Below are 54,913 nucleotides of genomic sequence, written 5' to 3' on the forward strand. Positions count from 1 at the left end.
GCCCGCAGTCGGCGGCGGCCCGGCCGGGGGCGGCGGGCGGCAGCCGCTCCCAAGGGGCGGCTCCCGGGTCGGGCGGCGGGATCTCCTCGCGCCGGGCCCGGTCGGCGAGGCTGCGGGCGCCGCCGGCCCGGACCTCGGCGAGGGTCGCGGGGTCGGCGCGGGCCCGCAGCGGTACGCCCCGGCCGTAGCCGAGGGAGCGGCGGTCGGGCTCGGGCGGCGGGGCGTACCCGGCCGGGCCCTGCGGCCGGCCCGGCCCGCGGACGGGCGGGCCCGCCGCCGTGGCCGGCACCTCGAAGCTCTGCCGGGCCCGCGCGGTGGCGGTGTCCACGGCCGCGCCGGCCACGATGTCCGCCGCTGCGGCGATGCCGCCCGCCGCGCCGAGGACGAAGCCGGCGGGCGCCGGGTCCGCCCCGGGCCCCCCGCCGGTGCCCAGCGCGGCGGCCAGGCCCCCGGCCGAGGTCGGTGCGGCGTCCCCGGCGTAGCCCGTGCGGAGCCCGGTCCCCGCCGCGGCCGCGAACCCCGCCGAGACCTCCGCGCCCAGCTGGACGGCGGCCCCCGCCGCCAGGGTCAGCGGACTGTCGAGCCCGCTCATCGCGCCGCGCCAGGCCGCCGGGTCCAGCCCGAGCCGGGACAGCAGCTGCTGGGCGGACTCCCCCTCCCGGGCCTGGACGACCTGCCGGGGCCGGCTGGTGCCGGCCGTACCGGGCGCGGCTCCGGTGCGCCGGTCGCCGGCTTCGGTGGCGGTGCGGGCGTCGCGGGTGCCGGGGCCCTCGTCGTGTGCCTGGTACGCGAAGTTCTGCTCGACGATGGTCACGCCCACCTTGGCCCGCAGCGGGGTCCCGTCCGGGGCGAAGTGGTCGAGCTCCTCGGTGACCTGCGTGACGATGCCGTTGTAGCGCAGGGTGCCCCAGACGAAGCGGACGGCCGGCGGCGGGTCGCTCGTCTTCTCGGGCGGTTCGACGAACTGCCGTACCAGGGCGGTCCAGCGGCGCACGTCCACGTACTGTCCGCCGCCGCGCTGCTCGGCGGTGTCGAATTCCAGGTCGAAGGCGAGGGTCGAGCCCTCCTGGGCGGGGTGCTGGACCTTCTGGCTCTTCGTGGTGGCCCCGCCCCGGTCCACGTTGTTGTTGCGGCTGATGCGCAGCGTGGCCGGGTTGAACTGGACGGCCAGGGGCCGGCTGCCCTCGGCCTCCTTGACCAGCGGCGGCCGGTCCTTCCCCGGCTGGGCGGTCACCGTGAGCCGCTGCAGGGTGGCGTGCACCAGGGCGGTCACGGGGTCCGCTCCAGGCGCAGGCCCTCGTGGGCGATGTGCAGTTCCTCCACGGCTATCTCCCCCGTCCTGGCGTTGAGCGTCGGTCCGGTGATCTTCAGCGGCAGTCCGCGGACGAACGTCCAGTGCGCGACCACCCGCCGGCCGGCCGGGTCCAGCACCTCCACGTCGCCGTCGTAGCGGGGCACGGGGGCGCCGCCGGCGACCATGCCGTGCAGCCAGTCCCACAGGCTCGTGTCGGCGCTCCCGCCGTCGGCGGCGACGAGCATGCCGCGTTTGAGGACGAGCGGCTGGAGCCTGACCCGCCCGACCCGGCGTACGACCTCGTCGTTGGCGCCGCCTTGCAGGTACTCGCGTACGTCGGCTTCCAGGGCCAGCCCCGCGCACTCCTGGAAGCCTCCGTCGCCGAGCCGGCCGGGGGCCGCGTCCGCGGCGCCCGGGAGGACCGCGGCCGGGCCGGGGGCGCCGGCCTCGGACGGCGGGCGGGGGATGTCGGGCGGGGGTGCGGCGGTCCGGCCTGGCGTGGCACTGCGGGTCAGCCGCACCCGGAAGCGGAAGGTCTGCACGAGCTCGGGCACGCTCACCTCAGGTCACCGCCACGGAGCCGTCGGCGTCCTGCGCGATCCGCAGGACGAGGTACTCCAGCGGCTGGGCCGGGGCCACGCCGATCTCGGCGACGAGCCGTCCGAGCCCCTGCGACCAGCCGGGGTTGAGGCGCTCGTCGCACCGTACGAAGAATGCCTCGTCCTCCGTGTCCCCGGCGAACGCCCCGCCGCGGTACAGCCCCCGCAGCAGCTGGACGACGGCTGCGCGCAAGGCGTCCCGCAGCTGCGGGGTGTGCGGTTCGAAGGCCAGCGCCTGCGCCTGCCGGTCCAGCACGAGCCGGAGCATGGTCATCAGCCGGCGCACGCTGAGCTGGCGGTGGTCGGGGTCCCGGGAGAGGGTGCGGGCCGAGGCGAGCCGGTAGCCGTCGCGCTCGGCGCGGAACACGTCGATGCCGAGCAGGTGCAGCTCGTCGCAGTCGGCCGCGCCGAGCCGCTGTGCGGCGGTCACGGCGTCGGCGGCCAGGGCGTTGGCCGGGCCCCAGGGAAGTCCCAGGCTCCGCTCGCGCTCGGCGATGATCCCCGCGGCGAACCCGCAGGGCGGTACGTGCACGGCCCGGCGGTCCGGGTCCTCGGGCGCGACGACCCCGAGCCAGGGGTGGTACGCGGCGGCGTACGAACTGTCGAAGGCGGCCCGCCAGCGGGCGACGGCCCGCACGGGGAGCCCCGGCGGCACGTCGAGGAGGGCGACGAACCGGCGCTGGCGCTCCGCGAGGGCGACGAGCCGCTGCTGGCGCCGCAGGATCTCGGGCAGTTGCGCGCCGGTGTCCAGCAGCAGGGCGCGCGGCCGGGCCGGGTGCAGGGTCGTGGGGGCGGGCGGCGGCGGGCAGGGCGCGAAGGAGCCGCCGAGCTCCCGCGTCGGGGTCTCGGTGGTGGGGACGGACTCGCCGTACTGCCAGAGCAGATCCGGTACGCAGAGCAGCGCGACCTCGGTGACCAGCGCCATCCGGTCCATGCCGACGACCTGCCCCGGCACGGCTTCCTCGGCGCCCTCGAAGCCGCCGACGGGCAGCAGTTCGGCGGGGACCGTCCCCTGGAAGCTGTCGCCGCCGATGGCCCCGTAGCGGTCGGCGCCGGGTCGGACGGGCCGGGAGAGGGCGGGGCCCAGGTACCCGTCCGGCGGGAGCAGCGCCCCGGGCCACGGCCCGTCGGGGGCCACCAGCAGGGATTCGGCGGCCAGTACGGAGGCGGCGTACCGGGGGTGCGCGGGGCCCAGCCCGAGCTCCGCGAACCGCTCCAGGCGGGGGTGGGCCGGGTCCGCGTCGGCCACGGTGACGGTGGCGGTGACGATCTCGGCCTCGACGGCCGGCGATCGGGAGCCGCGGCCGGCCGCGCCGCCGTCCGGCGGCCGGTCCAGGACCGCGACGCGGCCGCGCAGCCCGTACGCGTCCTGCCGTTCGGCCAGTTCGAGGACGCGGAAGAAGCTCCCGGAGGCCGGCAGCCCCGGCGCCCGTACCCGCAGCACGGAGCCGGCCGGCGGGGTGCGTCCCTCGGGCAGGGCCAGCTCCCGGCCGCTCGCGGCGGCCTCGAACTGTCCGGAGCCGGTGAACTCCCAGCGCACCGAGAGCCGCCCGCCCCAGCTTCCCTCGTCCCGGGCGCGCAGCCCGATCGCGCAGGGCGTTCCGCGGCCCGGGTCGGCGCCGGGCGCGTCCGCGCGGGCCAGTGTGGTCCGGTGCAGGGCGCGGGCCTCCTCGGCGGCGGGATGCCGGCCCCGCGGCAGCGGCGACACCCGCAGTACGTGGGCCCGGACCCCGCCCTGGGCGAAGAAGGCCCGTACCGCGTACGGCAGCAGCCCGGGTCCCTCGAAGCCGCCGAAGTACCGCTGGTAGTCGGTCCAGCGGTCGACGGCGACCGGCTCGTCGACGGGCCCGCGGGGTGCCACGCCGACGAAGCCCGCGATGTCCAGGCGCACGGGCCGGAAGGAGGGCGCCGCCCGCGCCCCGTCCCGGTGGACCCCGGGCGCCCCGAGGCCCGGTCCGGCGGGGCTCACAGCGACTGGAAGTCGATGCGTTCGGCGACGAGGTGCAGTTCCTCCATCGCGACCTCTCCGCCCCCCTTGCCCGTGAGGGTGGGGCCGACCCACTTCTTGGGCTGGGCGGCGCGCAGCACCCAGGCGCAGACCGGCTGCCGTCCCTCGTCGTGGAGGGTGACGGTGACGGTGCGGGCGTCGTACTCGCCCTCGCGGGTGGCCTTGATCCAGTTGAAGAGGCGCAGATCGCCGATGATGCCGCGTTTGAGGGTGACGTCGTTGGTCGTGTTGGTGTTGGCGATCTTGCGGACGTGGTTCTCGGGGTCGTTGCCGTTGCGGTACTCGGAGAACTTCACCTCGTTGCCGGCTCCGCTGAAGTCGGAGAAGCCGCCGGCGATCTGGTCCTCGCCGCCGGTGTCGCCGAGTTTGACGAGGAAGTTGAAGGCTCCGTAGGGGTTGTTGCGCGTGGCCATGGGGGGTGTCTCCCGTTCTGCGGGCGTCAGCCTCGCTGTGCGTCGGCCGTGAACTGTCCGATGCGGAACACGACGAACTCGGCCGGGTAGGTGGGTGCCACCCCGATCAGGCAGATCAGCCGGCCGTTGTCGAGGTCGTTCTGGGTCATGGTGGTGCGGTCGCAGCGGACGAAGAAGGCCTCCTCGGGCTTGGTGCCGAGCAGGGCCCCGGTCCGCCAGACGGTGATCAGGAAGTCCTCGACGGTCTGCCGTACGGAGGCCCACAGCCGCTCGTTGTTCGGCTCGAACACCGCCCACTGGGTGGACTTCTCGATGGAGTGCTCCAGGTAGATGAAGAGCCGGCGCACGTTGACGTACTTCCACTCCGGGTCCGAGCTCATCGTCCGGGCGCCCCACACCCGCCGGGCCCGGCCCTCGAAGAAGCGCAGGGCGTTGACGCCCTCCGGGTTGAGCACGGACTGCCGGTCGTAGGTCACGTTGGCGGTGAAGTCGTTGATGCCGAGGAGGACTTCGTTGGCCGGGGCCTTGTGCACCCCGCGCTCCACGTCGCTGCGGGCGTAGATCCCGGCGACGTACCCGGAGGGCGGCACGTCGATCACGGGCGGCGGCGCGCCGGGGTCGGGGCGGCGGCTCGGATCGGTGATCCGTACCCAGGGGTAGTAGAGCGCGGCGTACTTGGTGTCGAACTGGGCCCGGAAGCGGCGCACTTCGGAGATCGAGCTGTCGCGGGGCGGGTCGACGATCGCCATCCGGTAGCGCAGCCGCTCGCAGTGCCCGATGAGGAGGTCGACGGCGGTCTTCTGCTCGGCGGCGGGCAGGGTGACGGTGTCCGGGAGGGCGACGATGGCGATGTCGTCGATCTCGGCGAGCGCGCCGAGCCCTCGGGCGGGATCGGTGAGGCTGTCCGGATTGGCCTCCTTGCCGCCGAGGTCCTGCGCGGTCGGCTCCAGTCCGTCGCCGCCGCGGGTCAGGTGGACGCCGGGCTGTCCGAGGCCGAGCAGGGCGGCGAGCCGGGCGCCGGGGAGCGCCGGCGGCGCTCCGGGCGCGGGCTTCACCGTGTCCAGCCAGACGAGGGAGAACTCGTCGGCCGGATCGGCGGCTTGCAGCACGTTGCCCACCGAGCGCGGGTGCCGGTCGTCGAGTTCCAGCTCGTTGTACACGTCGACGCGCTCGCCCAGGCGCACGGTGACGGCCAGGGTCAGGTGGAACGCGGCGGTTCCGGCCGCGACGGGCTCGAAGTCGCCCTGGGGGTTCAGGTATCCGAGGACCCCGTCGGGACGGCGGACGACGGTCCTGACGTTGGCGGGCGCCGGCGGCGTGCCGTCGGGCGGGGAGGGCGCGTTCCCGCCGCTCAGCGGGAGGACCTCCACGGCGGCGCCCGCCTGTACGCCGGTGAGCCGGGGCACTCCGTCGGCGCCGGAGATCAGGATGTTCTTGCCGCGCCGGAAGGTCACCGCCACGGCGATCCGGGCACCGGCGGAGCCCGGCCAGCGGGCCCGCCAGTACAGCAGCGGTGTGCCCGTCGCCGGGACGGCCAGGGAGGCGAAGTTGGCGTCGACGGCGGGCGGCGCGTCCTCGGCGGCGCCCGTACGGACGAAGGGGAAGACCCGGGAGACGTAGAGGCGGCGCCCGCCGTTGGCGAAGAAGGCCCGGGCCGCCAGGGCGAGCCGGCAGTCCTCCTCGCCGATCTTCAGCCCGCCGAAGGCCCGTTCGTACTCGGTGTAGCTCGTGACCAGCGCCGGTCCCGGCAGCACGGTGGGACCGCCCGGCAGGAGGTAGGGCACCGGTCCGTACTCGGTGCGCCCCGCCATGCCGAACGTGCTGGTCGGCACTCCCTCGATGGACCGTGATCGGAAGCTGGTCTCCTCGACGTAGACGCCGGGGGTCAGGTACTCGGGCATGTACGGGTCTCCTCGGTCACGGGTCAGGCGGGTACGTGCGGCAGGTCGGCGGCGTGGACCACCCGGCCGACGGTGAGGGAGCGGACGGTGTCGGCGGCGGCGGTGCGGTAGCCGGCCGGGCGGGCGGTGCCGCGCAGCACCGCGTTGTCGAGGTCCTGCGGCCGGGGCGGGTTGGCGCTGCGCTCGACGGTCTCCGCGACGAGGTCGGCCGGCGGGTCGTCCGGCGCACCGGTCGGCGGGTCGGGGGCGTGGGTGCGCAGCGCGACGGCGAACCGCGAGGGCGGCGGGTACGCGAGGGCCCCGACCCCGTCGATGAGCAGCAGCACCTGGCCGTGCTCGTCGCCGTGGGCCCAGCCGAGCGGGACTCCGCCCGGCCCGAAGGCGTCCACCCGCGGCCAGCGCACGGGGGTGGCGGCGGCGTCCGGGCGGACAACGCGCAGCCGCAGGCCGGTCGTGCCCTGCGGGACCGGGTAGGCGGGACCGGGCAGCAGCCAGGGGAGCAGCAGCCGGGCGTCGGCGCGGACGTGGGGGGCGGTGGGCGGCCGCTCGTCGGCGCCGGAGACTTCGGCGCGGGTCCACAGCGGTACGGTGAAACGGCGCGGTATCCAGCGGCGGGCGGGGTCTTCGACCCGTACGGTGACGGCGGCCGGGAGGCCGCCCGCGGTGGTGTGCCGCAGGACGAACCCGGTGGCGCCGTGCCCTTCGAGCGGGCGGACCCGGTCCTGCGGGCGGCGCGGCCGGCGTCCCGGTACGGGCTCGTCCTCCCGGCCCACGCGCAGCCCCGGCCCGGCGGCGGCCCGGCTCCGGGCGTCCAGGGGCCGTACGGCCAGCGCGAGCCGGTGCAGTACGTCGACCGGACCGGCCTCCACGGCGATCCGCCGGTCCGCCCCGGCGGAGCCCGCCGTCCCCGGCGTCATCGCAGCGGCTCCGCCGACGACCCGGCCGATGCCCCGGACGCCCCCGCCGACGACCCGGCGGCGACCACGGTGACCTCGCCCGCGGCGGGGCCGGCCGGCCCGTCGATGCGGACGACCCGGGCGACGTACGGCAGGCAGAGCCGGTAGTCGGTGGTCATCGCCTGGAAGGCCTCGCTCATCGAGTCCATCGCCAGCTCGTCGGGGACGATCTGCACCGAGTCCCCGGCGAGCCAGTCCCCGCTCGGGTGCAGCAGCGGCCCGGTGAACACTCCCTCGCTCTCCAGGATCCGGGCGGCCAGCCCGAGCCATTCGAGCTCCGCCTCCACGAACCGGTCCCAGGCGGCGATCATCAGGTGCATCCGCAGCGGCAGCCGGGGCAGCCCGTCCTGCGCGGCCATCGCCGCCAGCGCGGGCCGGGTCTCGCGGTCGATGCTCAGGCGGTAGCAGTAGACGGAAACCGCCGGATTGCGGATGACGGATCCGGGGGTGTCCACCTTGTCGAAGTCGACGGGCCCGGCGAGGACGGCCTCCGGGCGGCGCCCCGCCGGGATCTCCTCGGCGAAGCGCCGGTTGAGCAGCGCGACGACGCTGCGCCCCACGGCGGCGAGTGCCCGGTATCCAGCCATGGGCCGATGCTGCGGCCCGTCCCGTCACGGGCGCGTTGCGCGGGCCGCGGGCGGCGATGGCCGGGCGACGAACCGGTGACACCGCCCGGCCCACACTCGGGTGCGCCTGCCCCCTCACCCAGGAGAGCCCACCATGAGCAGCACCGCGCACCACCCCCCGGCCGCCGGCACGGGCGGCTGCGATCCCGGCGCGATCGACGAGCTCGCCTGCGTCGCCGCGGGCATCCAGCGCCGGGCCGAGGTCACCCAGCAGCACGTGCCCCAGCTGCGCGAGTTCCAGGAGAAGTTCAACACCGCCCGGACCGAGTACACCAAGGCCCGGCTGGCCGCGAGGACCGATCTCGACGAGGCGGCGGCGACACTCGCCAAGGTCCGCGAGCAGATCCGCTGCCGGGTCACCCACGAGCAGCGCCACTGCCTGCAACAGGCCGTCGACAAGGTCTTCGAGGAGATCCGGCGCTGCACGGGCGGCCGGGGCTGCTGCGTGGACGACTGCGGGTGCGATTTCGACGACGCGGTCGGCCGGGAGGACACGGTCGCCACGCTGGCGGCGCGCATCGCCCGGTACACGGCGGACACCACGAAGGCCGCGGCCTGTTTCACCGACCTGGACGGGGAGCTGACGGCGCTGCCGGAACGCGCGGCGAAGGTCAGGACGGACGCGGCCCAGCTGCTGGCGGACGTCTGCGACGCGGTCCTGGGCAAGGACGTCGTACGCCTCTACGCGCGCCTGCTGGTGCTGCTCCGCCGCAGCGCGGAGGCCTGGCGGGGCTTCGCCACGGTCTCCGAGTTCGTCGACTGCCTCTGCAAGGCCCTGCTGTGCGTGTTCAGGGGCTGGCAGGCGATCGCCGTGCTGGAGGGCGCCCGCGCCGAGCTGCTGTGCAAGGAGGAGACGCGGAGGAAGGCGTGCGAGCGCAAGCAGAAGGAGACGGTCGAGGAGGCGATGGCGGAGTACACCCGGCTGTGCCCGCCGTGCGCCGCGCACTCCGACGAGGCCGAAGAGGAGGATCCGGACGAGGACCGTACCGCCGACGCGGCCTGATCCCCCCTGACCGGGGTCTCAGCCGTGCGGACCGGCGGGCCCGGGCTCCGGTGCGGGAGCGGGGGCGGCCGCGGCCGCCAGCAGCTGGCGCAGCGCCGGTCCGGGAGGCCCCGGCAGCACCGCCAGGTACGTCGTCAGGGCCGGCCGGGTCAGCGGCCGTATCGCGGTGCGCGGCAGCCTCGGCACCGGCCCGACCTCGTAGAACACCGTCCAGGACGGGGCCAGGGGGCTCTCGCCGATCGAGGTCAGCGTGGCGAGCAGGTCGGTGAAGGGCGGCCCGGCCGGTGCCGCGGCCAGCGGGGCGACCAGGTCGTGGAAGGGGGGTTGTCCTCGCGCGCGGCCAGCCGCAGCGGCAGGTGCGCCAGCTGCTCCGGGGCCAGTTCCTCGGCGGCGGCCAGCGGATGCCCGCCCGGCAGGGCCGCGTACAGCCGGTCCCGCCACAGCGGCAGCAGCTCCAGGCCGGGGGCGTCGGGGCGGGCCCGGACCAGTGCCGCGTCCAGCTCGCCCGCACGCACCGCCGCGAGCCGCTCGGTCACCGGCAGCCGGACCGGCCGCACCCGCAGCCCCGGTGCGCGGTCGGCGAGCTCCTCCAGCAGCCGGTAGACCCGGTCCCCCGGACCGTGCACCGTACCCAGTCTGAGCACTCCGGTCGCGCCCGCCGCGACCTCGGCGGCCACCTCCCGCGTGCGGGCGGCCGCGGCGAGCACCGCCCGCGCCTCCGGGAGCAGCCGCTCCCCGGCACCGGTGAGGCCCACCCGGCGGGTGGTGCGGGTGAACAGGACCAGGCCCAGTTCCCGCTCCAGCAGGCCGATCTGGCGGCTCACCGCCGACTGGACGGTGTGCAGCCGCTCGGCGGCCCGGCCGAAGCCCCCTTCCTCGGTGACCGCCACGAAGTACCGCAGCTGCCGCAGTTCCATCCGCGGTCCTCCCGGCGGCCCGACCCATCACGATCGGAGATCACTGTACGTGCGAAACGGCGCTGGTTCGGAGGCTGTCGCCCTGCTCGAATGGAGCGGTCGGCACGACGGACCGGAAGCGGCGGAAGGACACCGATGGGACACCGGGGACGGCTCGCGGGTACGGGCGGCGGCGCGGGTACGGGCAGCGGCGCGGCCGCGCTCGTCGTACGGGCGGGCGACGCGGAGGAGGTGCCGCTGCCGCAGGCGGGGGCCTTCCGGCTGCTGGCCGACGGCGGCGCGGCCGGAGTGAACCGGCTGAGCCTGGGCGCGGGTTCGGCCGGGGCGCCGAACCACTTCCACACCCGGTCCACCGAACTCTTCTACGTGCTCGGCGGCGCCGCCGACTTCCTGCTCGGCACGGAGGCGGTGCGGCTGACCGAAGGCGGGCTGGTCCTCGTGCCGCCGGGGCTGACGCACGCGTTCGGCGCGGCCCCCGGCGAGGGCGCCGAACTCCTCGTCGTGCTGACCCCCGGGGTGGAGCGCTTCGGCTACTTCCGGACGCTGGGGCGCATCCGGCACGGGCTGGCGCCGTTCGAGGAGCTGCTGCCCCACCAGGACCGCTACGACGTCCACTTCCCCGGGGCCTGAGTGCCCGGCCCCGGGGTGAGCGCGCGCCGCGGGGGCGTACGGGCCGGCCTACTCCCAGTCGTCCCAGGGCGGGTCCGTGTCGTCGAAGTCGAAGGGCGGTTCCTCGTCGGCGTGCGGGGCCGGGGGCTCCGGGGCCGGGTCCGGCGTTCCCGGGGCCGGGGACGCCGGGCCGGCGGCGGCGCCGGTCCCGGCCAGCGCGGCCAGGATACCCTCGGCGTACTTGGCCAGCTTCGCCTCGCCGACACCGCTGATCGTGCCGAGCTCCTCGACGGTGCCGGGCAGCCGGGTCGCGATCTCCCGCAGCGTCGCGTCGTGGAAGACCACGTACGCCGGCACGCCCTGCTCCTTCGCGGTCGCGGCCCGCCAGGCGCGCAGGGCCTCGAAGACCGGTACGGCCTCCGCCGGCAGGTCGACCGGGACCCGCCCGGCCTTCCCCGAGCCGGAGCCCGAGCCAGAGGACTTGCGGGCCGCGGGGGCCGGCGCGGCCTCCTTGCGCATCGGCACGCTGCGGCGCCCGCCCAGCACCTCACCGCTGGCGTCGGTCAGCACCAGCGTCCCGTAGTCCCCCTCGACCGCCAGCAGCCCCGAGGCCAGCAGCTGCCGTACGACCCCGCGCCACTCCGCGGTGCTCAGGTCCGCGCCGATCCCGAAGACCGACAGGCCGTCGTGGTCGAACTGGATGACCTTGGCCGTCTTCTTGCCCTGGAGGATGTCGATGATCTGGCCGGCGCCGAACTTCTGCCGCCGCTCCTTCGCGAGCCGCCACACCGTGGACATCAGCTTCTGCGCGGGGACCGTGCCGTCCCAGGACTCGGCCGGGGTCAGGCAGGTGTCGCAGTTGCCGCAGGGCCCGGCGGCCGCCTGCCCGAAGTACGCGAGCAGCCGCACCCGGCGGCACTCGACCGTCTCGCACAGGGCGAGCATGGCGTCGAGGTGCGCGGCCAGGGAGCGGCGGTGCGTCTCGTCGCCCTCGGAGCCCTCGATCATCTTGCGCTGCTGCACCACGTCCTGGAGCCCGTACGCGAGCCAGGCGGTGCCCGGCTCCCCGTCACGGCCGGCGCGGCCGGTCTCCTGGTAGTAGCCCTCGACCGACTTCGGCAGGTCCAGGTGCGCCACGAACCGCACGTCCGGCTTGTCGATGCCCATGCCGAACGCGATCGTGGCCACCACCACGACCCCGTCCTCCCGCAGGAAGCGGGCCTGGTTCGCCGCGCGCGTCCGGGAGTCCATGCCCGCGTGGTAGGCGACCGCGTCGATGCCGTGCTCCACCAGGAACGCGGCGGTCTTCTCCACGGAGGCCCGCGACAGGCAGTAGACGACTCCGGCGTCCCCGGCGTGCTCGGTGCGGATGAGTTCCAGCAGCTGCCGGGTCGGGTTGTTCTTCGGGGCGATCCGGTACTGGATGTTGGGCCGGTCGAAACTGGCCACGAAATGCCGGGCCCCGCCGCTCTCCGCCAGCCCCAGCCGGGCCGCGATCTCGGCGTGCGTGGCCTCGGTGGCCGTCGCGGTCAGCGCGATCCGCGGCACCGTGGGCCAGCGCTCGTGCAGCATCGACAGCGCCAGGTAGTCGGGCCGGAAGTCGTGGCCCCACTGGGCGACGCAGTGCGCCTCGTCGATCGCGAAGAGCGAGACCGTGCCCCGGTCGAGCAGCCGCTGGGTGCCCTCGGTCCGCAGCCGCTCGGGGGCCAGGTACAGCAGGTCCAGCTCACCGGCGAGGAAGGCCTGCTCGACGGCCTGGCGCTCGTAGGGGTCCTGCGTCGAGTTCAGGAACCCGGCCCGCACCCCGAGCGCCGTCAGCGCGTCCACCTGGTCCTGCATGAGCGCGATCAGCGGTGAGATCACCACGCCCGTACCGGCTCTGACCAGCGCCGGGATCTGGTAGCAGAGCGATTTGCCGCCACCGGTCGGCATCAGGACCAGCGCGTCCCCGCCGCCGGCCACGTGCTCGATGATCTGCTGCTGCTCGCCTCGGAAGGAGTCGTATCCGAAGACGCGGTGCAGCACCTCGAGGGCATCGGGGGTCTCGGTGGGGGCGTCGACAAGGCTCATCCCAGAAGCCTATCGACCCCCACCGACACATCCGGACGCATCGGCCGCATCCCCCGCCCCGGCCTAGCCCAGCGCCGTCGCGAAGACCGCGTACGCCTTCTCGTCGAAGAGGACGAAGCGGACCTCCTCCACGGGCTCCGCGGCGGCCGCGCGGACCGTTTCCACCGCGATCCGGGCGCCGTCGTCCATCGGCCAGCCGAAGATCCCGGTGGAGATCGCCGGGAAGGCGACCGTACGGGCGCCCAGCTCGGCCGCGACCCGCAGGGACTCGCGATAGCAGGAGGCCAGCTGCGCCGAGCGGTCCTCGTCCCGGGACCAGACCGGGCCCACCGTGTGGATCACCCACTCGGCCGGGAGCCGGCCCGCCGTCGTGGCCACGGCCCGGCCCGTCGCGAGGCCCTTGCCGTACTGCGAGGCGCGCAGCGCCCGGCAGGCGTCCAGGATCTCGGGGCCGCCGCGCCGGTGGATGGCGCCGTCCACTCCCCCGCCGCCGAGCAGCGAGGAGTTCGCGGCGTTGACGATCGCGTCCGCGTGCTCGGCCGTGATGTCGCCCTGGACGAGGGTGATGCGCACCATCAGGAGGTCCTTCTCAGGTGGCGCCAGACCGCCTTGGCCGCATTGTGACCGGACATGCCGTGCACGCCCGGGCCGGGCGGGGTGGCGGAGGAGCAGAGGAACACGGCCGGGTGGGCCGTCGCGTACGGGAACAGGGAGGGCTTGGGGCGCAGCAGCAGCTGGAGCCCGGAGGCCGCGCCGCAGGCGATGTCGCCGCCGACGTAGTTGGGGTTGCGGGCGGCCAGTTCCGGCGGGCCGGCGGTGGCACGGGCCAGCACCAGGTCGCGGAAGCCGGGGGCGAAGCGCTCGATCTGCCGCTCGACGGCTTCGGTGAGGTTGCCGCCCCAGCCCGCGGGGACGTGCCCGTACGCCCAGAACACGTGCTTGCCCTCGGGCGCCCGGCCGGGGTCCACCAGGCTGGGCTGGGCGGTGATCAGGAAGGGGTTGCGCGGGGCCCGCCCGCCGGTGGCCAGCTGGAGGGCGGCGTCGATGTCGCGGGCGCGCGGGCCGATCTGCACGGTGCCGGCCCGGCGCGGGGCCTCGGCGGTCCAGGGCACGGGGCCGGACAGGGCGTAATCGATCTTGAACGCGGCGGCGCCGTACCGGTAGCCGTCGTACGCGCGCCCCAGCCGGGCGATCCGGGCCAGTGCGGTCGGCGAGGTGTCGAAGACGTACGCCCGGGCGGGAGGCAGGTCGTCGAGGCGCTTGACCTCGAATCCGGTGTGGACCGCACCGCCCAGGTCGCGCAGGTACCCGGCGAGGGCGTCCGAGATCGACTGCGAGCCGCCGCGCGGCACGGGCCAGCCGCCGGCGTGCGCGGCGAGGGCGAAGACGAGGCCGACGGCGCTCGTGCCGATCCCGCCCAGCGGGGCGATCACGTGCGCCACGAGCCCGGCGAACAGGGCCCGCGCCCGCTCCTCGTGGAAGCGGTTCAGCAGCCAGGTGGAGGGCGGCAGTCCGGCGAGCCCGAAACGGGCCAGGGTGACGGGGTCCCGGGGCAGGGCGGTCGAGGGCAGGGACATGAAGTCCCGGGCCAGGGTGTCCCATTTGCCGAGGAAGGGGGCCACCAGCCGCCGGTACGTGCCCGCGTCGCGCGGACCGAGGGAGGCCGCCGTCTCGGAGACGGAGTGGGAGAGGACGGCGGCCGTGCCGTCGTCGAAGGGGTGCGCCATGGGCAGCGGGGCGTGCAGCCACTCCAGCCCGTACCGCTTCAGCGGCATGGTGGAGAACACCGGCGAGCCGATGCCGAGCGGGTGCACGGCCGAGCAGGGGTCGTGCCGGAAGCCCGGGAGCGTGAGCTCCTCGGTGCGGGCCCCGCCCCCGACCGTCTCCGCGGCCTCGAACACGGCCACCGAGAAGCCGCGCCGGGCCAGCTCCACGGCGGCCGTCAGCCCGTTGGGCCCCGCCCCCACCACGACCGCATCGAGAATCGACGGCACCTTGAGACTCCTTCGTCCGGCGGCGGCTCAGCTCCCAGGATATTCGCCCCGTCCACACCCGCCCCCGCCCGCGCCCGGTCCGGCGGGACGGGGGCGCCTACGCGCCGCGCAGCAGCTCGCGGATCCGGACGGCCGTGGCCTCGTCGCGTCCCACGGCGAACGGCAGCTCGTTGTCCCGGTCGACCCGGAAGGGGACCCCCGCGACGGTGCTGTGCGCCCCGCCCGCCTCGGCGACGAGCAGCAGTCCGGCCGCGTGGTCCCACGCCGAGGGCCAGGTGAAGGCGAGGCCGTCCATCTCCCCGCGGGCCACCTTGAGGTACTCCAGGCCCGCCGAGCCGCAGGGCCGGGCCGCGACCCCGGGCACGTCGAGCCGGGACAGGGCCGCCTTGTCCTCGTCGGAGGTGTACAGCGGGTGGGCCATGGCGACCCGCAGGTCGGCGCCGGGCCGCGGCGAACCGCTGTGGATCCGCTCGCCGTTGACGTACGCCCCCTGCCCGCGCACGGCGGTCGCGAGCTCCTCCAGCGCCGGGGCGAAGGTCCAGGAGGCGAGGATCTCGCCGCGGTGGGCCAGGGCGACCAGGGTGCAGAACTCCGGGTCCCCGGCGACGAACTGCCGGGTGCCGTCCACCGGGTCGACGATCCACACCGGCGCGTCGGCGCGCAGCGCCCCGTACACGGTCGGGTCGGCGTGGACCGCCTCCTCGCCGACGACGGCGGAGCCGGGCAGCAGGTGGGTCAGGGAGGCCGTGAGGTGCTCCTCGGCCTTGCGGTCGGCGACGGTCACCAGATCGTGCGGACCGCTCTTCTGGTCCACCTCGTGGTCGGCGAGCTGCCGGAATCTCGGCATGATCTCGGCCGCCGCCGCCTTGCGGATCGCTTCTTCCACTGCGGACAGGTCTTGGGCCAGGAACTCTTCGATCATGCCCCCATCACACCACGCCCGGCTGACAAACCCCACCGCCCGTCGCGTCCATTCGCCCACCTCCGGGTGGACTGCGGGTGTCGCCGGTCAGCGGGTCGGGTGCCGGCGGATCATGAGGGCCGTGTACAGGAGGAAGGACGAGGCCACGCCGACCGCCCAGCCGTAGTCGGCGAGGGGCTTCAGGAAGGGGATCAGGCCCTCCTCCGGGAAGGGGCCCTGGCCGGGGGCCGAGTGGGAGCCGCCGATGGCCAGGACGCCGCCGACCACGAAGGCCGCCACCGCACTGACGTTCCAGCCGCCCGTGTACCAGTACGGGCCGCCCTCCCGGTACAGGTCGGGCAGCGAGAGCCGGGTGCGCCGCACGACCCAGTAGTCCGCGATGAGGATGCCGGCGACCGTGCCGAGGAGGCCGCCGACCAGGCCGAGCCAGGTGTAGATGTACAGCTCGGGGGTGGAGGTCAGCTTCCACGGCATGATCAGGACGCCGACGACGCCCGTGATCAGCGCGCCCCGGCGGAAGTTGATCCGGCGGGGGGCCAGGTTGGCCAGGTCGTACGCCGGGGAGACGACGTTGGCCGCGATGTTCACCGAGATCGTCGCGACGAGCACCGTGACCAGGGCGTAGAGCAGCCCGAAGACGCTGTCGGTCTTGGAGACCAGCTCCACCGGGTCCCAGATCGGGGCGCCGTACACCGCTTCCGACCCGGAGGTGACGAACACCGACAGCAGAGCGAAGAGGGTCATCGTCGTCGGCAGCCCGAGCGTCTGTCCGAGGATCTGGCTGCGCTGGCCGGCGCCGAAGCGCGTGAAGTCGGGGATGTTGAGCGAGAGGGTGGACCAGAAGGCGATCATCCCCATGAGCGACGGGAAGAAGACCGGCCAGAAGTCCTCGCCCCAGCCGAGCTTGGACGGCTGGTCGAGCAGCTCGCCGAAGCCGCCCGCCTTGACCCCGATCCACACCAGCAGCGCCAGCGCGCCGACGATGACGAAGGGCGCGGCCCAGTTCTCGAAGCGCCGCAGGGCCTCCATCCCCCGGTAGATGATGGCGAGTTCGAGGGCCCAGAAGAGGACGAAGCACAACCACAGCGGCCAGGGCTGCCCGGCGATCTCCGCGGCGTCCTCCCAGCCGCCGAAGACCTTGCCGAGCAGGACGAAGATCCCGGACCCGCCGATCCAGGTCTGGATCCCGAACCAGGCGCAGGCCACGGCCGCCCGGATCAGGGCGGCCAGGTTGGCTCCGCGCACCCCGAACGGGGCCCGGGCCAGCACCGGGAACGGGATCCCGTACTTGGGCCCGGCGTGCCCGATGAGCAGCATCGGCACCAGCACGATGAGGTTGGCCAGCGCGATGGTGAAGACGGCCTGCTTCCAGTCCATCCCCAGGGCCACCAGCCCGGAGGCGAGCAGCCAGGAGGGGATGTTGTGCGCCATGCCGACCCACAGGGCCGTGAAGTTGTACGTCGTCCAGCGCCTGGCCTCGACCGGTACGGGGAGGAGGTCGGGGTTGGCGAAGCGGCCGTCGGAGGGGACCTCGCCGGGAGCGAGCTCGACGCGGTCCCGGGTGTCGCCGATCGTGTGGTCCGGCATGTGCGCGCGTTCCTTCGGGTCGGTGGGACTCGGTCAGGCTCTGAGCGCCGGGATCACGTGCTGCCCGTACGCGTCGATGGTGGCCTCCTGCGCGTCGTGCATGTCGTACACGGCGAACTGGTCGACGCCCAGGTCGCGCAGGGCCCGCAGCTTCTCGATGTGCGCCTCGGGCGGGCCGAGCAGGCAGAAGCGGTCCACGATCTCGTCGGGCACGAAGTCGGCGGACGGGTTCCCGGCGCGGCCGTGGTGGCTGTAGTCGTAGCCCTCGCGGGCCTTGATGTACTCGGTGAGGGCGTCCGGCACCATGCCCGAGTGCTCCCCGTAGCGGCCGACGAGGTCGGCGACGTGGTTGCCGACCATCCCGCCGAACCAGCGGCACTGGTCGCGGGCGTGGGCCAGGTCCTCGCCCACGTACGCCGGGGCCGCGACGCAGATGGTGACCGCGTCCGGATCGCGTCCGGCCTGTTCGGCGGCCTGCCGGACGGAGCCGACCATCCACTCGGTCAGGTAGGGGTCGGCGAGCTGGAGGATGAACCCGTCCGCCTTCTCCCCGGCCAGGGCCAGCGCCTTCGGCCCGTACGCGGCCATCCAGACGGGGAGTTTCCCGTCCCGGACCCACGGGAGCCGCAGCGCGTTCCCGTCGACCTCGGCCTCCCGGCCCTCGGCGAGGTCGCGGATGACGTCGATGGCCTCTCCGAGGCGGGCCAGGGTGTTCGGTTTGCGTCCGGCGACCCGCATCGCGGAGTCGCCGCGGCCGATCCCGCACACCGTGCGGTTGCCGTACATGTCGTTGAGGGTGGCGAAGGTGGAGGCGGTGACCTCCCAGGTCCGGGTGCCGGGGTTGGTGACCATGGGCCCGATGTGCAGGCTCCGGGTGTTGGCGAGGATCTGGCTGTAGATGACGAAGGGTTCCTGCCACAGGACCGCCGAGTCGAAGGTCCAGCCGTAGCGGAAGCCGTTGCGCTCGGCGCGCTTCATGAGGCTGACGACCCGGGAGGCGGGCGGGTCGGTCTGGAGGACGAGGCCGAAGTCCATCACGGCTCCTTAGAGGTACTGGCAGGTGGAGCGGGGGATGAACACCCCGTGGCCGGCCCGGCCCGTGTACTCGCGCCGGTCGATGACGAGTTCGCCGCGGGAGAGCACGGTGTCGACGCGTCCGGTGATCCGTTTGCCCTCGTACGCCGAGTAGTCCACGTTCATGTGGTGCGTCTCGGCGGAGATGACCTGCTCGGCGTGCGGATCGTAGAGGACGATGTCGGCGTCGGAACCCGGTGCGATCGTGCCCTTCTGCGGATAGAGGCCGAACATCCGGGCCGGGCTCGCGCAGGCGATCTCGATCCAGCGGCGGCGGCTGATGTGTCCGTCCAGGACGGCCTGGTGGAGGAGGTCCATGCGGTTCTCCACCCCCGGCAGCCCGTTCGGGATCTTGGAGAAGTCCCCGCGGCCCAGTTCCTTCTGGCCGCGGAAGCAGAACGGGCAGTGGTCGGTGGAGACCACCTGGAGGTCGTTGGTCCGCAGCCCCCGCCACAGCGCCGCCTGGTGCTCGCGCGGCCTCAGCGGGGTGGAGCAGACGTACTTGGCGCCCTGGAAGTCGGGCTCTTCGAGGTTGTCGGTGGACAGGAAGAGGTACTGCGGGCAGGTCTCGCCGAACACCGGCAGGCCCTTGTCGCGGGCGGCGGCGAGCTCGGCCACCGCCTCGTCCGCCGAGACGTGGACCACGTACAGCGGGGAGCCGGCGACGCGCGCGAGCTGGATCGCCCGGTGCGTGGCCTCGGCTTCGAGGACGACCTTGCGGACCTCGCCGTGGTGGCGGGGGTCGGTCTCGCCGCGGGCCAGGGCCTGTTCGACGAGCACGTCGATGGCGATGCCGTTCTCGGCGTGCATCATGATCAGCCCGCCGTTGCCGGAGGCCCGCTGCATGGCGCGCAGGATCTGCCCGTCGTCGCTGTAGAACACCCCGGGGTAGGCCATGAACAGCTTGAAGGAGGTGACCCCCTCCCCGATCAGGTGGTCCATCTCCTTCAGGGTCCCCTCGTTGACGTCCGAGAGGATCATGTGGAAGGCGTAGTCGATGGAGCACTTGCCGTCGGCCTTGTCGTACCAGGTGTCGAGCCCCTGGCGCAGTGCCTGGCCCATGCTCTGGACGGCGAAGTCGACGATCGTGGTGGTGCCGCCCCAGGCGGCGGCCCGGGTCCCGGTCTCGAAGGTGTCCGAGGCGGCGGTCCCGCCGAACGGCAGCTCCATGTGGGTGTGGGCGTCGACCCCGCCGGGGATGACGTACTTCCCGCTCGCGTCGATCGTGCGGTCGGCCGTCCAGGCCTCGGCGGCCGCCGAGCCGTGGGCCGCGAGGGCGGCGACGCGGCCGTCCTCGACCAGTACGTCGGCGTGGACTTCGTCGGCGGCCGTGATGACGAGGCCGCCGCGGATGAGGGTGCGGATGGACATGTGCGGCGCCTCCCGGTCACGCGATGCTGTGCAGGGCCCGTTCGAGGATCTCGGCGCCCTCTTCCGCCTCGGCGACGGTGAGGGAGAGCGGCGGCGCGATGCGCAGCACGCTCGTGTCGTGTCCGCCGCCCTTGCCGAGCAGCAGGCCGCCTTCACGGGCGGCCTCCAGGACGGCGGCGGCCGCGTCCGGGTCGGCCACGTCGGTGCCGGGCTTCGTCAGCTCCAGCGCGGCCATCAGGCCCCGGCCGCGGACTTCCCGTACGGCGGGCACGGTGGCGGCGATGGCGCGCAGCCGCTCCAGGAGCAGGCCGCCGACGCGGCGGGCGTTGCCCTGGAGGTCGTGCTCCAGCAGGTACGCCAGGTTGGCGACGCCGGCCGCCATGGTGACCGGGGAGCCGCCGAAGGTGGAGATGGAGTTGGTGTCGATGCAGTTCATGATCTCGGCGCGGGCCACGACCCCGCCGACGGACATGCCGTTGCCGATGCCCTTGGCGAAGGTGAGGATGTCCGGCGGGCCGTTCTGGGCGTGGGCCTGCCAGCCCCAGAAGTTGTCGCCGGTGCGGCCCCAGCCGGTCTGCACCTCGTCGCTGATCCACAGGATGCCGTGCCGGTCGAGGACCTCGCGGAACGACCCGTACAGCCCGTCGGGCGGGGCGGTGAAGCCGCCGACGCCCTGGATCGGCTCGGCGATGAGGGCGGCGACCCCGCCGCGGGCCTGGCCGAGCACGTCCTCCAGGTCGGCGACGGCGGCCGCGGTGAAGGCGGTGTCGTCGAGGTGTGCGAAGGGGCCTCGGGTGCGGACGGCGCCGTGGACGTAGTACGTCTGCAGCGGCGAGAGGCTCGTCGGGGACCAGCCGCGGTTGCCGGTGATGGAGACGGTCGAGAAGGACCGGCCGTGGTAGCTGTTGCGCATCGCCAGGATCTGGTTGGAGCGGCGGTACGCCGTCGCCAGCAGCAGGGCGGTGTCGTTGGCCTCGGTGCCGGAGGTGGTGAAGAAGACCCGCGCCTCGGGGATGCCGGACAGCGCGGCGACCCGCTCGGCGAGCTCGATCATCGGGCGGTTGAGGTACAGCGTGGAGGAGTGGATGAGCCGGCCGGCCTGTTCGGAGACGGCCTTGGTGACCTCGGGCAGGGCGTGGGCGGTCATCGTGGTGAGGATGCCGCCGAAGAAGTCGAGGTAGCGGTTGCCGCCGGCGTCCCAGACGTGTCGGCCCTCGCCGTGCGTGAGCTCGATGGGGCGGCGGTAGTAGAGCGCGAGCCAGTCGGGCATGACGGCCTGGTGGCGGCTGTGCAGGGGAATCGGGTTGGTCACGGCTGAACGAGCCCTCCGTAGGCGTCGGGACGGCGGTCGCGGTAGAAGGCCCACTGGTCGCGGACCTCCTTGATCAGGTCGAAGTCGAGGTCCCGGACGAGGAGTTCCTCGTCCTTGCCGCTGGCCACCTCTCCGACGAACCGGCCGCGGGGGTCGACGAAGTAGCTGGTGCCGTAGAAGTCGTTGTCGCCGTACTCCTCCTGGCCGACGCGGTTGATCGCGGCGACGAAGTACTCGTTGGCGACGGCCGCGGCGGGCTGCTCCAGCTGCCAGAGGTAGGAGGACAGGCCCCGGTGGGTGGCGGAGGGGTTGTAGACCAGCTGGGCCCCGGCGAGGCCCAGGGCGCGCCAGCCCTCGGGGAAGTGGCGGTCGTAGCAGATGTAGACGCCCACCCGGCCGACGGCGGTGTCGAAGACGGGCCAGCCGAGATTGCCCGGGCGGAAGTAGTACTTCTCCCAGAAGCCCTTGACCTGGGGGATGTGGTGTTTGCGGTACTTGCCGAGGTAGCTGCCGTCGGCGTCGATGACGGCGGCGGTGTTGTAGTAGAAGCCCTCGGATTCGAGCTCGAAGACCGGTACGACGATGACCATGCCGGTCTCGCGGGCGAGCGCCTGCATCCGCTGGACGGTGGGGCCGTCGGGGACGGGTTCGGCCCAGCGGTAGTGCTCGGGTTCCTGGACCTGGCAGAAGTAGGGTGCGTTGAACACCTCTTGGAAGCCGATGATCTGTGCGCCGTCGGCGGCCGCCCGCCGGGCGTGCTCCTCGTGCTTGGTGATCATCGACTCGGTGTCTCCGGTCCAGGTGGCCTGGACGAGTGCGGCGCGGACGACTTGGGCCATGAGCTGCTCCTCGCGACGGGAACGCCGAGTTCTACGCACGTAGACGGTGTGCGTAGGGAGTAGAACGTAGGCCCCGTCACACCGTGGGGCAAGACCGCCGTGCGCGGTTGGGTGAGTCGATCAAGCTAGGGCAACGGATGATCGAATCCGCTCATTGGACGGGCGGTTTCGCAACCCGCAGGGCGTGTACGAGGTCACGGTGGTGCGCGTCGGAGAGCGCCTCGGCGGCCCGGAGGAGCCGGGGGGTGAACCACTGCGGAGCGCGGCGGGCGAGGCGGACCGCCTCCTCGGCGGTGCGTACCTTGACGAAGGCGCCGAGCAGGGCGTCGGCCTCGCGGGTCCGGCCGGACCCGGCCAGGGCCAGGGCGGCCTCGGCGATCTCGGCGGCGGGACGGGCCGCGCCCTGGCGCAGCAGCGCCTCGCAGTCGGCGTACCGGCCGGCCTCGCCGAGGGCGGCCGCGGCCGCGGCGAGCCGCTCGGGCGGGAGCGAGGCCGCCTCCCAGAGCAGCGTGGCCCAGTCGGCGGCGAGCCCGGCCCGGACCAGCTCGTCGGCCAGAGCGGGCAGCCGGCCGGCGGGCCAGGCCGCGGCCTCGCAGAGCAGCGCGTGCGCCTCGCCGCCGCGCCCCTGGGCCCGCAGCCCCAGCAACTCCCCGATCACCGAGGCGATCCCGCCGGGCCCCGGCCCGGCCGCGAGGGGCGCGGCGCCCTGCGTGCCGGGCTCGGCGGCGGCGCTCGTGTCGGGCCCGGCGGCGGCGGGCGTCTCGGGCCCGGGGCCGGCGGGCGTCTCGGGCGCCGGCGCCGGCGCCGGCGGGGCGAAGCGGGCGCGGCCGAGCGTTCCGGCGCGGGACCGGCGGAGGGACCGGGGCTCGGGGCGGGGCCCGGCGTGGTCTTCGGGGCGCGGCTCGGCATGGTCTTCGGGGCGGGGCCCGGCGTGGTCTTCGGGGCGCGGCTCGGCATGGGCGAAGCGGGCGCCGCGGGGTGCGGCGGCCGCATCCGGGTGGGCGGGCGGCGGGGTGAAGGGTGCGGGGGCCGCGGCCGCGGCCCCCGCGTACCGGGCACCGCCGGCCCGCCGCGCACCGCGCAGCCACCGGCCCTCGGCCCGCTCCACGGGCGGCTCGGTCCGCTCCTCCCCCGCCTCCCGCTGCCGCGGCACCCCGGACACCGTCCCGCCTTCCTCCACCCCGGCCCACGCCCGGGCCGGGGTCTCGGCCACGGCGGGCCCGGGCCCGGCGGACCACCCCGGCCCGGGCCCGGTGCCCAGGGCCCTGAGGCGGGACGTGAGGTCCTCGTGGCGGGAAGCCGCCCTGGCGGTGTCGTCCTGGGTCCAGGCCAGTTCGCGCGTCAGGGTTTCCGCCTCCGCCGGGTCCGGAGCAGAGTCCAGACGGGCCGCCAGCGTGCGGGCCGCCGCCTCCGACACGGAGCGCTGGTCGGCGGCGGCCGCCAGCAGGGTCCGGAGCTCCTGCGCCCCGCCCGGCAGCCGGTCCCACACCGCGACCGCCGCGGCCCGCAGCCGGGCCGCGTACTCCCTCTCCCGCGCCGCGAGTTCCGCGCCCCGGGCTCCCGCGAGGTCCCCGAGCAGCGACTCCACCACGTCCCACGGCGGCATCGCCGCGCCGTCCAGACAGGCCCGCAGGCCCTCCGGATCCCGACGCAGGAACTCCCCGTACCAGCCCGTCCCCGGATCGAGTCTCTGCGTCAACCCGCGTAAATAGCCCGAGAGTTGACCGATCGTCTGCGAAGTCGCGGTCTCCATGCCCGCATTGGATCCCACCGGTGTTACGGGCGGGCTACGGGAATCTCAAAGCTTGACGGCGATCGCGGTGTGCGGACGCTTCCCCCGCCGCACCAGGGCGGCCGGTACGTCCACGGCCCAGAACTGCCACGTGTACTTCCGCGACATCAGCTTGCGCACCCGCGCCAGCCCCGCCTCGTCCAGCAGCCGCGCCTCGCCCTCCAGCACCTGCGCCCCTTCGGCGACCCGCCCGCGTACGTCGCAGGCACTGACCGCGACCCGCCCGTTGTTGCGGATCCGCTTCACCTTCCAGGAATCGCTGCGCGTCCACACGTACAGCTCACCCCCGTCGGCGACCGCCCAGACCGGGGTCGCGACGGGGGTGCCGTCCTTGCGGAACGTGGTGAGGCTGACGTACTTGCCCTGGTTCAGCTCGTCGAGAGTCATCCCCGGAGCCTACGACGGCCCCCGGGGCGCGGCAGGCCGCGTACCCGGATCCCGGGCGGAGGCCCGCCCGTCCGGGGCCGCGCACGCGGCAAGCAGCAGACCGGCCGCGAGCAGGGCGCCGAGGAGTGCGAAACCGAGTCGTTGGGAAGCGTTCGAGGTCGACACGGATTCACGCTTGCCCGCTCCCGGCCGCCCCCATCGCCGATTGGGCCGTTCGGCCCGCCGGGCCCGCCCGAAAGAAACCGCAGGTCCGCGGCCTGGACACTCCTCAGGAGGTCACTGCCGGAGTCTCAGGCCGGCACGAAGGCGCAGCGGCGCAGCACGTCGTCCAGGGAGAGTCCGAGCGCCTCGGTGAGGGCGGCCACCGTAAAGAAGGCCGGGGTCGGCGCGCGACCGGTCTCGATCTTGCGGAGGGTTTCGGCGGACAGCCCGGCGCTCGCCGCGACCTCGACCATGCTGCGACCGCCGCGGGCTTCGCGCAGCAGCGCGCCGAGCCGCTCGCCGCGCTCGCGCTCTTCGGGGGTGAGAGGGGTACGGACCATGGCGTCATCCTACCCCCTGCCCCAATAACTATCCCGTTAAAGTTATACCGGTATAGTTATTGGCATGGTGGAACTGAAGACAGAAGAGTCGATCAACGCGATGCGCGCCCCGGGCCGGGTCGTCGCCCACGCCCTGGCCGCCGCCCGGGAGGCGGCGGCCGTCGGGGCGTCCCTGCTGGACCTGGACCGGGCGGCCCGCGCGGTACTGGCGGAGGCGGGCGCGAGCTCCCCCTTCCTCGGCTACCGGCCGCACTTCGCGCCGGTGCCCTTCCCGGGGGTCGTCTGCGCCTCGGTCAACGACGCGATCGTGCACGGCATCCCCGACGGCTACCGGCTCCGCGACGGAGACCTGGTCAGCATCGACTGCGGGGCCGAGCTGGGCGGCTGGGTCGGGGACGCGGCGGTCAGCTTCACCGTCGGCCGCCCCCGCCCCGCCGACCTGCGGCTGATCGAGACCGCCGAGGCGGCCCTCGCGGCCGGCATCGCCGCCGCGCGGCCCGGCAACCGGATCGGCGACATCGCGTACGCCATCGGCACGGTCTGCCGCACCGCCGGGTACGGGATCATGGAGGACTTCGGCGGCCACGGCGTGGGCCGCACCATGCACGAGGACCCGGGCGTGCCCAACGAGGGCCGGCCGGGGCGGGGCATGCAGCTGCGCCCCGGCATGGTCCTCGCGATCGAGCCGATGCTGATCGCGGGCGGCACCGACGAGTACCGGTGCGACGGGGACGGCTGGACCCTGCGGACCCTCGACGGCAGCCGCGCCGCGCACGTGGAGCACACGGTCGCGATCACCGCCGACGGCCCGAGGATCCTCACCGCCCCCTGAACACGCGGGAGCGGCCGGTCCCCGCGGTTCCCCCGCGGCCTCCGCCGCGGCCGTCCCCTACGGCTTCCCGTACGGGTGGACCACCATGGCCGATCCCCCGCCCCGCCGGGTCGTCTCGGCCGCGGCCAGCCAGCGCCCGTCCGGCAGCCGCTGGACCCCGGTCGCCGCCCCGATCTCCGGGTTCTGCCGGAAGCCCTGTCCCAGCGCCTCCAGTCGGCCGCGCAGCGGGCTGTTCCACAGACCGGGCTCCAGCTCGGTCGTGGTCTGGTTGCGCTGGCTGGCGCGCGGCGCCGCGATGGCGTCGACCAGCGGCAGCCCCCGGTCCAGGTGCCCGATCAGGGTCTGCAGGACGGTGGTGATGATGGTGGCCCCGCCCGGGGAGCCCACCGCGAGCACCGGGCGCCCGTGCTCCAGCACGATGGTCGGGGACATCGACGAGCGCGGCCGCTTGCCGGGGCCGGGCAGGTTCGGGTCCGGGACGCCGGGGGCCGCCGGCGCGAAGGAGAAGTCGGTCAGCTCGTTGTTGAGGAGGAACCCGCGACCCGGGACGGTGATCGCGCTGCCGCCGGTGGACTCGATGGTCAGGGTGTACGAGACGACGTTGCCCCAGCGGTCGGCGACCGTCAGGTGCGTGGTGTTCTCCCCCTCGTACGTGGTCGGGGCGGCCTGCCCGGAGCCGCCGCAGGCCACCGGGTGGCGCGGGTCGCCGGGGGCCAGCGGGCTGGTCAGCGTACGGTCCGGGGCGATCAGGCAGCCGCGCGAGTCGGCGAACCGCTGCGAGAGCAGTTCCCGCGTGGGGACGTTCTGGGCGGCCGGATCGCCGACCCAGCGGCCGCGGTCGGCGAAGGAGATACGCGAGGCCTCGATGAACCGGTGGAGGTACTGGGTCTCGGACAGCTTCGACAGGTCGGTGCGCTCCAGGATGTTGAGCGCCTCGCCGACGGTGGTGCCGCCCGAGGAGGAGGGCGCCATGCTGTACACGTCGAGGCCGCGGTAGCCCACCTCGGTCGGGGCCTGGCGCTTGGTCCCGTACGCGCGCAGGTCGCCGGTGGTCAGGTCGCCGGAGCGGACGATCCGGGTGGCGGCCGGGTCCACGGGGGGCTTGCGGACGGCCCGGACGATGTCCTCGCCGATCGGGCCCCGGTAGAGCGCCCCGGTGCCCTTGCGGCCCAGCTCGGCGTAGGTGGCGGCCAGGTCGGGGTTCTTGAAGGTGGAGCCGACGACCGGCAGGGCGCCGCCCGGCAGGAACAGCTTCGCGGTGTCCGGGAAGTCCTTGAACCGGTCCTGGTTGAGCTCGGTCTGGGCCCGGAACGTCGGGTCGACGGTGAACCCGTCACGGGCCAGCTTCTCGGCGGGCTTCAGCATCTGGCCGAGCGAGCGGGTGCCCCAGGCGTCCAGTGCGCTCTTCCAGGTGGCCGGGGTGCCGGGGACGCCGACCCCGCGGCCGCTGGTCTGGCCCTGCTCGAAGGGGATGGGGACGCCGTTCTCCTGGAACAGGGTTTCCGTCGCCGTGGCGGGCGCGGTCTCGCGGCCGTCGATGGTCTGCACCCGGCGGGACTTGGCGTCGTAGTAGACGAAGTAACCGCCTCCGCCGATGCCGGCCGAGTACGGTTCGGTCACCCCGAGCGCGGCGGCCGTCGCGACGGCGGCGTCCACGGCGTTGCCCCCGGAGCGCAGCACCGCGATGCCGGCGGCCGAGGCGTCGGCGTCGACGCTGGCGACGGCCCCTCCGTACCCGGCGGCGACCGGAACCTTGGCCGGAGTGCCGGGGCCGCCGCCGGCCGCCTGTGACGGCGGGGCCGCCGCGCCGGTGGACACCAGTGCTCCGGCGAGGGCGACGAGTGCTAACTGACGTGTGGCCGAGCGACGCATCCGAACCTCCAGTCGACGGCCTGTCACACCCCACCGGACAGGCCTGAACCCTGAACTCGGCACTGTAACTTCACCGCACCCCCCGCGTCAGGAAGACGGCGCGCGGGCTAGCATCCGGCGCATGAACGACGACGTGCGCAACATCGTGCTCGGGGTGGTGGCCACCGCGATCAGCGGCGGCTTCGGCTGGTTCTCCCGGACCTATCTGTGGCGCCGTACGCTGCGCCGCAAGCAGGCCTTCTTCGGTCTGCCCACCGGCTCCGACTGCCTGTTCGTGGTCAACCGGCAGATGGGCGGCACGGAAGGGTCGGTGCACCGCAACGACGCGTTCGCGCTGCTGGAGATATCCGCCCTGATCAAGGACTGCGGGGCCAATCTCCAGATCGTCTCCCACGACTCCGTCCGCCAGGGCTTCGGCGAGCGCGCCGAGTTCTGCGTGGGCGGGCCGGTGTCCAACGCGCGGACGGCGGCGCACCTCGCCTCCATGCTGCCGGGCGTCCGGGTCGACCTGTCGGGGGATCCGGGGCCGGACCGCGGGGCGATCCACGTCGGCGGGGAGACGTACCGCTGGGACAAGGGGCAGATCGACCACGTACTGCTGGCCCGGCTGACGGCGGGGCCGGGCAGCCGCCCGGTGTTCCTCGTCTCCGGGCAGACCGCGATCAGCAACCAGGCGGGCGCCCGCTACCTCGCGCGCCACCACAAGGACCTGGCGCGCCGCTACCGCGGGGACTCCTTCTGCGTGGTGCTGAAGGTCAACAACTCCGACGCGTACGGCCCGGACGTGGTCGACCTGCTGGCGGACGTCACCCGGCAGGCCCGGACACCCGCAGCGGCAGCCGTGTGATCCCGTTGATGAAGTTCGACACCAACCGGCGGGGCGGGCCCGCGAGTTCGGGGGCCGGCATCGCCGCGCGCCACTCCTCGTGGAGCACGCGCAGCTGGAGCCGGGCGAAGTGGGCGCCGAGGCAGACGTGCGGTCCGTCGCCGAAGGAGACGTGCGGGTTGGGGGTGCGGCCGAGGTCGAGGCGCCCGGGGTCGGTGAAGACGCGCTCGTCGTGGTTGGCGGAGGCGTGGAAGACCACCACCTTGTCGCCGGCGCGGACCGGCTGCCCGGCGAGCTCGGTGTCGACGGCGGCGGTGCGGCGGAAGCTGAGCACCGGCGGGTGGACGCGCAGGAGTTCGTCGACCGCGCGGTGCACCGGCACCCGGCCGTCGGCGAGCGCCCGGTACGCGTCCGGGTCGCGGGCCAGGGCCAGCAGGCCGCCGGGGGCCGCGCTGCGTACGGTGTCGTTGCCCGCGACGGTGAGCAGGAAGAAGAACATCTCCAGTTCGGCGGGTTCCAGCCCGGCTTCGGCGAGGGCGGTCATCACGTCGTCGCCGGGGTGCGCCCGCTTGTGGGCGGCCAGCTCGCGGGCGTAGGCGAACATCTCGCCGAGCAGGGCCGGGGAGCGCGGGTTCAGGGGCTTTCCGTCGGGGCCGAGCAGGGGCGCGGGCGCGTCCTCGGGATCCTGGTAGCCGATGATCCGTACGGTCCACTCCAGCAGCAGGCCCCGGTCGGCGGCCGGTACGCCGAGCAGGTCGGTCAGGTTGAGCAGCGCGTATTCGTCGGTGACCGCGGCGACCAGGTCGGCGGCGCCGTCCTCGGCTCCGTCCCGGGCGGCGGCCAGCAGCGTACGGGCGCGCTCGCGGACCCGGCCCGTGAAGGCGTCGACGCGGGCGGGGGTGAAGGCGCGGGAGACCAGCCGGCGCAGCCGCCCGTGGTCGCCCGCCGCGCGGCGCGGGTCCTGGTTGAGCATGGTGCGCCGCAGGAACGGCAGGTCGGCCGGGTCCGGATCGCGGATCTGGGTGGCGCCGAGCCATGAGGAGTACGTGGCGTGGTCGCGCAGCACCCGTACCACGTCGGCGTGGCGGGTGACCGCCCGGAATCCGGGCCCGGCGGGCCAGCCGGCGATCTCGGGCTCCTCCTGCCAGGCCACCGGGTGGTGGTCGCGCAGCAGCCGGTAGCTCTCGTACGGGATCCCGGCCCCGTAGATCCGGGGGTCGAACACGTCGGGCACGTACGCGGCGGGGTCCATGGGGCCACGGTGGCCGGAGCCCCCGCCCCGCCGCAAGAGGACGATCAGTCGCCGAGTTCGCAGCGGGCGGGACCGATGTCGGTGTCCGGGCCGAGCAGGACGACCCGGACCCCCGGTTCGGTGGAGGCCACCGTGCACACCAGCTGCTGGCGGGCCGTCTCGGACAGGGTGGCGACCTTGAACGGCACGCCGACCCCGATCGTGTCGTCCGAGATCATCGTCGTCCCCGCGCTGGCCCCCTGTTTCTTGATGTCCAGCACGGGCAGCCGGGTCTCCAGGCCCGCGGCCTTCTGCGCTTCGCTGGGGCCGACGAGCAGCCGCACCAGGAGCGAGGTCTGCGACACCGAGGGCTGCTCCCTGTCGGGTATCGGGAACAGCCGCCCGTCGGCCGACACGAGGTACACCGTCCCCTTGGTCCCGGGCCCGGGCACGACGACCTTCGCGGCGGCTCCGCTCTCGATGACCCCGGTGGGCTTGATCCCGCAGCCGGTGAGCAGCGCTCCTCCCAGCAGCGCGGCGACGGCGGCCGCGGCCGCCCGGGTCCGGGTCATGCGTCGGCCTCCAGGGGCATGTCGAGGGTGAACACCGCTCCCCCGGCGGCGCCGTTCGCGGCGCGCAGGGTGCCGCCGTGCAGCCGGACGTTCTCCAGGGTGATGGCGAGCCCGAGGCCGCTGCCCGCGGAACGGGTACGGGCGGCGTCGGCCTTGAAGAACCGGTCGAAGATGTGCGGCAGCACCTCGGGGGCGATGCCGGGCCCGCTGTCGGCGACCTCGATCAGCAGCCGGGGGCCGTCGGGCCGCGGCTGCGTGCGCACGCCGACGCGGACCGGGGCGCCGCCGTGCCGGAGGGCGTTGCCGACGAGGTTGGCGAGGACCACGTCGAAGCGGCGCGGGTCGAGCCGGGCGCGGACCTGCGACGGCAGGTCGGTGAGGACCCGCTCGTCGTCCCAGTGGCGGCGCTCGAGGGTCTTGCGCACCGCCTCGGCCACGTCCACGTCGTCGAGGTTGAGTTCGGCCGCACGGGCGTCGAAGCGGGATATCTCCATGAGGTCCTCGACGAGGACGGCGAGCTTTCCGGTCTCGGCGCTGACCAGCCGCAGGGCGGCGGCCGTGTCGGGATCGAGGCGCTCGGCCTCCTCGTCCAGGACCTCGGTGACGGCGAGCATGCCGGCCAGCGGGGTGCGCAGTTCGTGGGAGACGTCGGAGGCGAAGCGGCGGGCCCGGGCCTCGGCCTCGCGCAGCTCGTCCACCGACTGTTCGAGGGCGCCCGCCGTCTCGTTGAAGGTGCGGGCGAGTCCGGCGAGCTCGTCGGAGCCGCGGACCTCGATCCGGGTGTCGAAGCGGCCGCTGCCGAGCCGCTGGGCGGCGCGGCGCATGTCCCGTACGGGGCGCAGCACGCTGCGCGCGGCGAGCAGGGCGGGGACGACGGCGATGGCGAGGCCCGGGACGGCGCCGCGCTTGGCGGCTTCGACCATGGCCTCGACCGTCTTGCCCTCGGTGGTCAGGGGCATCGTCGCGAAGAGGATCAGGCCGGTGGGTTCCCGGACGTCGTGGTGGAGCCAGACGGCGGGCATGCCGACGGCGAGGTACGGTCTGCCCGCCGGATCGGTCACCCGCTGGAAGGCGCCGTGCGGATGGGCCGTCACCTGGCGGCGCAGCTCCTCGGTGACCACCGTGGAGGTGGGCGCGCTGGTGCTGGAGGCCCGCAGGGTGCCGTACTCGCCGAAGACGTTCCAGGGGTTCGGCTTGCCCTTCTTCCCCAGCTCGGTGACGATCCGCTGGAGCTGTGCCTGGTCCAGCGGGAGGTCGAGCGGCTGGGTCTCGATCTGGTCGCGCAGGGTGCTGACCGCGGTGTCCTGGCTCTGCTTGAGCACCGCGGTGCGGGCCTGCTGGTAGGTCAGCGCGGCCGTGGTCACCGCGCTGATCGCGGCGACCAGCAGGAAGGCAGCGATCAGCCGGGTGCGCAGCCCGAGCGGGGCGATGCGCCTCACAGCGGGCCGAAGCGGTAGCCGAAGCCGCGCACGGTCTGGATGTAGCGGGGGCTGCCGTCGGGGTCCTCGACCTTGGTGCGCAGGCGGCGTACGCAGGCGTCCACGAGCCGGGCGTCGGCGTGGTAGCTGTGCTCCCACACGTACTCCAGGAGCTGCTGGCGGGAGAAGACCTGCTCGGGCGAGGCGGACAGGTGGAGCAGGAGTTTGATCTCGCTGGGGGCGAGGGGGACGCGTTCGCCGTTCTTGGCGACGGCCAGCCCGGCCCGGTCGATGGCGAGCTCGCCGTGGAACTCGACCTCGGGGCGGCTGCCCGCCGGGGCGCCGAGGCGGCGGAGCACGGCCCTGATGCGGGCCTCGATGACCTCGGTGCGGGCGGGTTTGACGATGTAGTCGTCGGCGCCGGCTTCGAGGCCGACGACTATGTCGAAGTCGTCGCCGCGGGCGGTCAGCATGATGATCGGGAGCTGGCTGGTCTCGCGGATGCGGCGGCAGACCTGCACGCCGTTCATCCCGGGGAGCATGAGGTCGAGAAGGACCAGCTCCGGGAGGAAGGTTCCCATCAGCGCGAGGCCCGCCTCGCCGGTTTCGGCCGCGGCCACCTCGTGGCCTCGGCGGCGCAGGCCGAGGCCCACCCCTTCCCGGATGGAAGGGTCGTCCTCGATCAGCAGTACGCGTGGCATCCGGTCATTATCCAAGACGGTTCGAAGGCCCCTGCTCCCGCCGGCGGCCGACCTTGCGCCGAGCGGAGTCCAGCAGGTCGGTGATCTCCGTGAGGCCGAGCGGCCCGGCGAGGAGGACGACGACGAGGGCGAGCGCCGCGGTTCCCGCGCCGACGGCCGCGAAGTCGCCGAGGCCGTCGGCCGCCCGGGCGGCCGCGTATCCGGCGGCGGCACCGGGCAGGCAGGCGGTCAGCAGCCGCAGGTGGGTGCGGACCGCGGTGGCGCGGCGCTCCGTACGGGTTCCGGTGCGCGGGCCGAGCCGCCGGGCGAGGGTGTACGCGGTCACCGCGAGCCCCGCGAACAGGGCGACGGAGTAGGCGCCGGCCATCCCGGTGACCGCCCAGCGCGGGGGCAGCAGCAGGTAGGCGGCGGCGGACAGCCCGGCGTTCAGGGCGGCGATGACCAGGTTCAGGAAGAAGGGGGTCCGGGTGTCCGAGAGGGCGTAGAAGGCGCGCGAGAGGACGTACTGGCCGGAGAAGGCGATCAGGCCGGGGGCGAAGGCGAGGAGCATGCCGGCCATGACCTCGGTGTCGGCGGCGCCGGTGCGCCCGTACCCGAAGACGCTGCCCATCACCCAGGGGGCGAGCGCCGCGAAGAGGGCGGCGGCGGGGACGACGAGGGCCGCGCTGGAGCGCAGCGCGTACGACACGTCGCGGCGGAGCGCGCCGAGGTCGCCGTCGGTGGCGGCCGCGCTCATCCGGGGCATCAGGGCGGTCACGAGGGAGACGGTGATGATGCCCTGCGGGACGATCCACAGCTGGTAGGCGTTGCTGTAGGCGGTGTACCCGGCGCCGCCCGCGAGCCCGGCCTCCACGGCGCGGTGTCCGGTGGCGGTCGAGAGCCGGGTGACGACCCAGTAGCCGATCTGGTTGGTGAGCACGAGCATGACCAGCCAGCCCGCGTTGCGCAGCGGGCGGGCCAGGCCCTGGCCCCGCCAGTCGAAGCGGGGGCGCCAGCGGAAGCGGGCGGCGCGCAGCGAGGGGACGAGCGCGAGGGCCTGGACGACGATGCCGGCGGTGGTGCCGAGGCCGAGGAGGCGGGTTTCGCCGGCCGTCAGGCCGTCCGCCGCGCCGTGGGAGACGTACAGGAAGAGCCCGAAGACGCCGATGATGACGAAGTTGTTGAGGACGGGGGTCCACATCATCGCGCCGAACCGGCCGCGGGCGTTCAGCACCTGGCCGAGCAGGGTGAACAGCCCGTAGAAGAGGATCTGCGGCAGGCAGTACCGGGCCAGGGCCACGGTGGTGCTCGCCTGGCCGCCGGTGTACGGGGTGTACGCGGCGACGATGAGCGGCGCGGCCGCCACGGCGACGGTGGTCAGTACGACGAGCGCCGCGGTGCACGCGGTGAGCAGCCGGTCGGTGTACGCGGCCCCGCCGTCCTCGTGCTCCTTCGCGGCCCGGACCAGCTCGGGGACGAAGACCGCGTTGAGCGCGCCGCCGATGAGCAGCATGTACAGGATGTTCGGGACCGTGTTGGAGACGGCGTAGCCGTCGCCGAGCAGCCCGGTGCCGAGCGCGGCGACGACGACGGCGGAGCGGACGAACCCGGTGGCGCGGGAGACGATCGAGCCGGCCGCCATGAGGGCGCCGCTGCGCAGCACCGAGGTCTTCCCCGGTGTCGCGCCGGCGGCTCCGCCGGCGGAGGGGCCGGTGGCCGGTCGGGTGTCGGTGGTGGTCACCGGCGGGCCAGGTAGGCCTGGAATGCCTTGTGGAGCGCCGTGTTGGCGTATCCGTCCATGGGGGTCTCCCACTCGCCGAGCGTTTCGACGACCTGCCCGCCGGTGCCGAGCTTCCAGCGCAGCAGCCCGAAAGAACGTTCGTCGGGGTCAAGGGTGGAGGGTACCCCGCGCATGTCGTACTCGTCGGCCCCGAGGTCGAGGGCGTCGCACATCATCCGCCACTGGAGCGCGTTGCTGGGGCGGACCTCGCGGCGGTGGTCGGCGGAGGCGCCGGTCTGGTACCAGACCCGGCTGCCGGCCACGATCATGGTGTGCGCGGCGAGGATCTCGCCCTGGTGGACGCCCAGGTAGAGGCGCATCCGGCCGGCCGCCTCGGCGTTGAGGACCTCGTACTGCTGCTGGTAGTACGAGAGCGAGCGGCCCAGGCGGAAGCCGTCGCGCTCCTCGGTGATGCGCAGCAGGCGGTAGAACTCGGGCAGGTCGGCGGCGGAGCCGACGACGGTCTGCACCCCGGCCTTCTCGGCCTTGCGGACGTTGCGCCGCCACTCCTGGTTGAGGCCGGACCACAGCTCGTCGCGGGAGCGGCCGGCGAGCGGTACGCGGAAGACGTGGCGGGGCTGGGCGTCGCCGTCGTCCTCGCCGCCGCAGCGCTTCCAGCCCCGGGTGCGCAGCCGGTCGGCGAGGGCGGCGCCGACCGGGTCGACCTCGGTGGCGAGCACGTCGGATATCTGTCGGCCCGGCCCGGTTCCGGACTTGACGGCGGCGGCGTCCCAGCGTCGGTAGGCGGGCGTGGGCCCCATCCGGACGGCGAAGGCGCCCGCGGCGCGCAGGTGGCGCTTGAGGGGTTCCAGCCAGCGGTCGATGTGCGGGTCGGACCAGTCGGCGACCGGGCCTTCGGGAAGGTAGGCGAAGTATTTGCGAGTGCCGGGGAATTGGCGGTAGAGGACCAGCCCGGCACCGGCCGTCTGCCCGTCGGGGTAGTGCCATGCGACCCTTTCCGAGCGCCAGAGGTCCTTTACCTCGGCCCAGGACGGGTACTGCAGAAAGCTCGCGTTCCGGTTCCGGAAAAGGAAACCCTGGTATTCCGGTACGGACATGGGACGCACACTCAGCTCCCGCTCCGGGGACTGGTGTCGCTGGGCGGGGTTCACGAGCAGTGCGCACACGGCAAATCGGCCTTCCTGTACGTCCGGGGATGCGGGACACACAGGACTCTCACAGGAGTCCGTGACCGGTGTGCGCGGCGATTGTGACCGGACGATGACCGTTTCGCTGCGGTCCACGTCACAACAGAAAGTCAGATCTTTTCGGTGGTTTGTGCAACCTAAAGTCGTGCCGTCCGCATCTCCATTTGCGAACGATCATTACTTGGAGGGGTTTCGTTGAGCCGCACACGCCGTACCGCACGCAGTCGCCACGCCATGCTGGCCGGGACCGCACTCATGGCCGCCGCGCTGACCGCCTGCGGGGGCGGCTCGGGCGGTGACGCGAAGGCCTCCGGCACGGCGGACGCCAAGAAGAAGCCGGACATGGCGATGTCCGTGAACCTCACGGGCGACCAGGCAAAGCCCGGCGAGCCGGTGAAGGTGACCCTCACGGAGGGGAAGCTGGCCACGGTGAAGGTGTCCGACGGCAAGGGCGGCGAGCTGCCCGGGAAGATAGCCGACGACGGCAAGTCCTGGACGTCCGAGCGCAACGCCTCGCCGGGCACGGACTACAAGGTCGAGGCGCAGAACACCGACAGCCAGAGCGCGAGCGCCCAGTTCAAGACGGTCGCCGCGGACAAGGTGAACAAGGTCACGATCAACCCGGGCAAGGCCACTCCGGTGGTGGGCGTCGCCCAGCCGGTCTCGATCGTCTTCGACAACCCGGTGAAGAACAAGGCCGAGGTGGAGAAGCACCTGAAGGTCACCACCTCGAACAACACCGAGGGTTCCTGGGGCTGGTTCAAGGACTACAGCGGGAACGACCGGGTGGACTGGCGGCCGAAGGAGTACTGGAAGTCCGGCACCGACGTCAAGGTCGAGATGAACCTCAACGGGGTGGACTCGGGCCAGGGCGGCGGGATGTTCGTCAAGGACTACAACACCGAGTTCAAGATCGGCAAGGACCGCCGGCTCCAGGTGAACCTCGACACCCACAAGATGACGGTGACCGAGGACGGCCAGACGGTGAAGACCATCCCGGTCTCGGCGGGCACGCCCGGCGGCCAGAAGGCCTCCTGGTCCGGGAAGATGGTGCTGATGGCCAAGGAGGGCACCATCCGGATGGACTCCCAGACGGTGGGCCTGGGCGACTCCTACGACAAGATGGTCGACTACTCGATGCGGGTGACCTGGTCGGGCATGTACATCCACGCCGCGCCGTGGAACTCCGGCAACTTCGGCCGCGCCAACACCAGTTCCGGTTGTGTGGGCATGAGCGACGCCAACGCGAAGGACCTGTTCGCCGAGACCCAGCCGGGCGACCTGGTCGAGGTCACCGGCGACGGCTCCAAGGGCAAGGCCGACATCGGCAACGGCTACGGCGAGTGGAACCTGTCCTGGGACGAGTGGAAGGCCAAGAGCGCCCTGGCCGGCGGCGCGGGCGCCACTCCCCAGAACGGCTGATCCGCGCACTTGACACACGTCCGATCGTTGCCAGCGCGTGGCCTACCGACGGGGTACCTCCGGTAAGCCCCTCCCGTTACCGTCGGGTCACTTTGACACCGGCGCACGTGAGGAGCGATCGATGGTCCGTACCGCCCGCACCACCAGCAGCACCGCGGCCGCCGTGGCGGCCGTACTCGCGGCAGCCGCCCTGGGCCTGGCCCCCCACCAGGCCCGGGCGGCGACCGGCGCCGCCGCCGCGGCGGCTTCGTCGGCCCCGTGCGACCTCCGCTTCCACGACATCCCCGGCGGATCCTCGACGACTTCGTCGGCTCCCGGCTGGACCGGGAAGAGCAGATGATCGAGTGGGGCAGGAAGCGCTCCGCCGCGGAGCGGATCGACGAGGGTTCGACCGCCATCTCAAGGGCGAGCGCAACGGCGTGGACACCGAGGCCCCGGTGCAGATCAAGTCCCGCAGCAGCGAGGGTTACGAAGGCTACGCCGACTGGAAGTCGGTCGGCTCCGGCGGCACCGAGAAGCTGCCGCTCTCCGACGGCGAGCACCTCTTCACGGGCGTCGACTCGGGCGCCGACGGCGGCGTCGTCCTCCTCTCCAGCCTCCTGGACCAGTTCGCCGAGGCTCCCCCTACCGCCTCCGTCCCGCTCCTGCCCCGCGCCTTCGCCGCCGTCTGGCAGTCCCCGCGCCAGGACGCCGGCCGCCGCATCCGCGGCACGGTGAAGCTGCACACCACGGTCACCCCCACCGCCTCGGACGGCACGTTCGTCGCGTACCTCTACGACGTCGGCCCGCTCGGCATCGGCAAGCTCGTCAGCAGCGCCCCGTACACCTTCCACGGCAAGCCCCGGGGCCAGTCCTTCGGTGTGGACCTGGAGCTGTTCTCCACCGCCTACGACGTGCCCGGGGGCCACCGGCTCGCCCTCGTCATCGACACCGTCGACCCCCTGTACATCGAGCACGACCCCACCGGCGCACAGCTGACCTTCTCCTCGCCGCGCACCGATCCCTCGTACGTCTCGGTACCTCTGCGCGAGCAGTGATCTGCGGCTGCTGCCGGGCGGGGCGGCTCTTCGGAGCTACCGTGAACCGCCCGGCAGCACCGTTCCGGGTTCCGCCTCGACCACGCCGACCGCCTCGGTCTTCGGGCTGCGCCGCTCGAACCGCGCCACCCAGCCGGCGAACCATGAGAGCAGCATGCACATCCCGATGTAGATCGGGGAGATGATCATCACGACGGGGATGAACGGCAGGTCGTAGTCGAGGTTCGAGGCGATCAGCTTGCCCGCGTGCAGGAACTCCTCGTACGTGATCAGGTAGCCGAGCGAGGTGTCCTTCAGGGCCACCACCAGCTGGCTGATGATCGTGGGCAGCATCGCCCGCACCGCCTGCGGGGCGAGCACGAACGTCGTCACCTGGGTCTTGCGCATGCCGAGCGCGTACGCCGCCTCGCGCTGGCCCCGGTCGACGGAGTTGATCCCCGTACGGAAGACCTCGGCGAGCACCGAGCCGTTGTACAGGGTCAGCCCCGCCACCAGCGCGGGCAGCGGCTGCACCTTCAGGGCGACGAAGATGAAGAAGATCATCACCAGGACCGGCATGGCCCGGAAGAACTCCACGCACAGCGTGGCCGCCCAGTGCACCGGCCGGTGCACCGAGAGCCGCCCGGCAGCGAGCACCGCGCCGAGGACCAGCGAGAACACCGAGGCGTACAGGAAGGCCTTGAGGGTGTTCCCCAGCCCCTTGAGCAGCAGTTCCTGAATGCCCTTGTACGTGAAGGGGCTCCACTTGGCGGCGGTGAACTGCTCGGTGTCGAACAGGAGGTAGAGGATCCAGGCGAGCAGGGCGAGGATCACCACCGTGGAGACGATCCCGTAGAGGAAGTGCCGGCGCCGGGTCCGCGGGCCGGGCAGGTCGTAGAGGGCGGTGGACTCCAGGTCGCCCTGGAGCGCGTGCGCGGTCATCGGGTGATCCCCCAGCGCTTCTCCAGCACGTTGAAGAGCGCGCTGATGGACAAGGTGATGATCAGGTAGCCGACGGCGATCCAGACGAAGGTCCAGATGATGTTGTAGCCCAGCTCGCTGAGCGTCTTGTACGTGCCCAGCAGCTCGGTGACGCTGAAGGCGCCGGCGATCGCCGAGTTCTTGGCGAGGGCGATCAGCGTGGACCCGATGGGCGGGATGACGCTGCGGAAGGCCTGCGGCAGGACCACCGAGCCCAGGGTCTGGGCGAAGGACATGCCCAGGCTTCGGGAGGCCTCGCCCTGGCCCTTGGGCACGGTGTTGATGCCCGAGCGCAGGGCCTCGCAGATGAAGGCGGAGGTGTAGCAGCCCAGGGCGAGGACGGCGAACACCTGGAAGGGCAGGACCAGACCGAAGCGCGGCAGGCCCAGCAGCACGGCGAAGAAGAGCAGGGTGAGCGGGGTGTTGCGGAGCACGGTGACCCAGACCGTGCCGAAGACCCGGAAGGAGCCGACGGGCGCGACACGGAAGGAGGCCATCACGAAGCCGAGGACCAGGGCGAGGAGCGAGGCGTAGACCGTGAGCTGGAGGGTTCCGAGGAAGCCCTGCCAGTAGAGCGAGAAGTTCTGTGTGAGCACGTACATGGTGGTGGCTCTCCCCTCAGCTCGCCGGGTAGCGGTCGATGGCGGGCGGTTTCGGGGCCGGGACGCCGGACAGGCCGAGCGTGGCCTCGTACGCCTTCTTCCAGTTCCCGTTCTTCTCCTGCTCCTCCAGGGCGTCGTCGAGCGCGAAGCGCAGGGCGTTGTCGCTGCGCGGGACGCCGATGCCGTAGGGCTCCTCGGAGAAGGGCTCGCCCACGACCTTCAGTTCCTCGGGGACCTTGGCCGCGTAGCCGAGGAGGATCGAATCGTCGGTGGAGACGGCGTCGACCTGGTAGGTCAGCAGGTTGTCCACGCACACCGAGTAGGTGTCGTACGCGACGAGGACCGCCTTCGGGTACTCCCGCTTCAACCGCTGGTAGGGGGTGGAGCCGGCGGCGGAGCAGACCTTCTTGCCGGCGAGGTCGTCCGGCCCCTCGATGCCCTTCTCGTCCTTGCGCACGAGCAGGGACTGGCCGGCCATGTAGTAGGGGCCGGCGAAGCCGACCTGCTTCTTGCGGTTGTCGTTGATCGTGTAGGTGCCGACGTAGTAGTCGATCTGGCCGTTCTGGAGGGCCGTCTCTCGGTTGGCGGAGGCGATCGTCTTGAACTCGGTCGTCTTGGGGTCGAAGCCGAGCGAGGCCGCCATCATCTTGGCGATCTCGATGTCGAAACCGGAGTAGCGGCCGCGCGCCGGGTCCTTCTCGCCCAGGTACGGCTGGTCCTCCTTGACCCCGACCACCAGGTGGCCGCGTTTCTTGGCGCGTTCCCAGGTGCGGGACTGCGGCAGCTCGAAGCCGGTCGCGACCTTGTACACCGGAAGGTCCTCGGGCTGGGGGCCCTTGACCGGCGGGCTGCCCTCCTTGCCGCAGCCGGTGAGGAGCGCCAGCAGGACGGCGACGAGGAGGAACGGCAGGAGGCGCAGCGGTCGGCGGGACGGGCGGGGACGGCGGCGGGCGCGCGGGCGCGCGCCGTGGGTGCGCTTCATGGGCCCGCCCTCAGTGCTTGAGGATCTTGGAGAGGAAGTCCCGGGCCCGCTCGCTCTCCGGGGCGGTGAAGAACTCCTCCGGCGTACGGTCCTCGACGATCCTGCCGTCGGCCATGAACACGACGCGGTTGGCCGCGGACCGGGCGAAGCCCATCTCGTGGGTGACCACGACCATGGTCATGCCGTCGGCGGCGAGCTGGCGCATGACCTCCAGCACCTCGTTGATCATCTCCGGGTCGAGGGCCGAGGTGGGCTCGTCGAAGAGCAGCGCCTTGGGGTTCATGGCGAGGGCCCGGGCGATCGCGACGCGCTGCTGCTGACCGCCGGAGAGCTGGGCGGGGTACTTGGGGGCCTGGTCGGCGAGGCCCACGCGGCCGAGCAGCTCCCGGGAACGCTTGTCGGCCTCGTCCTTCTTGCGCTTCCTGACCTTGACCTGCGCGAGCGAGACGTTGGCGAGGACCGTCTTGTGCGCGAAGAGGTTGAAGGACTGGAAGACCATGCCCACGTCGGCGCGCAGGGCCGCCAGCTCCTTGCCCTCGTCCGGCAGCGGCTTGCCGTCGAGCCGGATCGTGCCCGACTCGATGGTCTCCAGGCGGTTGATGGTCCGGCACAGGGTCGACTTCCCGGAGCCGGAGGGGCCGATGATCACCACCACCTCCCCGCGGCCGACGGTGAGGTTGATGTCCTGCAGAACGTGCAACGCCCCGTAGTGCTTGTTGACGTCCCGCAGCTCGATCAACGGATCGACGGCCATACGCTGCCCTGCCCACCTGTCGGAGTGTCGAGGTCAGCGCAAACTATCCAGCGACGGAAGGGCACTTCCGCTCGACACGCCTAAAGGCGACATAAAGCTCAATCGGGTCAGCCTTCGGAGGCTTCGGCGTACGCCTGGGAGAGCTCCGGGGAGCCCGTGATCGCCCAGGACACCCCCGACTCCACCACGTTCAGCTCCCGGCCCGAGGCCAGGCGGATCACCGGCTGGCCGTTGGGCCAGACCTGCCAGGTGGAGCCCAGCTTGGTCCGGATGATCACCGTGCCGAGGTAGAAGCCCGCGTCGTTGCCGAGCCAGGGCACGACCTCGGGGTCCCGGCGCCAGCGGGGCATCAGCTGGTCGAGAGCCTCCAACGAGGCCGGACTCCCGTCGAGTTCCAGCCCTGCCGCACGCGCCTGGACGCGCAGCACCTCGCATTCCGAGAACAACTCGTTGACGCCCTCGGGGTCGTCCGCGAGGGCGGCGGCGAGTCCCGCACCCCGTTCCGTTTCGTGCCGGTTCAGCCAGTGGTCCAGGAAGGGGATGTTCATACCGACCAGCCTGGCACCAGGATCCCGCGCTGGCCACAGGGCGCGCGGGATCCGTCCGGGGACCGGCTACGCGTCCAGCGACAGGTCGACGACGACCGGTGCGTGGTCCGAGGCGCCCTTGCCCTTGCGCTCCTCGCGGTCGACGTACGCATCGGTGACGGCCTTGGTGAAGGGCTCGTTCCCGTAGACCAGGTCGATGCGCATGCCCCGGTTCTTGGGGAAGGCGAGCTGACGGTAGTCCCAGTACGTGTACGGCCGGTCGTACTTGAGCGGGCGCGGCAGCACGTCGGAGAGGCCCGCGGCACGCAGTGCCTCCAGGGCGGCGCGCTCGGCCGGGGTCACGTGGGTCAGGCCCGCGAAGACCGCCGGGTCGTACACGTCCTCGTCGGTCGGGGCCACGTTGTAGTCGCCGAGCACCGCGAACGGGCGCGGGCCGGCCGCGTCTTCGGCGACGGCGGCGGTCAGCGCGCGGAACCAGTCCAGCTTGTACCCGTAGTGATCGTGCTCGACCTCGCGGCCGTTCGGCACGTACACCGACCACAGGCGGACCCCGCCGCAGGTGGCGGAGATCGCCCGGGGCTCCTCGACGCCCTCGTAGTGGGGGCCGCCGGGCAGGCCCTTGACCACGTCTTCCAGGCCGACCTTGGAGATCAGGGCCACCCCGTTCCACCTGCCGGTGGCGTTGACGGCCGACTCGTACCCCAGCTCGCGCAGCTGCTCGTGCGGGAACTGCTCCGCGGAGCACTTGGTCTCCTGGATGCACACGACATCGGTGCCGGAGCTCTCCAGCCAGGCCAGCAGCCGGGGCAGCCGGGCGGTGATCGAGTTGACGTTGAACGTGGCGATACGCATGCCGTCCAACCTACCGCCCGGCACCGACAGTCACAGCTGGGCGGCGTCCCCGGCGGCGAGCCGCCCGTGGTCGGTGCCGCCCAGGGCCGCGAGGGCGCCGTCGTAGATCGGCCGGGCGATGTCCGAGAGGTAGGCGTCGTGGATGTCGATCGCCCGCCGCGGCTTGACCTCGCGCAGGTAGTCGATCACCTCGGCGACCTTGTTCCAGGGCGCGTGCACCGGGAGCATCAGCGTGTCCACGGGCACCTCGGGCACGGTCAGCGCGTCGCCGGGGTGGAAGAGCGAACCGTCCACGAGGTAGCCGACATTGGTGACCCGCGGGATGTCGGGGTGGATCACGGCGTGCAGCTCGCCGTGGACCTGGACCTCGAAGCCGGCGGCGCTGAAGGCGTCCCCGTGCCCGACGGTGTGCACCCGGCCCGGGTAGGCGGGGGCCAGCCGCTCCGCGACGCTGCGCAGCGTCCACAGCCCGGCCGCCGGGTTGGCGTCGAGGGCGGCGCGCAGCCGGCCCTCCTCGAAGTGGTCGGGGTGCTCGTGGGTGACGAGCAGGGCGTCCGCCCCGAGCCCGGCGTCGGGTTCGCTGAAGGCGCCCGGGTCGATGACGAGCACGCGCCCGTCCTTCTCCAGTTGGACGCAGGAGTGCAGCCGCTTGGTGAGCTTCATGGGAGCAGGCTATCGGCGGACCCGGCCGGGGCCGCCGCCGCCGGGCGTCGCTACGGCGTCGCCGTGGAGACGACGTACACCCTCGGTTTGGCCGGGTCGGTGAGGTCGACCGTGACGTCCCGGGTGGGGCGCGGGTTCGGCTGCTCCAGGGTGGTGCCGTACCAGGTGTTGCGCGGGCCCCAGCTCCAGCCCGCGATCGCGGCGTCGTGCGCCCCGACGGAGACTTCGCGGGTCAGCTCGGACCGGCTGGTGCCGATGTCGGCCAGGAAGGTGTCCAGGTCGGCGGGGGTGACCGCGAACTGGACGTACAGCCGGCTGGTGCGCCAGTTGTTGGTCTCCAGGAACCCGACCCGCCAGGCCTTCGGCGGGATCGGCACCTCGTAGATGCTGCGCTGCACCTTGGAGGGCCAGCCGGGGCGCACCTTGGTCGCGCCGACCTTGGCGGCCTTGTCCCGGCCGCTCTCACGGCTCTGCTGGGCGGACACGGCGAGGTAGCCCGCGGGTACGCCGACCAGCAGCAGGATGATGATCGCGGTGATCCAGCGGCGCCGTACGACGTGCCGCCGGTCCTCCACCGGGACGGGGGCGCCCGGGGTGCCGCCCTCGTCGGGGGCCGGTGCCTGGCGGGGCAGGGAGGGCGGGGTCACTGCGCGCCCCCCTCGGGGAGGTCGGCGGGCCGGGGATCCGCGGCGCCGGCGCCGGCCGCCCCGGCTCCGTCGGCTTCGAGCTCCGCCGCCCTGCGCTCGGTGGCCGCGGCCTCCGCGGCCTTGGCCTCGGCGGCCTTGCGCTCCAGGGTGGCCGGGGAGTCGATCAGGCCCCACTGCGCGTAGCGCTCGTACCGCTCGACGCGCCGACGCGTGGCGCGGCGGAAGCGGCGGGCGACGAGCCGGGCCAGGTCGGCGGCCCCGACCATGCCGGCCTCGGGGCCGAGCTCGGCCTTGGCGATCCGGGCCTCGGGGCGGTAGCCGCGGCCGGTGAGGTGGCGCCGGAAGGCGTCCCGCGCGGGGCCGATCAGCAGGTCGTCGGCGGCGCTGACGCCGCCGCCGATGACGAAGCAGGAGGGGTCGAGGGCGGCGGCGAGGTTGGCGATGCCGACGCCCAGCCACTGGCCGATGTCCTGGAGGAGCTCGACGCACATGGCGTCGCCCTCGCGGGCCAGCTCGGTGATGAGCGGCCCGGTGATCTCCGAGACGTTGCCGCCGACCTTGGCGATGATGTTGTACGCGACCGGCGAGTCGGCCGCGGCCAGCTCGCGGGCCTCGCGGACCAGGGCGTTTCCGGAGCTGTACTGCTCCCAGCAGCCGCGGTTGCCGCAGGGGCAGCGGTGGCCGCCGGGCACGACCTGCATGTGGCCGAACTCGCCGGCGACCCCGAAGCGGCCGCGCTTGACCTGGCCGCCTTCGAGGATGGCGCCGCCGATGCCGGTGCCGAGCGTGATCATCACGAGGTGGTCCTCGCCGCGCCCTGCGCCGAAGCGCCATTCCGCCCAGGCGGCCGTGTTGGCATCGTTGTCCACCATGACCGGGACCGCGAGCCGGGACTGGAGCGCGTCGCGCAGCGGCTCGTCGCGCCAGGCCAGGTGGGGTGCGAAGAGCACCCGGGAGCGGTCGGCGTCGACCCAGCCGGCCGCGCCGATGCCCACGGCGTGGACGTCGTGCCGGTCGGACAGGTCGAGCACCAGCTCGACGATGGTGTCCTCGACGACCTTGGGGCTCTTGGACTTGTCGGGGGTCTCGGTGCGGATCTTCTCCAGGATGACCCCGTCGGCGTCGACGACTCCGGCCATCACCTTGGTGCCGCCGATGTCGATGCCGACGGTCGGGACGCGCGGGGCGGTCAGGTGCGACCGGCGCTCACGGGTCCCGATGGTCCGCAGGACGGTGCCCCGCGCCGACCCCCGGTGGGTGAGCGCAAAGTCCCGGTACGTGCTCATCGAGTCGTGTCGTCCCTCAGGGTGCGGTGGTTCCGGACGCCGGATCGGCTGCTCCGGACGGGTGGTCCGGTCCTGATTCTGCCACCCGCTCCAGTTCGTGGCTCAGCTCGTCCAGCTCGGAGCCGCCCGCCATCTGGCGGGTGAGCTCGTCCAGGGTGATCGAGTCACGGGTGTGGTTTCCCGCCATCGTGCCCCGCTTGAGCAGCACGAACCGGTCGCCGACCAGGTAGGCGTGGTGCGGGTTGTGGGTGATCAGGACCACGCCGAGACCCGCGTCACGGGCGGCGGCGACGTACTTGAGGACCACGCCGGACTGCTTCACCCCGAGGGCGGCGGTGGGCTCGTCGAGGACGAGCACCTTGGCCCCGAAGTGGACGGCGCGGGCGATGGCCACGCACTGCCGCTCGCCGCCGGACAGGGTGCCGATCGGCTGGTCGACGTCGCGCAGGTCGATGCCCATGCGCAGCAGCTCGGCGCGGGTGGTCTCCCGCATGAGGTCGACGTCGAGGCGGCGGAAGGGGCCGCGGCCCTTGGTGGGCTCGGAGCCGAGGAAGAAGTTCCGCCAGACGGGCATGAGCGGGACGACGGCCAGGTCCTGGTAGACGGTGGCGATGCCGTGGTCGAGGGCGGCGCGCGGGTTGGCGAGGACGGTCTCCTCGCCCTCGATCTCGAAGCGGCCGGCGTCGTGCCGGTGCAGCCCCGCGATGATCTTGATGAGGGTGGACTTGCCGGCGCCGTTGTCGCCGAGGACACAGGTGATCTCGCCGGCGTGGACCTCCAGGGAGACCCCCTGGAGCGCGCGGATGTTGCCGTAGAACTTGCTGACGTCGGTCATCTCCACGAGCGCCGGCGCGCAGGACGTCTCGTACGGGGTCTCGGACACGGCCTTGGTCATCACTTCGCCTCCGCCCGCTTGCGGACCCATGCGTTGAGCAGCGTCGCCAGCAGGAGCATGGCGCCGAGGAAGAACTTGAACCAGTCCGGGTTCCACTGGGCGTAGACGATGCCGTTGCTGGTCATGCCGAAGATGAAGGCGCCGACGGCCGAGCCGATCGCCGAGCCGTAGCCGCCGGTCATCAGGCAGCCGCCGATGACGGCCGCGATGATGTACAGGAACTCGTTGCCGACGCCCTCGCCCGACTGGACCACGTCGAACGAGAAGAGGATGTGCTGGCCGGAGATCCAGGCGCACAGGGCGACGCCCATGTACAGGCCGATACGGGTCTTGACGACGGGGACGCCGGTCGCGCGGGCCGCGTCCGCCCCGCCGCCGACCGCGAAGATCCAGTTGCCGGCGCGGGTGCGCAGCAGGATCCAGGTGGCGACGGCGACCAGGGCCAGCCACCACAGGATGGTGACCTTGAGCGTGACCGAGCCGACGTTCCACTGCGAGGCGAAGAGCGCGCGGGCGGAGGAGAAGCCCTCCATGTCGGCGATCGACTTGGTCGAGACGGAGCCGCTGATCAGCTTGGTGAAGCCGAGGTTGAGGCCCGTCAGCATCAGGAACGTGCCGAGCGTGATGATGAAGCTGGGCAGCCGGGTGCGGGTCAGCATGAACCCGTTGAAGAACCCGATGGCCAGGGTGACGAGCAGCGACACGCCGACGCCCACCCACACGTTGGCGGTCATCTGGTAGCTGAACATCGAGCTGACCAGTGCCGAGGTGGTGACCATGACCCCGGCGGAGAGGTCGAACTCGCCGCCGATCATCAGCAGGGCCACGGGGCAGGCCATGATCCCGATGGTGGAGGCCGAGTACAGGATCGTGCTGAGGCTGGAGGCCTGCAGGAAGCTCGGTGCGGCGAAGGAGAAGAAGACGAAGACGGCGGCCGCGCCGACGACCGCGCCCAGCTCGGGGCGGCCGAGCAGCCTGCGGACCAGGGAGGTGGGGGCGAGCCGCTCGTCGCCGGCCGTTGCCGTGCTCATCGGCTGCCCCGCTTGATGAACTCCTCCAGCTTGCCGGCCTCGTCGGCCGTCACGATCTGCGGTCCGGTCAGTACGGGGCGGCCGCCGCCGAGCACGTTCGCGTTGTAGCGGTAGAGCCAGAGCAGGTCGACGGCCTCGTAGCCCTGGAGGTAGGGCTGCTGGTCGACGGCGAAGCCGAGGGCGCCGGACTTGAGGTCGCGGGCGACGGACTCGTTGAGGTCGAAGGTGTCGACCTCGGCCTTGCTGCCCGCCGCGTCCTTCGCCTTGACCGCCGTCGGCGCGAAGGGGGCGCCGAGGGTGACGATCGCGTCGACGGAGGGGTCGGCCTGCAGCTTCGCCTGGATGGCCGCCTGCACGGAGGGCATGTTGGTGCCTTCGACGTACAGGTTCTCCATGGTCCCGCCGAACGTCTTCTTCGCCCCGGCGCAGCGCTGCTCGTGGCCCACGTTGCCCTGCTCGTGCAGGACGCAGACGGCCTTCTTCCTGCCGCGCTTGGTCAGCTCGGTGCCGACCGCCTCGCCGGCGATCTGCTCGTCCTGGCCGATGTGGGTGAGGGCGCCGTACTCGGCGGACTGCGCGGATCCGGAATTGACCGTGATCACCGGGATGCCGGCCTTGACCGCCTTGCCGATGACGTCCTTGAGCGCCTCGGGCTTGGCCAGACTGACCACGATCCCGTCGACCTTCTGGTCGATGGCGTTCTGCACGAACTGGGCCTGCTGCTGGGCCTGGTCGTCGTGGGCGTAGACGAAGTTGATGTTGTCCTTCGCCGCGGCCTCCTTGGCGCCCTTCTGGACGATGTCCCAGAAGGTGTCGCCGTCACCCGCGTGCGTGACCATCGCGAAGGTCCAGCGCGGGGTGGACACGGCGGGCCGGCCCGCCTGCGCGGCCTTCGCCCGGTCCTCGGCGCGCTTGCCGCCCGTGCTGCTGCAGCCCACGAGGGAGGCTCCCAGCACCGCCGCGAGCACGGCGCCCACGACGCGTACCCCTGTCCGAACCCTAGCCACGTCTGCGTGCCCTTCCCTCGTCCTGCGTCTGCCGCCGCCGTCTGCGGCTGCTGCCGCCAAAGCGGTCATTACGGTTCCAGCCGCTCAGTATCCGCCACAGTGGACCATGTGTGGTCATCGGGGCCTTAGAGCCCATCCGGGTCCAACTTTGCCATCGAAGGCCCCTCCGGGCGGATTGACAGCCTCCGGTGACAGGGTCACGTTGATTGCATGCGCATCGGGGTGATCGGAACGGGCCGGATCGGCTCTTTCCACGCGGCGGCACTGGCCCGCCACCGGGACGCCGGCTCGCTGCTGCTCGCCGACGCCGATCCCGCGCGGGCGGCGCGCCTCGCCGACCGGCTGGGGGCGACCGCCGCCCCTTCCGTGGAGCAGGTCTTCACCTGGGGCGTGGACGCCGTGGTCGTGGCCTGCGCCACCGACGGGCACGCCGAGCTGGTCCTGCGGGCGGTCCGCGGCGGGCTCCCGGTGTTCTGCGAGAAGCCCCTGGCCACCGATCTGGCCCGGACGCTGAGCGTGCTGCGGGAGGTGTCCGCCGCGGACGGGGTGCTCCAGCTGGGCTTCATGCGCCGCTTCGACGCGGGCTGCCGCACCGCGCGGGAGCTGGTGCGCTCCGGGGCCCTGGGCCGGCTGCACACCGTACGGACGATGACGGCCGATCCGTCGCCGCCGCCCGCCGCGTACCTGGCGACGTCCGGCGGCCTGTACCGGGACTGCCTCGTGCACGACTTCGACATGGTCCGCTGGGTGACGGGGCACGAGGTCAGCGAGGTGTACGCGACCGGCTCCGACGCGGGTCCGCCGGTCTTCCGGGAGCTCGGCGACGTGGACACCGCCGTCGCCCTCCTCACCCTGGACGACGGGACGCTGGCCACCTGTACGGGCACCCGGTGCAACGGCGCCGGGTACGACGTGCGGATGGAGCTGGCCGGGGCCCTCGACCAGGTCTCCTCCGGGCTGGACGACCGGACGCCGATCGCCTCGACCGAACCGCACGGCCCGCCCCCGGCGAGCAAGCCCTGGACGGGGTTCCTGGAGCGGTTCGCCCCCGCGTACGAGGCGGAGCTGGCGGCCTTCGTCAAGCTGGTGCGCGGCGAGGGACCCAACCCGTGCGACGGCCGGGAGGCCCTGGCCGCGCTGCGCATCGCGGAGGCCTGCGAGGTGTCGCGGCGGGAGCGGCGCCCGGTCCGGATGACGGAGCTCCCGGACCTGTAGCGGCGCCGGGGGCGGTACGGGATCGGCCACGGGCGGCGCTACCAGCGCACCGGCAGCCGGGTCACGCCCCGGATCAGGCTGCTCCCGATGTACGCCGGAGCCTCCTCGTCCGGGTCCTCGGCCAGATCGGGGAAGCGCTCCAGCAGCCCGCGCAGCGCGATGCGGCCCTCCATGCGGGCGAGCGGGGCGCCGATGCAGAAGTGCAGCCCGTGCCCGAAGGCGAGGTGGCCCTGCGGGGCGCGCCGGATGTCGAAGGTGTCGGGGGCCCCGTAGCGCCCCGGGTCGCGGTCCGCGCCGGCCAGCGAGACGAGGACGGTGGCCCCGGCCGGGATGGCGGTGCCGCCGAGCTCCATGTCCTCGCGGGCGTAGCGGTAGGTGGTGTTCTGCACCGGGCCGTCGTAGCGCAGCACCTCCTCGACCGCGCCGTCGAGCAGGCCGTCGGGGTCGGCGCGCAGGGCGGCCAGTTGGTCCGGGTGGGCCAGCAGGGCGCGCGTGCCGTTGGATATGAGGTTGGCGGTGGTCTCGTGGCCGGCGACCAGCAGCAGGAAGGCCATGCCGATCAGCTCGTCGGGCGACAGCGCGTCGCCGTCCTCGTCACGGGTCCGGATGAGGGCGCTGAGCAGGTCCTCGCCGGGCTCCTTCGCCTTGGCCCCGACGAGTTCGGTGAGGTACTCGCCGAGCTTGTCGTGCGCGGTGGTGCTGGGGACGGGTGAAGTGGGGGCGACGACCTCCTTCGACCAGTAGCCGAAGCGCTCGCGGTCCAGGTCGGGTACGCCCAGGAGTTCGCCGATGACGGTCATCGGGAGCGGGAAGGCGAGGGCCTTGACCAGGTCGGCGGAGCGCCGCGGGCGCGCGGCCATCGCGTCGAGCAGGTCGTCGGTGATCTGCTGGACGCGGGGCCTCATGGCCTGTACGCGGCGGGAGGTGAACTCGCGGGCGACCAGGCGGCGCAGCCGGGTGTGGTGCGGCGGGTCCGCCTCCAGCATGTTGCGGTTGGCCCGGGTCGCGGTGATGCCCGGCAGGATCGCGCCGCTGCTCCAGTCCTTCGCCAGCCCGGGGTGGGCGAGGGCCCGGCGGGCCTCGTCGTAGCCGACGACCAGGAAGGTGGGCGCGTACTCGGCGGTGACCTCCACGTGGTGCACCGGTCCCGTCGCGCGCAGGCGGGCGTAGAAGGAGTAGGGGTCGGTGAGGAAGTCCGCGTCGTTCGCGCTGATGTCCGGTAAGGGCATGCGGTCACACTAATGTGACCGCTCAGTACAGGGCCCGGCGATTTCCGGTCACTCGGCGGCGGCCTCCCGGCCGCCGGTCGTACGCCGGCCGGGTCAGCCGGGTCAGCCGGTCACGGCGCGGCGGCCCCAGGCGGTGCCGCCGAGGACGAGCGCTGCGCCCAGGAACCCGGCGGGGCCGAGGTGTTCCCCGCCGATGACGATGCCGGCGGCCGCCGCCCACAGGGGTTCGGTGCCGAGCAGCAGGCTGACGCGGGAGGGCGAGGAGCGGCGTACGGCCCACATCTGCACGAAGAAGGCGAAGAGCGTGCAGAACACGGAGAGGAAGGCGAGCCCCGCCCATTGGGCGGGGCCGAAGGCCGCGGCCGTCGCCCAGGGGCTGTCTCCGGTGCCGGGTACGGCGGCCAGTACGGCGAAGACGAGGACGGCGCCGCCGAGTTGCACGGTGGTCAGCGACAGCGCGTCGGCGCCCCGGACGGACGTGATCCGCGCCATCAGCAGGACGTGCAGGGTCCGGGCGAGGGCAGCGCCGAGGATGAGCAGGTCCCCGGCGCCGGGGACGGTGAGCCCGGCGCCCTGGGTGAGCAGGACGACGCCGGCGACGGAGGCCGCGGCGCCCGCGAGGAAGGCGCCGGAGGGGGCCTCGCGCCGTACGGCGGCCTCGGCGAGCGGGGTGAAGATCATGGTCAGGCTGATGATCAGGCCGGCGTTGGTGGCGGAGGTGCGGACGATCCCGTACGTCTCCAGCAGGAAGATCCCGCCGAGTACGAGGCCCAGCAGGCCCGCGCCGGACACCTGCCGGGGGGTGAGCGCCCGCAGCCGCTGCCGGCCGGCGACGACGAGGACGGGCAGCACGAGCGCGAAGCGCAGGACGAGGACCGCGATCACGGTGTGGGCCGTGGTGACGCCCTTGGCGGCGAGGTAGCTGCCGCCCCAGACGACGGCGACGGCGAGGACGGGCAGGTCGGCGGCGAGCCGGGCACGGCGGGGGGCGGCGGGTGCGAGCAGGGCGGGCGAGCTCACCGGGGACTCTCCATCGGCGTGAGGCGGGTGGAGACTGCGGCGGCTCCCTCGGGCGCGGCTCACCGTACCGGAGCCGATCATGGCGGTCGAGCGGGTTCGCCGGGGCCCGCCGGGCCCCGGCCGGTGCCCGCGCCGCCCCTTCCGGAGTCGCCCCTTCCGGAGCCGCGCCTTTCCGGAGCCGCGCCTTTCCGGAGCCGCGCCTTTCCGGAGCCGCGCCTTTCCGGATCAGCCGAAGGTGGCGAAGGTGGGCCGGCCCGTCGGGCGGTAGGTGAGGATGGCGGCGCCGTTCGGGGTCGTGCGCGAGGCCACCAGTTCGTAGGCCGTGGGCAGGCCCCCCGTCGGGAAGAGCCGCCGTCCGGTGCCCAGGAAGACGGGGTACACCTCCAGGTTGAGCTCGTCCACGAGGTCCCGCGCCAGCAGCCACTGGGCCAACTGCCCGCTGCCGTGCACCTGGAGCTCCCGGTGCCCCTCCAGCCCGTCCTTGATCCGCATGATCTCGCTCTGGAGCTGTTCGCCGTCGATGACGGTGGTCCCCGCCCAGGCAGGGTCCTTGAGGGTGGTCGAGGCCACGTACTTCGGCAGGCCGTTCAGCCGGCTCGCGATCGGGTCGGTGGGGTCGGTCCTGGCCGGCCAGTAGTCGGCGAAGATCTCGTACGTCCTGCGCCCGAGCAGGAAGGCCGCGGCCCGGTCGAACAGCTCGACGGTGAACGCGTGCACGCCCTCGTCGTGGAACGGGGTCAGCCAGCCGCCGTACTCGAACCCGCCGCCGGGGTCCTCCTCCGGCCCTCCCGGGGCCTGCATCACGCCGTCGAGGGTCACGAAAGTGGTGAGGGTCAGCTTGCCCATGGCTCTGCGCTCCTTGCGTCCGGTGTCTCCTGCGCGGGTCCCCTGCCCGGGTTCCCCGTGCACGGGTTCAGACTCGCGGCCGCCCCGGAACTCATCGGCGCGGCGCGCGCGAACGCGAGGTCCGATTCCCGCCAGCGCCCGCCCCCCTCCCCCGATTTCATTGAACCCGCAACGACTTGTCGGGCAGTGAGAACGAGGGAGTACGACCATGGGCAGCAAGGACGCGGTGGTGGCGCTGGTGACCGGCGGCAGCCGCGGCATAGGGGCGGCCACCGCCCTGCGGCTGGCGCGGGACGGGGCCGACGTCGCCCTCACGTACGTCCGCGGCGCGGAGGCCGCCGCCGGGGTCGTGGAAGGGATCGAGGCGCTCGGCCGGCGCGCCCTGGCGGTCCGGGCCGACGTGGGCGACCCGGCGCAGGCGGTCGCGGCGGTGGAGGAGACCGTCCGGGGCCTGGGGCGGATCGACGTCCTCGTGAACAACGCGGGCATCGGCGTGCTCGGGCCGCTGGACGCACTGACCCCGGCCGATGTGGACCGGGTGCTGGCGGTCAACGTGCGCGGGGCGTTCCTGACCACCCGGGCCGCGGCCGCCCGGATGGGCTCAGGCGGGCGGATCGTCAGCATCGGCAGCTGCATGACCGCGCGGGTCCCCGGCCCCGGCGGCACCCTGTACGCGATGAGCAAGGCCGCGCTGACCGGCTTGAACAAGGCGCTGGCGCGGGAGCTCGGCGAGCGCGGCATCACCGCGAACCTCGTGCACCCGGGCCCGGTGGACACCGACATGAATCCGGCGGACGGTCCGTACGCCGCCGCGCAGAGCGCGCTGACGGCCCTCGGGCGCTTCGGGACCGCGCAGGAGGTGGCGGGCCTGGTGTCCTTCCTCGCCGGTCCGGACGCCGCCTACGTGACGGGCGCCGAGTTCGCGGTGGACGGCGGGCACGCGGCGTGACGAGCGCGGAACGCGCCGGTGGGGCGCACCGTTCGCGGTGCGCCCCACCGGGCCGTGCGGGCCCCGGGGGTGTCGGCCCCCGGGGCAGTCACCGGGGCGGGATCAGCCGCCCAGCTCCTGGTTGCGGGCGGTCAGCGCGGCCGCGCCGGCCTCCGTCAGCGAGCCGTACAGGCGCAGGCGGGAGAAGCCGCCGTCCGGGAAGATGTCGATCCGCACGTGCGTGCCGACCGCCGGGGTGTCCAGTACGAAGCGGTGGTTGGTGTCGGGCTGCAGGCGGGTCCGCGGCAGGAACTCCGTCCACTCGCCCTCCTCGCCCGACTTGACGGACAGCGAGGCCCAGCCGGCCGAGTTGCCCTTGAGGTAGGCGGTGTCGATCTCGACGGCGCGGATCTCGGAGTCGGCCACCAGCTGGTAGCGGATCCAGTCGTTGCCGTTGTCGCGGCGGCGGGCGGTCTCCCAGCCGTCGTCCATCTTGCGGGAGCGGCCCGGGTTGATGGTGTTGGTCGGCGGGGAGTAGAAGCGGTTGGAGGCGTCCTGGACGGAGCCGCCGTTCTCCAGGGCGACGACGTCGAAGGAGCCCAGCGCTTCGAGCCACTTCGGGTCGGGCAGGACCTCGCCGTAGACGCGCAGGCGGGCGATGCCGCCGTCGGGGTGCTGGTTGACGCGCAGGTGCGTGAAGCGCTGCTCGACGTCCACCTCGAAGCCGTTGGCCGCGTGGCCGCCGACCGGGGTGCGGGCGACGATCGTCGTCCACTTCACGTCGTCGCCCTGGAGCTCCTCCGGGGTCGGCGCGAGGGCGCCGGCCCAGTTGGTGGCCTCGACGGAGACGGCCTGCGGCATGTTGCCGCGGAAGTGGGCGGTGTCGACGACGATGCCGCGGATGACGCCCGGGGCGCCCAGGCGTACGAGCGCCCAGTCGTGGTCCTCGGGGGTCGGCCAGGGCTGGGTGGCCGACACGCCGCGGCGGCGTCGGGTCTCCCAGCCGTCCATGACCTTGCCCTTGTGGCCGAAGTCCTCGGGGTCGAAGTGCGCGGCCTCGGAGATCAGCAGGTTCTCGCGCTGGGCGAAGAACTCGTCGTTGGCGGCGATGACACCGGCGCCCAGCTCACGGGCGGCGAGGTTCGCGTACTGGGTGAACGGGAAGTCCGCGGTGCGGTAGTCCGCGTACGGGTCGCCGCCTCCGTACGGGTTCGCGTTGCCGGTGAAGGATTCAATCGCCACTGGTCAGTTCTTCCTTTCGAGGAGTCGGCCCGTGGGCTCGGTCGGGGTGCCGTGGTCGGCGATCCGCGCACCGCGCAGCCAGGTGGACTTCACGACGCCGTGCAGGGTCTTGCCCGCGTACGCCGTGACCTGGTTGCGGTGGTGGAGTTCGGCCGGGTCCACGGTGAACGTTTCTTCGGGGGCGAGCACGGCGAAGTCGGCGTCGCGGCCGGCCTCGATGGCCCCCTTCTGGGCGAGGCCCGCGAGCTTCGCCGGGGCCGCCGACATCCAGCGGACCACGTCCTCCAGCGTCCGGCCGCGGCGGCGCGCCTCGGTCCAGATCGCCGGCAGGCCCAGCTGGAGGGAGGAGATGCCGCCCCACGCGGTGGAGAAGTCGCTCGTCTTCAGGTCCGCCGTGGACGGCGAGTGGTCGGAGACGATGCAGTCGATGGTGCCCTCGGCGAGCGCGTCCCACAGGAGGTCCTGGTTGGCGGCCTCGCGGATGGGCGGGCAGCACTTGAACTCGCTGGCGCCGTCCGGCACTTCCTCGGCGGTGAGGGTGAGGTAGTGCGGGCAGGACTCGACGGTGATCTTGACGCCCTCGGCCTTGGCGGCGGCGATCAGCGGGAGCGCGTCGGAGGAGGACAGGTGCAGGACGTGGACGCGCGCGTTCAGCCGCTTGGCCTGGGCGATCAGGTTGCCGATCGCGGTGTTCTCGGCGTCGCGCGGGCGGGAGGCAAGGAAGTCGGCGTACTTGGGGCCGGGGACGACCGGGGCCGAGTCCAGGTGGTGCGGGTCCTCGGCATGCACGATCATCAGGCCGCCGAAGCCGGTGATCTCGGCGAGGGAGGTGGCCAGCTGCTCCTGGTCGAGCTCGGGGAACTCGTCGACGCCGGAGGGCGACAGGAAGCACTTGAAGCCGTAGACGCCGGCGTCGTGCAGCGGCGCCAGGTCCTTGACGTTGTCGGGCAGGGCGCCGCCCCAGAAGCCGACGTCCACGTGCGCCTTCGCGCGGGCGACCTCCTGCTTGACGCGGAGGTTGTCGACCGTGGTGGTCGGCGGCAGGGAGTTCAGCGGCATGTCGAGGATCGTGGTGATGCCTCCGGCCGCGGCGGCGCGGGTGGCCGTCCAGAAGCCCTCCCACTCGGTGCGGCCCGGGTCGTTCACGTGCACGTGGGTGTCGACCAGGCCGG

51 protein-coding genes and 4 pseudogenes (2 of these 55 only partly in view) are annotated in these 54,913 nt (G+C 73.2%); 10 read left to right on the top strand and 45 right to left on the bottom strand.

Translation table 11 applies throughout. The annotated features are described in order from the left end of the window. The 7 genes in view from ACFY1T_RS21000 to ACFY1T_RS21030 are tightly spaced (at most 26 nt apart) and all read right to left on the bottom strand, a layout consistent with a single transcriptional unit that may run on beyond the window. Positions 1–1,273, bottom strand: the 5' portion of a protein-coding gene (locus ACFY1T_RS21000; RefSeq protein ID WP_390789463.1) for a hypothetical protein. 62 nt of this gene lie to the left of the window's left edge; the window shows 1,273 of its 1,335 coding nt (coding positions 1–1,273); the start codon lies at positions 1,271–1,273; its stop codon lies off the left edge, out of view. Beyond that, complete coding sequence (locus ACFY1T_RS21005; RefSeq protein WP_390789464.1) at positions 1,270–1,854, bottom strand: phage tail protein; 585 nt, start codon at positions 1,852–1,854, stop codon at positions 1,270–1,272. The genes ACFY1T_RS21000 and ACFY1T_RS21005 overlap by 4 nt, the downstream gene beginning before the upstream one ends. A gap of 1 nt (position 1,855) precedes the next feature. Then, positions 1,856–3,862 carry a hypothetical protein gene (locus tag ACFY1T_RS21010; protein ID WP_390789465.1) on the bottom strand — a complete coding sequence of 669 codons (2,007 nt, stop codon included), beginning with the start codon at positions 3,860–3,862 and terminating at the stop codon, positions 1,856–1,858. Beyond that, entirely contained in the window at positions 3,859–4,314 is a 456-nt protein-coding gene (locus ACFY1T_RS21015) for a phage tail protein (protein WP_030858299.1), read from the bottom strand. The genes ACFY1T_RS21010 and ACFY1T_RS21015 overlap by 4 nt, the downstream gene beginning before the upstream one ends. A 26-nt stretch (positions 4,315–4,340) precedes the next feature. Further along, positions 4,341–6,215: a phage tail sheath family protein gene (locus tag ACFY1T_RS21020; protein WP_390789466.1), complete on the bottom strand. Its 1,875-nt coding sequence runs from the start codon at positions 6,213–6,215 to the stop codon at positions 4,341–4,343. Between the two features lie 23 nt (positions 6,216–6,238). Continuing rightward, entirely contained in the window at positions 6,239–7,132 is an 894-nt protein-coding gene (locus ACFY1T_RS21025; protein WP_390789467.1) for a hypothetical protein, read from the bottom strand. Beyond that, complete coding sequence (locus ACFY1T_RS21030; RefSeq protein ID WP_390789468.1) at positions 7,129–7,758, bottom strand: DUF4255 domain-containing protein; 630 nt, start codon at positions 7,756–7,758, stop codon at positions 7,129–7,131. The genes ACFY1T_RS21025 and ACFY1T_RS21030 overlap by 4 nt, the downstream gene beginning before the upstream one ends. A 133-nt stretch (positions 7,759–7,891) precedes the next feature. Between ACFY1T_RS21030 and ACFY1T_RS21035 the strand changes: the two genes are divergently transcribed. Further along, positions 7,892–8,800 (top strand): hypothetical protein, encoded by a 909-nt coding sequence (locus tag ACFY1T_RS21035; RefSeq protein ID WP_390789469.1) that lies wholly within the window; start codon positions 7,892–7,894, stop codon positions 8,798–8,800. Positions 8,801–8,818: 18 nt separating this feature from the next. Here ACFY1T_RS21035 and ACFY1T_RS21040 read toward each other — a convergent pair whose 3' ends face one another. Both ACFY1T_RS21040 and ACFY1T_RS21045 read right to left on the bottom strand, forming a co-directional pair. Next, positions 8,819–8,986, bottom strand: a complete 168-nt coding sequence (locus tag ACFY1T_RS21040) for a hypothetical protein (protein WP_390789470.1) — start codon at positions 8,984–8,986, stop codon at positions 8,819–8,821. A gap of 59 nt (positions 8,987–9,045) precedes the next feature. Next, positions 9,046–9,717 carry a LysR family transcriptional regulator gene (locus tag ACFY1T_RS21045; protein WP_390789471.1) on the bottom strand — a complete coding sequence of 224 codons (672 nt, stop codon included), beginning with the start codon at positions 9,715–9,717 and terminating at the stop codon, positions 9,046–9,048. Positions 9,718–9,852: 135 nt separating this feature from the next. Here ACFY1T_RS21045 and ACFY1T_RS21050 point away from each other — a divergent pair, with 135 nt between their 5' ends. Further along, positions 9,853–10,347: a cupin domain-containing protein gene (locus ACFY1T_RS21050; protein ID WP_390789472.1), complete on the top strand. Its 495-nt coding sequence runs from the start codon at positions 9,853–9,855 to the stop codon at positions 10,345–10,347. A 48-nt stretch (positions 10,348–10,395) separates the two neighbouring features. Here ACFY1T_RS21050 and recQ read toward each other — a convergent pair whose 3' ends face one another. From recQ to ACFY1T_RS21110, 12 genes are all read right to left on the bottom strand, one after another. Then, positions 10,396–12,396: a DNA helicase RecQ gene (gene recQ, locus ACFY1T_RS21055; protein ID WP_390789473.1), complete on the bottom strand. Its 2,001-nt coding sequence runs from the start codon at positions 12,394–12,396 to the stop codon at positions 10,396–10,398. Positions 12,397–12,459: 63 nt separating this feature from the next. Beyond that, positions 12,460–12,972, bottom strand: a complete 513-nt coding sequence (locus tag ACFY1T_RS21060; RefSeq protein WP_390789474.1) for an O-acetyl-ADP-ribose deacetylase — start codon at positions 12,970–12,972, stop codon at positions 12,460–12,462. Beyond that, entirely contained in the window at positions 12,972–14,390 is a 1,419-nt protein-coding gene (locus ACFY1T_RS21065) for a phytoene desaturase family protein (RefSeq protein WP_390789475.1), read from the bottom strand. The genes ACFY1T_RS21060 and ACFY1T_RS21065 overlap by 1 nt, the downstream gene beginning before the upstream one ends. 97 nt (positions 14,391–14,487) lie before the next feature. Further along, entirely contained in the window at positions 14,488–15,312 is an 825-nt protein-coding gene (locus ACFY1T_RS21070) for an inositol monophosphatase family protein (RefSeq protein ID WP_390789476.1), read from the bottom strand. An 87-nt stretch (positions 15,313–15,399) separates the two neighbouring features. After that, positions 15,400–16,899 carry an NCS1 family nucleobase:cation symporter-1 gene (locus ACFY1T_RS21075; protein WP_390789477.1) on the bottom strand — a complete coding sequence of 500 codons (1,500 nt, stop codon included), beginning with the start codon at positions 16,897–16,899 and terminating at the stop codon, positions 15,400–15,402. Positions 16,900–16,932: 33 nt separating this feature from the next. Further along, positions 16,933–17,934 carry a TIGR03842 family LLM class F420-dependent oxidoreductase gene (locus ACFY1T_RS21080; protein ID WP_390789478.1) on the bottom strand — a complete coding sequence of 334 codons (1,002 nt, stop codon included), beginning with the start codon at positions 17,932–17,934 and terminating at the stop codon, positions 16,933–16,935. A gap of 9 nt (positions 17,935–17,943) precedes the next feature. Next, on the bottom strand, positions 17,944–19,344 hold the full coding sequence (gene hydA / locus ACFY1T_RS21085; RefSeq protein ID WP_390789479.1) for a dihydropyrimidinase: 1,401 nt from the start codon (positions 19,342–19,344) through the stop codon (positions 17,944–17,946). 16 nt (positions 19,345–19,360) lie between these two features. Next, positions 19,361–20,614, bottom strand: coding sequence for an aspartate aminotransferase family protein (locus ACFY1T_RS21090; RefSeq protein WP_390789577.1), 1,254 nt, complete (start codon positions 20,612–20,614; stop codon positions 19,361–19,363). Between the two features lie 38 nt (positions 20,615–20,652). Continuing rightward, positions 20,653–21,495, bottom strand: a complete 843-nt coding sequence (locus tag ACFY1T_RS21095; RefSeq protein ID WP_030858274.1) for a nitrilase-related carbon-nitrogen hydrolase — start codon at positions 21,493–21,495, stop codon at positions 20,653–20,655. 151 nt (positions 21,496–21,646) lie between these two features. Continuing rightward, the gene (locus ACFY1T_RS21100; protein WP_390789480.1) at positions 21,647–23,194 is read right to left on the bottom strand and encodes a hypothetical protein; all 1,548 of its coding nucleotides are present in this window, start codon (positions 23,192–23,194) and stop codon (positions 21,647–21,649) included. Positions 23,195–23,293: 99 nt separating this feature from the next. Further along, a complete protein-coding gene (locus tag ACFY1T_RS21105) occupies positions 23,294–23,674 on the bottom strand; it encodes a PPOX class F420-dependent oxidoreductase (protein WP_390789481.1) in 381 nt (126 codons plus the stop codon). A 290-nt stretch (positions 23,675–23,964) separates the two neighbouring features. Beyond that, a complete protein-coding gene (locus ACFY1T_RS21110; protein ID WP_030858268.1) occupies positions 23,965–24,216 on the bottom strand; it encodes a helix-turn-helix domain-containing protein in 252 nt (83 codons plus the stop codon). 64 nt (positions 24,217–24,280) lie between these two features. Between ACFY1T_RS21110 and map the strand changes: the two genes are divergently transcribed. After that, entirely contained in the window at positions 24,281–25,048 is a 768-nt protein-coding gene (map, locus tag ACFY1T_RS21115; protein ID WP_390789482.1) for a type I methionyl aminopeptidase, read from the top strand. A gap of 57 nt (positions 25,049–25,105) precedes the next feature. Here the strand turns inward: map and ggt are convergent, their stop codons facing one another. Beyond that, entirely contained in the window at positions 25,106–26,920 is a 1,815-nt protein-coding gene (ggt, locus tag ACFY1T_RS21120) for a gamma-glutamyltransferase (RefSeq protein ID WP_390789483.1), read from the bottom strand. 121 nt (positions 26,921–27,041) lie between these two features. Here ggt and ACFY1T_RS21125 point away from each other — a divergent pair, with 121 nt between their 5' ends. Beyond that, on the top strand, positions 27,042–27,767 hold the full coding sequence (locus ACFY1T_RS21125) for a hypothetical protein (protein ID WP_390789484.1): 726 nt from the start codon (positions 27,042–27,044) through the stop codon (positions 27,765–27,767). On the opposite strand, the gene ACFY1T_RS21130 is transcribed toward ACFY1T_RS21125, so the two are convergent. The 6 genes from ACFY1T_RS21130 to ACFY1T_RS21155 are packed head-to-tail and all read right to left on the bottom strand — an operon-like array spanning position 27,727 to position 34,485. Beyond that, positions 27,727–28,998, bottom strand: coding sequence for a cytochrome P450 (locus ACFY1T_RS21130; protein ID WP_390789485.1), 1,272 nt, complete (start codon positions 28,996–28,998; stop codon positions 27,727–27,729). The genes ACFY1T_RS21125 and ACFY1T_RS21130 overlap by 41 nt on opposite strands. Positions 28,999–29,042: 44 nt before the next feature. Then, positions 29,043–29,549: a hypothetical protein gene (locus ACFY1T_RS21135; protein ID WP_390789486.1), complete on the bottom strand. Its 507-nt coding sequence runs from the start codon at positions 29,547–29,549 to the stop codon at positions 29,043–29,045. After that, positions 29,546–30,988 carry an ATP-binding protein gene (locus tag ACFY1T_RS21140; protein ID WP_390789487.1) on the bottom strand — a complete coding sequence of 481 codons (1,443 nt, stop codon included), beginning with the start codon at positions 30,986–30,988 and terminating at the stop codon, positions 29,546–29,548. Before ACFY1T_RS21140 ends, ACFY1T_RS21135 begins: the two co-directional genes overlap by 4 nt. Continuing rightward, the gene (locus ACFY1T_RS21145) at positions 30,985–31,668 is read right to left on the bottom strand and encodes a response regulator (RefSeq protein WP_389013590.1); all 684 of its coding nucleotides are present in this window, start codon (positions 31,666–31,668) and stop codon (positions 30,985–30,987) included. Before ACFY1T_RS21145 ends, ACFY1T_RS21140 begins: the two co-directional genes overlap by 4 nt. A 7-nt stretch (positions 31,669–31,675) precedes the next feature. Next, positions 31,676–33,388, bottom strand: a complete 1,713-nt coding sequence (gene murJ / locus ACFY1T_RS21150) for a murein biosynthesis integral membrane protein MurJ (protein ID WP_390789488.1) — start codon at positions 33,386–33,388, stop codon at positions 31,676–31,678. Beyond that, complete coding sequence (locus ACFY1T_RS21155) at positions 33,385–34,485, bottom strand: lipid II:glycine glycyltransferase FemX (protein ID WP_390789489.1); 1,101 nt, start codon at positions 34,483–34,485, stop codon at positions 33,385–33,387. Before ACFY1T_RS21155 ends, murJ begins: the two co-directional genes overlap by 4 nt. Before the next feature lie 324 nt (positions 34,486–34,809). Here ACFY1T_RS21155 and ACFY1T_RS21160 point away from each other — a divergent pair, with 324 nt between their 5' ends. The 3 genes and pseudogenes from ACFY1T_RS21160 to ACFY1T_RS21170 form a co-directional block, all read left to right on the top strand. After that, positions 34,810–35,997, top strand: coding sequence for an Ig-like domain-containing protein (locus ACFY1T_RS21160; protein WP_390789578.1), 1,188 nt, complete (start codon positions 34,810–34,812; stop codon positions 35,995–35,997). A 121-nt stretch (positions 35,998–36,118) separates the two neighbouring features. Further along, positions 36,119–36,337: a hypothetical protein gene (locus ACFY1T_RS21165; RefSeq protein WP_390789580.1), complete on the top strand. Its 219-nt coding sequence runs from the start codon at positions 36,119–36,121 to the stop codon at positions 36,335–36,337. After that, positions 36,318–37,034, top strand: a pseudogene (locus tag ACFY1T_RS21170) (CocE/NonD family hydrolase C-terminal non-catalytic domain-containing protein); the annotation flags it as partial. The gene ACFY1T_RS21165 and the pseudogene ACFY1T_RS21170, both read left to right, overlap by 20 nt. Before the next feature lie 36 nt (positions 37,035–37,070). On the opposite strand, the gene ACFY1T_RS21175 reads toward ACFY1T_RS21170, so the two are convergent. The 12 genes and pseudogenes from ACFY1T_RS21175 to ACFY1T_RS21230 form a co-directional block, all read right to left on the bottom strand. Beyond that, the gene (locus ACFY1T_RS21175; protein ID WP_390789490.1) at positions 37,071–37,955 is read right to left on the bottom strand and encodes an amino acid ABC transporter permease; all 885 of its coding nucleotides are present in this window, start codon (positions 37,953–37,955) and stop codon (positions 37,071–37,073) included. Further along, on the bottom strand, positions 37,952–38,596 hold the full coding sequence (locus ACFY1T_RS21180; RefSeq protein ID WP_390789491.1) for an amino acid ABC transporter permease: 645 nt from the start codon (positions 38,594–38,596) through the stop codon (positions 37,952–37,954). The genes ACFY1T_RS21175 and ACFY1T_RS21180 overlap by 4 nt, the downstream gene beginning before the upstream one ends. Before the next feature lie 16 nt (positions 38,597–38,612). Beyond that, positions 38,613–39,578 (bottom strand): glutamate ABC transporter substrate-binding protein, encoded by a 966-nt coding sequence (locus ACFY1T_RS21185; protein WP_390789492.1) that lies wholly within the window; start codon positions 39,576–39,578, stop codon positions 38,613–38,615. Positions 39,579–39,588: 10 nt separating this feature from the next. After that, on the bottom strand, positions 39,589–40,332 hold the full coding sequence (locus tag ACFY1T_RS21190; protein ID WP_030858240.1) for an amino acid ABC transporter ATP-binding protein: 744 nt from the start codon (positions 40,330–40,332) through the stop codon (positions 39,589–39,591). Between the two features lie 107 nt (positions 40,333–40,439). After that, complete coding sequence (locus ACFY1T_RS21195; RefSeq protein ID WP_390789493.1) at positions 40,440–40,880, bottom strand: DUF6278 family protein; 441 nt, start codon at positions 40,878–40,880, stop codon at positions 40,440–40,442. Positions 40,881–40,946: 66 nt separating this feature from the next. Next, the gene (locus ACFY1T_RS21200; RefSeq protein WP_390789494.1) at positions 40,947–41,732 is read right to left on the bottom strand and encodes an exodeoxyribonuclease III; all 786 of its coding nucleotides are present in this window, start codon (positions 41,730–41,732) and stop codon (positions 40,947–40,949) included. A 30-nt stretch (positions 41,733–41,762) separates the two neighbouring features. Next, positions 41,763–42,395, bottom strand: a complete 633-nt coding sequence (locus ACFY1T_RS21205) for an MBL fold metallo-hydrolase (protein ID WP_390789495.1) — start codon at positions 42,393–42,395, stop codon at positions 41,763–41,765. Positions 42,396–42,445: 50 nt separating this feature from the next. Next, positions 42,446–43,042: a hypothetical protein gene (locus ACFY1T_RS21210; protein ID WP_390789496.1), complete on the bottom strand. Its 597-nt coding sequence runs from the start codon at positions 43,040–43,042 to the stop codon at positions 42,446–42,448. A 110-nt stretch (positions 43,043–43,152) separates the two neighbouring features. Beyond that, positions 43,153–44,328: pseudogene (locus ACFY1T_RS21215) on the bottom strand (ROK family glucokinase); the annotation flags it as partial. 16 nt (positions 44,329–44,344) lie between these two features. Next, positions 44,345–45,223, bottom strand: coding sequence for an ATP-binding cassette domain-containing protein (locus ACFY1T_RS21220; RefSeq protein ID WP_390789497.1), 879 nt, complete (start codon positions 45,221–45,223; stop codon positions 44,345–44,347). Continuing rightward, a complete protein-coding gene (locus ACFY1T_RS21225; protein ID WP_030858227.1) occupies positions 45,223–46,254 on the bottom strand; it encodes an ABC transporter permease in 1,032 nt (343 codons plus the stop codon). The genes ACFY1T_RS21220 and ACFY1T_RS21225 overlap by 1 nt, the downstream gene beginning before the upstream one ends. Further along, positions 46,251–47,231 carry a sugar ABC transporter substrate-binding protein gene (locus tag ACFY1T_RS21230; RefSeq protein WP_390789498.1) on the bottom strand — a complete coding sequence of 327 codons (981 nt, stop codon included), beginning with the start codon at positions 47,229–47,231 and terminating at the stop codon, positions 46,251–46,253. Before ACFY1T_RS21230 ends, ACFY1T_RS21225 begins: the two co-directional genes overlap by 4 nt. Before the next feature lie 240 nt (positions 47,232–47,471). Here ACFY1T_RS21230 and ACFY1T_RS21235 point away from each other — a divergent pair. Beyond that, positions 47,472–47,813 (top strand): annotated as a pseudogene (locus ACFY1T_RS21235) (Gfo/Idh/MocA family oxidoreductase); the annotation flags it as partial. Between the two features lie 48 nt (positions 47,814–47,861). After that, a pseudogene (locus tag ACFY1T_RS21240) lies at positions 47,862–48,476 on the top strand (Gfo/Idh/MocA family oxidoreductase); the annotation flags it as partial. A 38-nt stretch (positions 48,477–48,514) separates the two neighbouring features. Here ACFY1T_RS21240 and ACFY1T_RS21245 read toward each other — a convergent pair. The 3 genes from ACFY1T_RS21245 to ACFY1T_RS21255 all read right to left on the bottom strand — a co-directional run bounded on the left by ACFY1T_RS21245 (position 48,515) and on the right by ACFY1T_RS21255 (position 51,571). Then, positions 48,515–49,705 (bottom strand): cytochrome P450, encoded by a 1,191-nt coding sequence (locus tag ACFY1T_RS21245; protein WP_390789499.1) that lies wholly within the window; start codon positions 49,703–49,705, stop codon positions 48,515–48,517. A 102-nt stretch (positions 49,706–49,807) separates the two neighbouring features. After that, positions 49,808–50,725 (bottom strand): DMT family transporter, encoded by a 918-nt coding sequence (locus ACFY1T_RS21250; RefSeq protein WP_390789500.1) that lies wholly within the window; start codon positions 50,723–50,725, stop codon positions 49,808–49,810. A gap of 225 nt (positions 50,726–50,950) precedes the next feature. Next, complete coding sequence (locus ACFY1T_RS21255) at positions 50,951–51,571, bottom strand: dihydrofolate reductase family protein (protein ID WP_390789501.1); 621 nt, start codon at positions 51,569–51,571, stop codon at positions 50,951–50,953. A 208-nt stretch (positions 51,572–51,779) separates the two neighbouring features. On the opposite strand from ACFY1T_RS21255, the gene ACFY1T_RS21260 reads away from it, so the two are divergent. Beyond that, a complete protein-coding gene (locus ACFY1T_RS21260) occupies positions 51,780–52,520 on the top strand; it encodes a 3-oxoacyl-ACP reductase family protein (protein WP_390789502.1) in 741 nt (246 codons plus the stop codon). Between the two features lie 102 nt (positions 52,521–52,622). Here ACFY1T_RS21260 and alc read toward each other — a convergent pair whose 3' ends face one another. After that, the gene (gene alc, locus ACFY1T_RS21265; RefSeq protein WP_030858219.1) at positions 52,623–53,741 is read right to left on the bottom strand and encodes an allantoicase; all 1,119 of its coding nucleotides are present in this window, start codon (positions 53,739–53,741) and stop codon (positions 52,623–52,625) included. A gap of 3 nt (positions 53,742–53,744) precedes the next feature. Then, positions 53,745–54,913 carry the 3' portion of an allantoinase AllB gene (gene allB, locus ACFY1T_RS21270; protein WP_390789503.1) on the bottom strand. 172 nt of this gene lie beyond the right edge of the window, so only the last 1,169 of its 1,341 coding nucleotides appear in the window; its start codon lies off the right edge, out of view; it ends in the stop codon at positions 53,745–53,747.

The organism is Streptomyces sp. NPDC001194, assembly GCF_042896985.1.
Classification (GTDB): Bacteria; Actinomycetota; Actinomycetes; order Streptomycetales; family Streptomycetaceae; genus Streptomyces.

What these genes read in the sequence shown, in the direction of transcription:
- ACFY1T_RS21105 (WP_390789481.1), bottom strand. Translation starts at nt 23,674, where the DNA reads ATGACTCTCGACGAGCTGAACCAGGGCAAGTACGTCAGCCTCACCACG.
- ACFY1T_RS21015 (WP_030858299.1), bottom strand. Translation starts at nt 4,314, where the DNA reads ATGGCCACGCGCAACAACCCCTACGGAGCCTTCAACTTCCTCGTCAAA.
- ACFY1T_RS21195 (WP_390789493.1), bottom strand. Translation starts at nt 40,880, where the DNA reads ATGAACATCCCCTTCCTGGACCACTGGCTGAACCGGCACGAAACGGAA.
- map (WP_390789482.1), top strand. Translation starts at nt 24,281, where the DNA reads ATGGTGGAACTGAAGACAGAAGAGTCGATCAACGCGATGCGCGCCCCG.
- ACFY1T_RS21180 (WP_390789491.1), bottom strand. Translation starts at nt 38,596, where the DNA reads ATGTACGTGCTCACACAGAACTTCTCGCTCTACTGGCAGGGCTTCCTC.
- ACFY1T_RS21160 (WP_390789578.1), top strand. Translation starts at nt 34,810, where the DNA reads ATGCTGGCCGGGACCGCACTCATGGCCGCCGCGCTGACCGCCTGCGGG.
- ACFY1T_RS21145 (WP_389013590.1), bottom strand. Translation starts at nt 31,668, where the DNA reads ATGCCACGCGTACTGCTGATCGAGGACGACCCTTCCATCCGGGAAGGG.
- ACFY1T_RS21090 (WP_390789577.1), bottom strand. Translation starts at nt 20,614, where the DNA reads ATGCCCGACTGGCTCGCGCTCTACTACCGCCGCCCCATCGAGCTCACG.
- ACFY1T_RS21025 (WP_390789467.1), bottom strand. Translation starts at nt 7,132, where the DNA reads ATGACGCCGGGGACGGCGGGCTCCGCCGGGGCGGACCGGCGGATCGCC.
- ACFY1T_RS21125 (WP_390789484.1), top strand. Translation starts at nt 27,042, where the DNA reads ATGAACGACGACGTGCGCAACATCGTGCTCGGGGTGGTGGCCACCGCG.
- ACFY1T_RS21190 (WP_030858240.1), bottom strand. Translation starts at nt 40,332, where the DNA reads ATGGCCGTCGATCCGTTGATCGAGCTGCGGGACGTCAACAAGCACTAC.
- ACFY1T_RS21075 (WP_390789477.1), bottom strand. Translation starts at nt 16,899, where the DNA reads ATGCCGGACCACACGATCGGCGACACCCGGGACCGCGTCGAGCTCGCT.
- ACFY1T_RS21070 (WP_390789476.1), bottom strand. Translation starts at nt 15,312, where the DNA reads ATGATCGAAGAGTTCCTGGCCCAAGACCTGTCCGCAGTGGAAGAAGCG.
- ACFY1T_RS21130 (WP_390789485.1), bottom strand. Translation starts at nt 28,998, where the DNA reads ATGGACCCCGCCGCGTACGTGCCCGACGTGTTCGACCCCCGGATCTAC.
- hydA (WP_390789479.1), bottom strand. Translation starts at nt 19,344, where the DNA reads ATGTCCATCCGCACCCTCATCCGCGGCGGCCTCGTCATCACGGCCGCC.
- ACFY1T_RS21020 (WP_390789466.1), bottom strand. Translation starts at nt 6,215, where the DNA reads ATGCCCGAGTACCTGACCCCCGGCGTCTACGTCGAGGAGACCAGCTTC.
- ACFY1T_RS21260 (WP_390789502.1), top strand. Translation starts at nt 51,780, where the DNA reads ATGGGCAGCAAGGACGCGGTGGTGGCGCTGGTGACCGGCGGCAGCCGC.
- ACFY1T_RS21110 (WP_030858268.1), bottom strand. Translation starts at nt 24,216, where the DNA reads ATGGTCCGTACCCCTCTCACCCCCGAAGAGCGCGAGCGCGGCGAGCGG.
- ACFY1T_RS21205 (WP_390789495.1), bottom strand. Translation starts at nt 42,395, where the DNA reads ATGAAGCTCACCAAGCGGCTGCACTCCTGCGTCCAACTGGAGAAGGAC.
- ACFY1T_RS21135 (WP_390789486.1), bottom strand. Translation starts at nt 29,549, where the DNA reads ATGACCCGGACCCGGGCGGCCGCGGCCGCCGTCGCCGCGCTGCTGGGA.
- ggt (WP_390789483.1), bottom strand. Translation starts at nt 26,920, where the DNA reads ATGCGTCGCTCGGCCACACGTCAGTTAGCACTCGTCGCCCTCGCCGGA.
- ACFY1T_RS21200 (WP_390789494.1), bottom strand. Translation starts at nt 41,732, where the DNA reads ATGCGTATCGCCACGTTCAACGTCAACTCGATCACCGCCCGGCTGCCC.
- ACFY1T_RS21050 (WP_390789472.1), top strand. Translation starts at nt 9,853, where the DNA reads ATGGGACACCGGGGACGGCTCGCGGGTACGGGCGGCGGCGCGGGTACG.
- ACFY1T_RS21095 (WP_030858274.1), bottom strand. Translation starts at nt 21,495, where the DNA reads ATGGCCCAAGTCGTCCGCGCCGCACTCGTCCAGGCCACCTGGACCGGA.
- ACFY1T_RS21045 (WP_390789471.1), bottom strand. Translation starts at nt 9,717, where the DNA reads ATGGAACTGCGGCAGCTGCGGTACTTCGTGGCGGTCACCGAGGAAGGG.
- ACFY1T_RS21080 (WP_390789478.1), bottom strand. Translation starts at nt 17,934, where the DNA reads ATGGACTTCGGCCTCGTCCTCCAGACCGACCCGCCCGCCTCCCGGGTC.
- ACFY1T_RS21030 (WP_390789468.1), bottom strand. Translation starts at nt 7,758, where the DNA reads ATGGCTGGATACCGGGCACTCGCCGCCGTGGGGCGCAGCGTCGTCGCG.
- ACFY1T_RS21060 (WP_390789474.1), bottom strand. Translation starts at nt 12,972, where the DNA reads ATGGTGCGCATCACCCTCGTCCAGGGCGACATCACGGCCGAGCACGCG.
- ACFY1T_RS21225 (WP_030858227.1), bottom strand. Translation starts at nt 46,254, where the DNA reads ATGAGCACGGCAACGGCCGGCGACGAGCGGCTCGCCCCCACCTCCCTG.
- ACFY1T_RS21220 (WP_390789497.1), bottom strand. Translation starts at nt 45,223, where the DNA reads ATGACCAAGGCCGTGTCCGAGACCCCGTACGAGACGTCCTGCGCGCCG.
- ACFY1T_RS21245 (WP_390789499.1), bottom strand. Translation starts at nt 49,705, where the DNA reads ATGCCCTTACCGGACATCAGCGCGAACGACGCGGACTTCCTCACCGAC.
- recQ (WP_390789473.1), bottom strand. Translation starts at nt 12,396, where the DNA reads ATGAGCCTTGTCGACGCCCCCACCGAGACCCCCGATGCCCTCGAGGTG.
- ACFY1T_RS21155 (WP_390789489.1), bottom strand. Translation starts at nt 34,485, where the DNA reads ATGTCCGTACCGGAATACCAGGGTTTCCTTTTCCGGAACCGGAACGCG.
- ACFY1T_RS21035 (WP_390789469.1), top strand. Translation starts at nt 7,892, where the DNA reads ATGAGCAGCACCGCGCACCACCCCCCGGCCGCCGGCACGGGCGGCTGC.
- ACFY1T_RS21185 (WP_390789492.1), bottom strand. Translation starts at nt 39,578, where the DNA reads ATGAAGCGCACCCACGGCGCGCGCCCGCGCGCCCGCCGCCGTCCCCGC.
- ACFY1T_RS21165 (WP_390789580.1), top strand. Translation starts at nt 36,119, where the DNA reads ATGGTCCGTACCGCCCGCACCACCAGCAGCACCGCGGCCGCCGTGGCG.
- ACFY1T_RS21175 (WP_390789490.1), bottom strand. Translation starts at nt 37,955, where the DNA reads ATGACCGCGCACGCGCTCCAGGGCGACCTGGAGTCCACCGCCCTCTAC.
- ACFY1T_RS21255 (WP_390789501.1), bottom strand. Translation starts at nt 51,571, where the DNA reads ATGGGCAAGCTGACCCTCACCACTTTCGTGACCCTCGACGGCGTGATG.